The organism is Flavobacterium sp. (genome assembly GCF_031422135.1).
Classification (GTDB): domain Bacteria; phylum Bacteroidota; class Bacteroidia; order Flavobacteriales; family Flavobacteriaceae; genus Flavobacterium.
Map to the genome: position 1 here is coordinate 1 of NZ_JANOQD010000099.1, position 41,819 is coordinate 41,819.

Below are 41,819 nucleotides of genomic sequence, written 5' to 3' on the forward strand. Positions count from 1 at the left end.
TTTACGTTCCGGGTTACCCGAAAGGAAATCACGCAAGTCAACACTAGGAATGTTTTGCATCTCTTAAATAATATGTTAATAACTTACAAATGGATAATACCATCATAAAACAAATGTATAAATATTTTTTTTATTTGAAGCTATTTCCTGCTATCCGTTGCAATCTTTTTTAAATTGACCCACTTCGACAAGCTCAGTGTGACAATTTAAAAAAGGATTTCCACTACACCCAAGCCTGAAAGTGCGAATTGGCGAAGCAATCAGGGCTAGGCTTATCCGTAAATTTTTGTCATTGTTTTAAAATTTGTGATAATTTGTGAAATTCGTGTTTAAAATCCGCAAAATCCGTGTCATCCGCGTTCCAATTTTTTATACTTTTACACTCAAAATTATCAAAAAATGAATTTCGACAGAAAAAATATTTCCAATAAAAAATTACTCGAACTATATTCAAGCATTCTAAAACCTCGCCTCATCGAAGAAAAAATGCTTATTCTCATTCGCCAAGGAAAAGTATCCAAATGGTTTTCAGGCATTGGTCAAGAAGCTATTTCTGTTGGAATCACTTCTGCATTAGACAAAGACGAATACATTTTACCAATGCATCGAAATTTAGGCGTTTTTACCACTAGAGAAATTCCTTTACATCGATTATTTTCTCAATGGCAAGGCAAAGCCAACGGATTTACCAAAGGTCGTGATCGTTCTTTCCATTTCGGAACACAAGAATACAATATAATAGGTATGATTTCGCATCTCGGTCCACAACTAGGTGTTGCTGACGGAATTGCACTCGCCAATAAACTCAAAAAGAACGGAAAAGTAACCGCAGTTTTCACCGGTGAAGGAGCAACATCCGAAGGAGATTTTCACGAAGCCTTAAACATAGCAGCCGTTTGGGATTTACCTGTTCTTTTTGTTATCGAAAATAATGGTTACGGACTTTCTACTCCAACCAACGAGCAATACCGTTGCGAAAACCTAGCCGATAAAGGCATTGGTTACGGAATGGAATCGCACATTGTTGACGGAAATAATTTACTAGAGGTGTATAATCTGATTTCAGAATTAAAAGCCTCAATGATTGATAATCCGCGTCCAGTTTTGTTAGAATTCAAGACATTCAGAATGCGCGGACACGAAGAGGCTAGTGGCACCAAATATGTTCCACAAGAACTAATGGATTTGTGGGCAGAAAAAGATCCAGTGGAAAACTATAGAAATTACCTTAAAGCAACCGCAGTTTTATCTGATGAAAATGACGAAGCTATTAGAGCGGAACTAAAAAAAGAAATAGATACCGATTGGGCATTAGTTCAAAAAGAACCTGAAATTGTAGCAAGTTTAAGCGAAGAATTAAATGATGTTTACAAACCATATATATTCGAAGAAGTTAACGCTTCAAATGAAGTAGAAAATATTCGATTAATTGATGCATTATCCAGCAGTTTGAAGCAATCAATGGAACGTCATCCCAATTTGGTTATTATGGGTCAAGACATCGCCGAATATGGTGGTGCCTTCAAAATAACTGATGGTTTTGTTGAAGCTTTTGGTAAAGAAAGAGTTAGAAATACACCTATTTGCGAAAGCGCAATTGTTGCGGCAGCTATGGGATTATCCATAAACGGACACAAAGCCATTGTGGAAATGCAGTTTGCCGATTTCGTTTCCACAGGATTTAATCCAATAGTTAATTTATTAGCAAAATCACATTACCGTTGGTTAGAAAACGCCGATGTGGTTGTCCGAATGCCTTGTGGCGGCGGAACGCAAGCAGGACCATTTCATTCGCAAACCAACGAATCTTGGTTTACCAAAACACCAGGTTTAAAAGTAGTTTATCCTGCATTTCCAGCCGATGCCAAAGGATTGTTAAACACAGCTATAAACGATCCGAATCCGGTCATGTTTTTTGAGCACAAACAATTGTATCGTTCCGTGTATCAAAATGTTCCTAAAGATTATTACACAATTCCTTTTGGGAAAGCGGCTATGATAAAAGAAGGAAATCAAATTACTATTATATCATTTGGAGCTGGAGTACATTGGGCATTAGATACATTATCTAAAAATCCAGAAATTTCAGCTGATTTGATTGATTTACGAACGTTACAACCATTGGATACTGAAACTATTTTTGCATCAGTAAAGAAAACAGGAAAATGTATTATTCTTCAAGAAGATTCCTTATTTGGCGGTATGTCTAGTGATATTTCGGCATTAATTATGGAAAATTGCTTCGAAAATCTTGATGCTCCAGTAAAACGTGTTGGAAGTCTAGAAAGTGCCATTCCATTTGTAAAAGCCTTAGAGGATCAATATTTGCCAAAAGTTCGTTTTGAAGAAACTTTGTTGGAACTCTTGAAATATTAAGCAATTTTGGTTTTTATGACACCATTGAATGAAAAATTGTTAATAAAAGAAGCCACTATAAATAAATATCTTTATGATAAAGAATGGTTTTTCCATTTGGAGGATATGGCCTATTTCCTTAAAGAAGATTTATCCGAAGTAGAGTTTATTTATCTTCCAATGCTAATTGCCGAAGAACAAGAGTTTGTAAAATGTGCTAGTTTTGAGGATATTATTAGAGGAAGAAAAGAAATAGAATAGATTTTTTTTGCTTTTGCAAAGACAATCTATTCGTATTTTTTCAATGCCTTTTCCAATTTACCCTTAATCCGATTTCTCAAACCTTCTGGACGAATCACTTCCAATCCTTCACCAAACCCCAAAAGCAATCGCTCGATTTCATAATTAATTTTGAGTTTTAAGGTAATAATTATACTACCATCTTCGTTTTCTTTTTCCAGTTTTTGCGAATAATGAAAAGGTTTTGTTAGCACATAAGGTGCATTTTCTTCATCAATCCAAAGCTCGATTGTCTTAGCATCCAAACCTTGATTTACAGTAACACCAACCACATCTCTGTAGAAATTTTCGGCATCAAAATCTTCTTCCAAATAAGGTAGATTGAAATCAAAATCAATTTTAATAATTCGATCCAAAGCCAAGTTTGTTATGGGTTGTGAGGCTTTCTTTTTGCCTACCAAAAACCAACGATTATTAAACTCTTTCAAGATAAACGGATGAAAATTAAAAATTTGTTCCTCTCTCGATTTGAATGATTTATAAGTAATTACCAAAACTATTTTTTTAATAATGGCTTGATAAATTTCATCTAAAAAATGCAAACCTTTCAAGTTCTCATTTTTGTCCAAATAAATCACGGGTCGGGTATGCGATTTCTCAGCATAAATCTTGTCTTCCAGTCGTTGCAAAATATCCGAAACATCGCTAAATAAAGAAAAATCTTTAAATTGCTTCAACATCGAAACCGTTTCTGTCAGTACATTAATATCGGTTTCTGTCAGCGGAATATCCGTAATGGAAAAATCGTCCTCGTCATACTTGTAATATTTCTTATCATACACCACAATGGGCGCATTATAACCTAGTTTTTCGCTACGCATCGTCTGAATATCCATTTGAACCGTACGTTTGCTCACCGAATTTTCTTTGCCTTCATATTCAAATAAAGCCTCCGAACAAGCCTCGATTAAATCGTCTAGAGTCCAAGTGCGATACTGATTTTGCAAACATTTATCTATAGTTTTGTAACGAATAAGGGCATTTTTGTTTAATGACATTTTTTATTAGTTAGAAGTAAGAAGTTTTTTGTTTCGTCACTTCGAGTGGTTTTTAAAGTTTTATAAAAATTTGTTATTTGATATTTTTTCCAACTTTAAAAATTGTATCGAGAAGCTTTTTTTTATATGCTTCTCGATACAATTTTGGCTTGTTAGAATTTTGTCTCAATTCATGATTTATTCTAGCCAAAATCACTCGAAGTGACGAACTTGAATTAAATTCAACGTAACAATTCAATTTCACATTTTATATTTTCTCTTGCTTGGGCTTCGTGTTTATTTCTAAATTCGGCTGTTTGAAAAATAAATTCGTTTTCTAGAAAATGTTCCAAAGCTTTCTTTCGACCAGGATTGTATAAAAAGTTAGGATACATTTTATATTCTTTTCTAATTTGTTCAAAATAGATTTTATAATCGTCCCAATCTTTAGAAAGAATTTTTAAATCAAAATCAATCAACCAATTAGTGTCTTCATTTCCATTGTATTGGTGATGTTTCGTGGCACAAATCATATCAAAAACGAGCTCTTTATCTAATTTAGCATTCGCTGGAAGTAGTGCCACAGCGTATTGGGCACTTTTGAGTTCATTGTCTTTTCGAGTCACTTTGTATATGATGTCGTGATAAAAAATTGCATACAACACTTCGTTAGGATGTTTTAAATTGGATTTATACAAATCATAACAAGCAATCATTTCATTCAAATGGTTCAAATTATGATACTGCCTTGATTTAGTAGAATAAGCTTTTTCCAAATCCAACCAATGCTTTTGAATTGCATTTTCTTCAAAACCAATGTTTACTAGTAATTCGGTATATTTATTTTGAAGATTCATTGGCTTATTTTAATCAAAACTACAATTCTTTTTTTACTACGCAAAATAATTGCGTAGGGATATATGTATCTTTGTTTCTATAGAAAAATAAATGTAATGAGAAAAGTAATATTAATGAAAGGATTGCCAAGAAGTGGAAAATCAACCTATGCCAAAGCATTAATTGATTCTAATCCCGAAACCTACAAAAGAATTAATAGAGATGAATTGCGTGCTATGTTTGACAATGCAAAAACAAGTCAAGAAAATGAAAAATTTATTAAAAAAGTACTAGATTTATTAATTACCCACGCTCTTGAAAAAGGAAAAAGCGTTGTGGTTGATGATACTAATTTGTCTGACAAAAATTACAATAGAATTTCACAATTAGTCAGAGAATATAATCTTAAATTTTTAGAGAATGTTGTGGTCGAAATCAAAGAAATGAATACGCCTATTGAAGTTTGTATCGAAAGAGATGCTTTTAGGGAAAATCCAGTAGGAGCAAAGGTAATCAAGAAAATGAACAATCAATTTTTTAAAGATTCGCCTGAATATGCATTGCAAAATCAAGATTTACCCAAAGCCATTATTTGCGATCTTGATGGAACACTTGCCTTAATGAATGGTCGAAATCCATTTGATGCAAGCAAGTGTGATCAAGATTTACTAAATGAGCCAGTAGCTAATGTTTTGAAGAATTACAAACAATTGGGATACAAAATCCTTTTGGTTTCAGGTCGAGAAGACCAATACAAAGCACCAACATTGCGTTTCTTGGAAAAATACGCCATTGAATTTGACGATTTGATTATGCGAAAATCGAGAGACAATCGTAAGGATTCTATTATAAAAATCGAAATTTATAATAATTTTATCAAAGATAAATACTTTGTAGAGTTTGTTTTAGACGACAGAAACCAAGTGGTTGATACTTGGCGCAACGATTTGAAATTGCCGTGTTTTCAAGTTTACTATGGTGATTTTTAGTTTTTTTCTAAATTAGAAAATACTGATAACAATCGGTTTTGATTTAATCTTACTCAAGTTTATTTATTATTTTTGAGAATCAAAACTTTTACAAATGTCAATACAAACATTAATACAAGAAGACAAACACAAATGGGTGGCAATTTATAATGGAAATTATGGCACCTATACTATCAAAATCAGACTTAACGAAGATAATTCATTAGCGAATCACACCTGTTCTTGTCCAAGCGATTATTACCCTTGTAAACATATTGATATGATTCTTTCAGCCATAGGTAAAAAACAAAGTAATATTTCAAAAAGTAACGGTATTAATGATAATAATGAACTCATTAAGAAATTAATTACGGGTACTGCTAAAGAAAAATTTATCGATTTTTTGATTCATTTTTCAGACTATAATCCAGATTTTGTTAATAAAATAAAATTGGAGTTTTTTACTGAAAAGGAAGTAAAAAAAGAAATGAATATTAGTAATATCATAAAAAACGGACTTCCAGATGGCAGATTAGATGTTGATTATTATGATCCACATTATAATGAAGACTATCTCGAATTAGAAATTCTTGATGAGTGGAAAGAAAAGGCAGAAAAAGAAATTGAAAATAAAAATTTTGATGATGCCCTCGAAATTGGTCAAGCCATATTTGAAGAATTTGCCCATTGGCGTGTTTATTGTGACGGAGAATATTTAGATTATCTCAATGAGGATTATGAGTATTATCCTTTTGAAATTTTCACTTCCATTATAAATAAAGAAAACACTTATTCTGAAAGGATTTTTGAGTTTTTAAAAGAGAAATATATTTTAAGTGATTATCAATATGCTCAACAGTATATCAGTAATTTTATAGGTGATTTTTCTGAGTCAGATGAGAATAAAAAATTCTTTTTAGAAACTCAAAATCAATTGCTTAAAAAAGCGAGTTCCGATTATGATAGAGAGCTTATTTTAACTAATATAATTGATTTTTACAAAAAAAACAACCAACCTAATGAAGAATGGAATATTATTTTTGAAAACTTAGATATTGATAAATTTAGAAAAAAATCAATCGAAAAATACATTCAAGACAATAAATTTGCTGAAGCAAAAAAATTAATAAACGAAAGAATCAAGATATATAATGGCTATCAAGAACCACTAGAATGGTATGGTTATTTATTGCAAATGGCACAAATAGAAAATAAAAATAACGAAGTACGTGACTATTCGTATCTGTTTATAAAATCAGGCTTTGATAAGAAGCATTACACTATTTTTAAAACAACCTTTCAAGAAGAGGAATGGCAGAAAGAATTCATTAAATTAGAAAATTTGTACGATAAAGGTAATTATATCAGTAGTTCTTTGGTTGATCTTTGGATAGAAGAAAATCAAAAAACAAAAGCGCTGGATTATTTTTTGAAGTATAAAAATGTACAAACTTTTGAAAATTATGTGAATCATTTTAAAACAGATTTTCCTAATGAAACATTAATTATTTATAAAGAAAGCCTCAATAAATTTGCTAAAAATAATGTAGGACGAAACCATTACGAATATGTAGCTGATGTCTTGAAAAGAATTGAAAGTATTGAAGGCGGAAAAACAGTCGTAAATGAAATAATACTTTTTTACAGAATAGAGTATAAAAATCGACCAGCTATGATGGAAATACTAAATCAAAATTTTAGAATATGAAACCTTTAGAAAAAGCTAAAATAAAAGAAATAGCAGAACAATTTGACTGTGGTTTTAAATGTTTTTGGAATTTAAAAAACAATGAATTAATATTCATTCCAGATGAAGACAATGGTTTTAGTGATATGGAATTTTGGCAAGATGAAATAGACGAATTAGAAAACAATTTTGATGAATTTGTAGAAATCGAAAAACCAACAAGTACTGATTCTTTTAAGATGATGGAAGAATTTGTTGCTAGTGATATACCGAATAAAGCATTTAAAATAGAACTGTCACTTTCTTTGACATTAAAAAAATCATTCCGTAATTTCAAATATCTGATAGACAATTCCAGCATAAGAGACCTATGGTTCGCTTTTAAAAGCGAACAGTTGCAGAAATGGGTCGAAACAGAAATAGAATTAATTATACAACAAAAAAACTAAAACGCAACTACGCTAAAAACTACAAGAAATAGTAGCCAAAATTCTAATTAGGTTCTCTTTTAAATAACTGTAAATTATTATGCGGTGAATAAATCGTTATTCACCGCATATTTTGCGGAGAATAAAATTTTAATACAAATTTTCACTAAATTTGAAACAATGACAACAAAAATACTCCAAAAATTACAAGAAATAGAACGAGATAAAAATGTCAAAATCCTGTATGCCGTAGAGTCGGGGAGTCGCGCTTGGGGATTTGCCTCGCCCGATAGCGATTATGACATTCGTTTTATATACAAACACGAACCCGAATATTACCTCTCACTTTGGGAAAAACCAGACGTGATTGAGTTTATGACTGCTGATGATTTGGACGGTTCCGGTTGGGATATTGCCAAAGCCTTGAAATTATTAGCCAAGTCGAATGCGCCATTAATAGAATGGTTGTTTTCGCCCGTGGTATATTATCAAGACGAAGCTTTTATACAACAAATGCAAGCATTGGCGACAGATTGTTTTTCGCCTATTGCTACTTTGCACCATTATTTAGGCACGACCAAGAATTTTATGGACGTTTGCGAAGCACCCGAAGTAAAACTAAAAAGTTACTTTTATGCCTTGCGAACTGCACTCGCTGGAAAATGGATTATAGAAAAAAACAGTTTTCCTCCGGTAGATTTTTTAGAATTATTACCCATTGCGCCACAAAACATTCAAGATAAAGTTTTAGAATTAATGAACATAAAAGCCAACCAAGATGAAAAATACTTGCACCCAAAAGAAAATTTAATTACTGATTATTTACGGGAAACCGTAAGTTTTAATCAGGAAAATGCTAGTAGTTTGCAAAGTGGGAAGAAAATGAGTGAGGAATTGGATGGGGTTTTTAGGGGGATAATAAGTAAACAATTATGAAAGGATATGATATTATTGATATTGTAAAAATAGAAGAACATATAACTTTTATAAGAATCAATCCTACTGATATAAAGTTAACTTTAAAAGAAGTATTTCAATCATTATCTGATTTAAGTTGGTTAAGTCAATTTGATGGTAGTTATATAATGGAAAGTTTTAATGAACGAGCAAATAATACGATTCAATATATATCTGATAATATAATTAAATCGACAGATGATAGTGTAACAAGAAGTTCAGGTGAATATATAGTATCTGAATTAGCTCGTAAATCTATTGTCGATAAACTTAAATATTTGGATATTCCATTGGCAGAACTAATAAAAAAACAAAAAATTGGAAATCCAGGATTTGATTTTTATTCTGAAAATAAAACAAACATTCTTCTTTTTGGAGAGGCTAAATATTTAAAAGATAAAAATGCGTATGGAAAAGCTTTTGAACAAATAGTGAAATTTGAAAAGAATAAAAGTGATTTGGAAGATTTGATTGATTTCGATCGATTTTGTAGCGAGGATTCATTAAAAAAGTTTCATAAAAGCGAGAAAGGTTTTATTGCTGCTTTTTCTTCAAAAAATATCACATCAGATAAATTAATAAAAAATATGATTAAGAATTCTAATTTTATTAACATTAAGAAGTTTAATGAAATAATTTGTATAGCAGTTAACATATGAAGAATATGATTAAAAGTATTATCGAAAATGAAAATATAGATAAGATTTTTTCTTATGTATTAGATAGACTTTTTAAAAATGGCCCTGTTGATATTACAGATATGGAAATATTATCTTATTTATCATTATATCATCCAGAAAAATTTGAACTACATAAAAATTCAATTTTGAATTACATGAGTGTTTTCTATAAAGATGTGCCAAGAGAAAATTTGAGAGATGTAGTTTTTGGACAATATAAAAAACATTTGCATGAAAAATATATAAAATATCTTAAAGATGATGAATATTTTACTCCTGTTCAAGCAGATATATTAAAGGGTATAGATAATAATAATTGCTTTAGTTTTTCCGCCCCAACAAGTACAGGTAAATCATTTGTATTCATGAAAAAAATCATTGAATGTAAAAATGATGTTGTTGTAGTTGTACCATCTCGAGCATTGATTAATGAATATTATTTAAAATTATGCGGTAATATTCAAGATAAAACTATTAACATTTTAACTTTCATTGATAAGATAAATACAAAAAAAACAAAAAAAAATGTTTTTGTCGTAACTCCTGAAAGATGTCGAGAATTATTTAAATATAAAGCTAATGAAGAGTTTATTATAGATTTATTTCTTTTTGATGAAGCACAATTAAGTAATGAACAAGATAAAAGAGGTTTGTATTATGATAGTATTGTAAGAAGAGCATATAAAAAATATCCTGATGCTAAATTTGTTTTTGCCCATCCTTTTGTATCAAATCCTGGTTCGCAAATAATAAAAAATAAATTAGATCAAAACAAATCTGATAATAAGCCATATGAACAAAAAAATGTTGGACAAATTTTTATTATAAAAGAAAATAATCAGTTCTATCATTTTGGTATTGATAAAAGCATAATGGGTTCTATAAAAGTTAAATGTGAATATAATCCAATTGTAAAAGTTTTAAAAGAAGGAGGTAGCGTATTATTTTATGTTCCAAAACAAAAAATTTATGACAAAAGAATACTTATTGATTTTAAAGATTATATAGAATTATGTAAAAATATAAATAGCGAACGAGTTGATTATTTTATTGATGAGTTAATAAAGATTACAGGAGGAAATATAAAAGAAGGTGAGAATTATTATTCACAAATGATATCCTTATTAAGGAAGGGAATTGTGGTTCACCATGGTTCTATGCCTTTACAAACAAGAATTTTAATTGAAGAATTTACAAAGGAAGGACTATGCAAAATATGTTTTGCTACCTCTACTCTTGAACAAGGAATTAATATGCCTTTTGATATTGTATTTGTTGATAGATTAGAAGTAAAAGAATCTTTGGCTTTAAAAAATTTAATTGGTAGGGCTGGGAGGTCAACAATTGATAATAAGTTTGATTTTGGGACTGTTATTATTAGAACAAATATGAGCGGTTTTAGGAAAGTTATGGTAACACCAAATATATTAGATAATGTTTCAAGCTTGGATAAAATAGAAGAAAAAGACGATGATTATAATGATTTCAAAGAATCTATTGTTAATGGAACTTTCGATGATGAATATAATTTAACTCCAAATGAGATTGAAAATATTGATAAGCCTAATACTCAAAAAATAATTGTAAATATTTTGGAATCAGTTTTTTTAAATAATGAATTAGTAACATTAGAAAAGATCAATAAAGATGCTGAATTTAAACTAGTATTGTATTCATATTTTAGAGAACTATATGAGACTTTTCTTAATAGGGAATTAAATGAAGCTGAAGCGGATGTTTTAAATACTGCTATAAAAATTATGTTATGGAGAGTATATGGTAAAACATTTAAACAAATTTGTTGGTATAGATATTCTCATGCTATTAATTCTCATTCACAAAATGAAGAAAATATCAAAGCAAATTATATAACTGGTTTTCATGAATTACCTAATATGAATTTAGCGAGATATCCATTATACGGAGCTTATGATTTTATTAAAGATGTGGATTATGATAGAATTGTTTATGATACGTATGATTATATTGATAAATTAATAGGATTTAAACTAACGGATAAATTCTACGCGGCTTTTATAAAATATTTTCAAAATGAAAATGATGAAAGAGCAAAAAAGCTTGCAAATTATATAAAATTTGGAACTGATAATAAAAAAGAAATTTGGATGTTGCGATATGGTTTGACATTTGAAGATATTGAAGTATTAAATCAACATATTGAAAGTATAAATTCAGAAGAAATTATTTTTAAAGATTCAATAGAGAATATTCCAGCAGAATTAAAAAAATCTATAGAAAGATACATAAATTAATTATGACCTTCCAAAATCTAAAATCCTAAAACCTTATCCTCTTCGAAGTCATTTCAAGTTATAATTAAAAGCAATTAAAACACAAATTGATTTGTATTTTTTCATTTAAATAGTATTTATTGATTTGTATTTTTTAAAAATAAGTTACTTTATTGGTTTGTATTTTTTAAAAAATACTTATTTTTGTATAAAATTTTTAGTATGTACATTTCCAGAGATATTGATAATGAGTTGTTAGAATGGAAAAAATATAAATCCAGAAAGCCATTGTTAATCAGAGGTGCAAGACAAATTGGTAAGACTTCGGCAATACGAAATTTAGGAAAACAATTCAAATATTTTGCCGAAGTTAATTTTGAAAATGATGATGCCATTCGTGAACTTTTCGAGAAAAGTTTATCTATCGAAGAACGCTGTCAGCAATTATCAATTTTGATAAATATTCCTATAGTCGAAGGTCAAACCTTGCTTTTTTTAGACGAAATTCAAGCCTCACCAAAATCAATTGGTTATTTGAGATACTTCTATGAAAAAAAGCCAAATTTGCACGTTATTGCTGCGGGTTCACTTCTAGAATTTACGTTGGCAGAAATTCCTTCGTTTGGCGTGGGCAGAATTCGATCTGTTTTTATGTATCCACTCAATTTCGCAGAATTTCTAGTTGCTTTAAACGAAAATCTTTTGCTTGATGCCATAAAAAACGCTTCAACCACAAAACCATTGCCAGATTTAATTCATCAAAAAGCAGTGGAACTTTTAAAAAAATTCCTTGTTATTGGTGGTTTGCCCGAGGCAGTAAAAACCTTTTTAGAAACCAATAGTTATTTATTAGTTCAAAAAGTTTTAGACGACTTAATCGTTTCGTATCAAACCGATTTTTCAAAATACAAACAAAGAGTTCCTAGTCTTCGAATTCAGGAAGTTTTCAGAAGTGCGATTGATCAAGTAGGCAATAAATTTTCTTATTCGCTAAACAAAACGCTCCATAATGGTCAAATAAAAGAAGCATTAGAATTGCTTCAAATGGCTGGTTTACTCTATGATGTAACACATTCTGCAAGTAATGGAATTCCGATTGGAGGTGAAATTAATATGAAAAAAAGAAAATATATTTTGTTTGATACCGGAATTTATCAACGAATTCTAGGATTAGAATTAGGAACTATATTTTTGAATGAAAACACCGAATTGGTCAATAAAGGTAAAATCGCTGAGTTATTTATTGGAATAGAACTAAAGAAAAACAGTCAAGATGTGCTTTCTTCTCTACATTACTGGCAGCGAGAAGCAAAAAGTAGCCAAGCTGAAGTTGATTATGTGATTCAAAATGAAACCAAAATAATTCCTATTGAAGTAAAAGCAGGTACAAAAGGCGCCATGCAAAGTATGCATAAATTTATAGAAGAAAAACATTCTGATTTTGGGATACGAACTTCACTTGAAAATTTCGGTCAAATTGATAAAATTAAAATAATACCGATTTATGCCATAGGAATAGCAATCAAAAACAAACTTATCAATATTCAATGACCATCCAACACCTAAAATCCCAAAACCTAATCCTCTTCGAAGTCATTTCGGGCAGTAAATCCTTTGGGTTAAACACACCTACCTCTGATACAGATATCAAAGGCGTGTATTATTTACCCAAAGACCAGTTTTACGGACTCAATTATATTCCGCAAATAAGCAATGAAACCAATGATGAAGTGTATTATGAACTGGGTCGGTTTGTAGAGTTATTACTTAAAAACAATCCAAATATTTTAGAAATTTTAGCAACTCCAGAAGATTGTATTTTGTACAAACATCCACTTATGGAGCAATTGCAAATAGAAGATTTTTTATCAAAACTTTGCAAAGATAGCTTTGCAGGTTATGCCATAACACAAATCAAAAAGGCGAGGGGCTTGAAAAAGAAAATTATGAACCCGATGGAAAAGGAGAAGAAATCATTATTGGATTTTTGCTTTATTCTGGAAGGTTATGATAGTATTTCACTCAAATCTTGGTTACAAGCCAAAAACTTCAAACAAGAAAATTGTGGCTTGACAAATATGCCACATTCTAAAGGTGTTTATGCTGTTTTTTATAACGAAAACGCCAAATACAAAGGCATTATTCAGAAAGAAAACGCCAATGAAGTTTCGCTTTCTTCGATTGAAAAAGGCGAAAAAGAAATTGCCTATTTATACTGCAATCAAGATAGTTATTCGTCATACTGCAAAGATTATAAAGAATACTGGGACTGGATTGCCAAACGAAATGACGACCGTTACAACACCAATCAACAACACGGCAAAAATTACGACAGTAAAAATATGATGCATACTATTAGGCTTTTACAAACCGCTCAACAAATTCTGTCAACTGGAAAACTCAATATTCGGGTTCGTAATCGAGAAGAATTGCTAGACATTAAAGCAGGAAATCGAGAATATGACGATTTACTTGAAATGGCTGATGATTTAATCGCTTCGATTGAAAGTTTATACGAAAGTTGTACTTTGCCCGAAACTCCTGATGTGGAGAAAGCAACTAAAGTTTTGATTGGAATTCGGGAGGAGTTGTATGATTAGCTAACCATTTTTTATAACAATAAAATATTTATATTTGCAGTAATCAATTTCATGAAACACGAACTACAAAATATCATTTCAGGAAAGAGCCCAGTTGGCAATGGAGATACTGTCCAAACAATCTCCCATTACCTTAGAGAAAGCAAGAGCACAAGCGAAACGGTTGAGTCAAGCAAGCAAATCAAGCTTGAAGAAGCAACGTTCATAAAGGAATTTTGTCAAAAAAATAATTTTTGGATTCCTAATATTGATATTAATACATTTGTTTCCTCTGGTGCCGAACAAAAAGTGTATCTACTTGATACATACAAAGTAATCAAACTGAATGATAGTATTTATTATGAAACTTGGTTAGATTATTTTAATAATTTACTTTTAAACAATTACTTTTTTCCAGATACAGCCTATCAATTAATAGGATTTTACGAATCGGAAAATGTTTTATATGCCGTTGTGGAACAAAGTTTTATAGAATCGGATTGTGAGACTGAATTAGAAGAAGTGAAATCATTTTTAACTTCAAATTGTTTTATAAACAAGAAAAACAACGACTACTTTCATCCCGAATTAGGAATTATTCTCGAAGATTTACACGATGAAAACGTATTGACTTATAAAGACAGTTTGTTTTTTATCGACACGGTTTTTATCTCACAGAACAATTTTATAAAAAATAATACTACATTTGTCCTATGAATTCTCAAAAACACATACTAATAAATAGATCAGATCGCTTTGCGGGAGTATATCCTTGTGGACTTTTTGGGCGTTGTAGGTGTTTTATAAAGTAATAAATTAATTTTATAATAACAATAGATACAAAAGCGTCCTTTAATCGGGACGCTTTTTTTGTTTTAAAGTGAAAGCAATAGTAAAAAATAGCCCTTCGACAAGCTCAGGGTGACAAAGTAGAAAAAAAAGTAAAAAAATAATGAATGCATAACCAAAATAACGAAAAATAAATATTGAAACACAACCAAATGAGAGACAGCCATTTGACAATTTCAAGAATCTGCACTAAGGACGGACAGGGTTTTCTATGTCTAAAATTAAGCTTAACTAATTGATAATCAATAAAATAAATTAAAAATAAATTAGGAAATTCCTTTTTTTTGACATTATATTTGCACCAGAAAATTATCAATAACAATTGCAATAACAAATAGGAGGACGAGATTGCTTTGTTCCTCGCAATGACAAAATGAGAACAATAAATTTACGATATAGCGATTCACTCACAATAGAGAAAACAAAGATGAATAATTTTAATCGACATAACGAACTAGTAAACCCGAGATTCGATTTCGGATACATTGTACAGGTGCACAACCATAGGCATTAGGATAGTAATATCTTATATACAACTATAGAGCACCTTCATAAAAAGGTGCTTTTTTATGCCCAAAAATAAGATTTTGTAGCTCAACGGTAGAGCGGTGGCTTGTTAAGCCAAGGGTTGAAGGTTCAAATCCTTGCAGAATCGCAAAAAGATTTCGTAGCTCAATTGGATAGAGCAACTGCCTACGAATCAGAAGGTTATAGGTTCGACTCCTATCGAGGTCACAAAGTTTTTAGAAAGGAAACTGGCTTATTGGGGTTACTGGCTAACCTTCCCGACTGTCTCTCGGGAGAAACGAGTTCGATCCTCGTATAAGCCGCTTATGGTGTTTTTAGTTTATTTGGTAAAACCTCGGAATGTGAATCCGAAGAACAGGGTTCGATTCCCGAAAACACCCAAATTATATAACTGGGAAGATAACGATTGGTTGTTTACCCGCCTTGGACGCGGGAGGTTGCAGGTTCGAGTCCTGTTTCTCAGACTAAAAGCAGGAATGGCGGAATGGTATACGCGGTTGACTTAGAATCAACATTTTGAGAGTTCGTCCCGATAGCTATCGGGACTCTTCCTGTACCAATTGGAATAGTGGTGTACAAGGTGTGCACACCTGTTTGAAGAGCAGGAGGGAACCGTTCGATTCGGTTCTGTTCCACAAAATAAATTCTACGCAGAATAATTGCGTAGTAAGTTTTGAATATTTGTCAAAGAAATAAATGTTCATTGAATTACAATATCAAACAAGTCCTGTTGCGTGTTTCTGTATAGCACCATTGTGGTAAATAGTACTGGGAAGTATTCTGTTTTACTATGCAACTTGATTTGGAGGTTTTGATGGTTTTCCAAAAAATTGTCACCACTCTATGGGGCGCGGGTTCGAATCCCGCTCACAATATTATGTTGTGATAGTTCAGTGGATAGAACAATAGAAAGTTGAAGGTTCGAGTCCTTCTCACATTTCGATGTGATAACTCAATTGGTAGAGTACTACACTGTTAATGTAGTTACAGACTCATAATCTGTATTCCAGAGTGCATCACTCTTAAAAAGATGTACCAAAAGAAAACTGATTGTCTTTGTCAGTAGCGTTTTTTATAGCAATATAAAAATGGCACACTCACAAAATGACCTGAAAGTTGCTTTTGTTCTTTTGAAAATTGACTTGCTTTTTCATTTGATTATCAACTAAATTTTAGTTTTTAAAAAATAATGACAAACCATTTTGACAGACAAAACAACAAGTTATTTTCCGTCCTTTTTGGAGGATGAGGACAAAACGTTTTCTTATTTAAAAAATTAGTAAAATAAACATTAAGACTTGATCGAAAGCACTTCGACAAGCTCAGTGTGACAAATAAATTAAAATTGAATATTATGTTAAAGAGAATTAAAATTGAAGCATACCAAGTAGGTTTGGTATTTGAAAACAGAAAATTAATCGAAGTGTTAAATGAAGGTAAATATTGGTTATTTGGCAACAAAGAAGCAATGATTTATGAAATGAAACAAACCTTTGTAGCACCTGTCGAATTGAATATATTGTTGCAAAATGAGGTTTTGGCTTCTATGTTGGAAATCGTTGAAGTAGCTGATAACGAAATTGCCTTGTACTTTGTAAATGGTATTTTTAAAGAAGTATTAGCTACTGGTAGATATGCTTTTTGGAAAGGTTATGTTGAAAATAAATTCATCAAAGCCGATTTGTCTAAAGTACAAATCACGGAGCAAATTGCGATGGCCTTGTTGGAAAACCCAAAAGTGAAACTTTTTACTAGAAAGTTTCAAGTAATGAGCAACGAAAAAGCCTTATTATTTATCAATGGTGCTTTTGTCAAAGAATTGGCAGCGGGAACGTACTACTTTTGGAATAATGCCATTCCTGTTGAAGTTAAAACAATCGATGCGAGACAGCAACAACTGGAAATTTCTGGTCAGGAATTGTTGACTAAAGACAAAGCAGGTTTGAGAATCAATTTCTTTGTCAGATACCAAGTGACTGATATTTTGAAAGCATTGGTAGACAATAAAGATTTTGAAAAACAATTGTATGTATTGATGCAATTGGCATTGAGAGCTTTTGTAGGTGGTTTTACTTTGGACGAATTGTTGGGTAAAAAGGATACTATTGCCAAAGATATTTTGGCAGAAGTCACCGTAAAAATACAAGATTTAGGATTGGTTGTTTCTGATGCAGGCATTAGAGATGTTATTTTGCCAGGAGATATGAAAGAAATTATGAACCAAGTTTTGGTTGCTGAGAAAAAAGCACAAGCCAACACTATTATGAGAAGAGAAGAAACGGCTTCTACTAGAAGCTTGTTAAATACCGCCAAATTGATGGAAGAAAACGAAATGTTATGGAAATTGAAAGAAATGGAATATGTAGAAAAAATTGCCGACAAGATTGGTGAGATTACCATTGCTGGTTCTGGAAACATTATCGGTCAATTGAAAGAAATTTTTGTTAAATAAGGAAAACCACGAATAGTTGTATTCGTGGTTTTTAATTTTGTTCTAATCTTACCAGTTACAATTCTTCGTTTTTTATTCTTTATCAAATCAATTTCAAATATATTTTTATTATTTTTACGAATTAATTTTTTAATAATGTTTTATATTTAAAAAAATTAAACCTATATTTCACTAAATATTAAAAAAAAGTACTAAACAAAACCGAATTTTGAAAGAAAAAATCCAATATAGTCATGATGATTTAGTGATTTTAATAAAAAATCGAGATCAAAAGGCATTTGCTTATTTATACGACAATTACACAAAGGCCTTGTTTGGCATTATTTTTTCTATTGTTGCTGATGTTGAAGAATCAGAAGATGTTTTGCAAAAAACATTTATAAAAGTTTGGGATAATTTTGAAACGTACAATACCTCAAAAGGAAGACTATATACTTGGATGCTTAACATAGCAAGAAATATGGCTATTGACTACAAAAGATCTAAACACAATAAAAATAAAATCCAAAACGTAGATCAAAACGTATATACATTAAATAATATTCGTACAGATGAAGATTCAATGGATACCATTGGTTTAAGAAAGATAGTTGATAATCTAAAAAACGAACATTTAATTCTCATTGAACTTGCTTATTATAAGGGATATACGCAGGAAGAAATAGGTATAGAACTCAATATTCCTTTGGGGACGGTGAAAACAAGAATACGAAAAGCACTCTTAATTTTAAGAGGACAATTAAAAGAAAAAACACAAGCACAATAAAAATGAATACTATAGAAAATTATATAAATTCAGGAATATTAGAGTTGTATGTGTTTGGTATGACAACTGATGATGAAAACAGTGAAATTGCTAAATTAGCAGCGAACAATATAGAAATAAAAAACGAAATTGACGCCATTGAAAAAGCGATGCAAATTACTTCTGAAACTTTTGCACCCGAAATTTCACCAGCTGCTAAGGCTATGATAATGGCAACTATTGATTATACGGAACGTTTGAAAAACGGAGAGGAATATTCAATTGCACCTATGTTAAACAAAAATAGTAAGGTCGATGACTTAAAAATTTGGATTGATAGATCCAATATGCAAGTTTCTGAAGATTATGAAACCATAGACGCCAAAATTATTAGCGCTACTCCTGAAGCAACAACAATTATTGTTTGGCTAAAACACGGTGCTCCAATTGAAGTGCATGATAAAGAATACGAACATTTTTTAATTGCACAAGGTACTTGTACAATCACAATTGGTGAAGACAAACACAATTTGGTTGCAGGTGATTATTTAGCTATTCCACTATATATTGGACATAGCGTAGAAGTAACTTCGGATATTGCATGCAAAATTATTTTGCAAAGAGTAGCTGCGTAATTGTAAGTTTGTATAAAAAAAGAGGTCTATCTTAATAGGATTTTAAACTAAATTATTCTTAAATTATTTTGTTTAGAGAATAGGTTTTTAATTAAAAATAAATATCTTTAAACCATAATAAAATTAAATATGAGAAAATTACTTTTTGTTTTTCTAATTTCTTATGGTTTTGTTGCCAATGCTCAAGCTGATTTAGCAAAAACTGCCAATGATGTTTCTCCTTTATTAATAGGCGAAGTAGTTCCTAATATTACTATTCAAAATATTGATCAAAAAGATATTTCGTTAAACGAAATTACTAAAGCAAAGAAAACAATACTTGTTTTTTATCGCGGTGGTTGGTGTCCATATTGCACAGTTCACTTGAGTGCAATTGGCGAAGCAGAACAAAAACTAATCGAAATGGGATATCAGATTGTTGCTGTAAGTCCAGATTCTCCCAAATCATTAAAAAACACTATAGACGATAAAAAACTTAATTATACTTTATTATCAGATAGCAAAGGAGATTTAGCCAGAGCTTTAGGAATAGCATTTATAGCACCTAAAGGTTATGATAAATATTTATCTAAAGGTTCTGATGGTGCTAATACTACTTATGTTCCAGTTCCTTCTGTTTTTATATTAAATGAAAAAAGCGAAATTTTATTTGAATTTATCAATCCTAGTTATAACACAAGAATATCAAACGAAATGCTACTTGCCGTGGCCAAAACATTATCAAAATAAGTTCAAATGAATTTCACTTCGGTAAATAATACACTTAACGAATTAAAAAATGTTCTCAACCAGCTTTCGGATGAGAATTATACCAAACCAATTGCAAATCTTGGGAATTCGTCTATTGGGCAGCACAATCGTCACATAATCGAATTATTTCAAGGTTTATTACTTTCTTACGATTCTGGTATATTAAATTATGACAATAGAGCCCGCAATAATAAGATAGAAACCAATAGAGATTTTGCAAATCAAACCATTAATGCAATTATTTGTGATTTAGAAAAACCGAACAAGAATATTACGTTACATCAGTTATTGCAAGAAGAAATTATATCAATTGAAACCAATTATTTTAGAGAATTACTCTATAATTTAGAGCATTGCATTCACCATCAAGCACTCATAAAAGTTGCTTTGTATGAAATGAATGAAGTAAATATTGATAAAAATTTTGGTGTTGCACCCTCTACAATTGAATATAAAAAACAATGTGCACAGTAAGTTTTGTTAACAATAATGGTAAAATTATACTTACTTCAAATCGAGATGAACAAGTTATAAGACCCAATGCAATTGCTCCCGAATTTTATACAATAAACGATAAAAAAATACTATTTCCTAAAGATGCCAAAGGTGGTGGAACTTGGTTTGCAGTTGCCGAAAACGGAAACACCATTGTATTATTAAATGGCGCCAAAGAAAAACACCAATTCAAAACCAATTTTTACCAAAAGAGTAGGGGATTAATCGTATTAGATTTAATTTGTGCCAACAATATTTTGGAAAATTGGGATGAAATCAATTTAGAAAAAGTAGAACCTTTTACACTTGTAGTGTATGAAAAAAATCAACTTTTTCAATTGCAATGGAATGAAGTAGAAAAGGATAAAATTAATTTAGACACTTCTGAAAAACACATTTGGTCTTCGTCCACTTTATATTCTAAAAAAATTAGAGAACAAAGGAGCAACTGGTTTTATGATTTTTTCAAAATAAAAAATAACATTTCTGAAACCGATTTGTATAATTTTCATTCCAACACCCAAACCGATGATGCTGAAAATGGACTCGTTATAAACCGAAATAATCATTTAAAAACCATTAGTATTTCCCAAATTGTTATTCAAGATAAAAACGTTATTTTTGAATACAATGATTTGATTATCAATAATAAAACTATTAATTCATTCCAAATTATTTAATGCGATTATTTATTCATAAGCTAACCCATTGGGAATATTGGCCATTTCAAGTACTTTATATTCCTATTTATTTTTTATGGGCTTATTATGCTTTGCGAGCCAAAACGATTTTCTTTTTTAACGCTTCAAATCCAACTATGAAAAATGGAGGATTTATAATGGATAGCAAAAAAGAAATTTATAATTTAATTCCTCAAAAATATTACCCAAAAACAGAACTAATTGCAGAAAAAACTTCTTTTGAAGAGGTTTTAATAGCTAAAGAAAAAGGAAATATTCAATTTCCATTTATCACAAAACCTGATATTGGTTTACGAGGATCTGCAGTTAAAAAAATAAATTCGGATGCTGAACTGAAAGAGTACAACAACAATGCAAATTTTGACTATTTACTACAAGATTTAATTCCTTATCCTAATGAAATTGGTATTTTTTATGTTCGATTTCCTAATCAGGAAAAAGGTGAAATTACAGGAATTGTTGCTAAAGAATTTCTAATTGTTACAGGTGATGGAAAGTCAACAATTAAAGAATTAATAAAACAAAATCCTAGATTTGAATTTCAGTTAACTACTTTAGAAAAAGAATATAAGGATAAATTAAATGAAGTTTTAGGTAAAGACAAAAAACTAAATTTAGTACCTTTTGGAAACCATTGTCGTGGTTCAAAATTTATAGATGCCAGTTATTTAATTTCAGATAAATTGACTGATGTCATTAACGAAATGTGTTTGCAAATTGATGGTTTTTACTTTGGGAGAATGGATTTAATGTTCAATACAATTGAAGAGTTAGAACAAGGAAAAAAATTTCAAGTAGTAGAAATTAACGGAGCTGCAAGCGAACCAACACATATATATGATCCAAAACATTCCCTCTTTTTTGCTTGGAAAGAACTTGCAAGACACATCACCTATATGTATCAAATTAGTGTGGAGAATCATAAAAACGGATTTCCATATTTGTCGCATAAAGCGGGAATGCAAGAATATCGATTGCATTTGGCTCAAAATAAAAAACTAAATCATTTTTAAATGAAAGCCTTAAAAAATATTTTAGTTGGATTTATTGCCAGTTTCATCGGTTCAATTCCTTTGGGCTATCTTAATGTTATTGGTTATGAGTTGTATCGCCGTTCCAATATTATACAACTAATATATTATTTGATTGGTGTTGTCATCATTGAGGCAATTGTCGTTTTTTTAACCTTGTATTTTGCTAATTATCTTAATAAAAATCAACTTTTAAAGAAAAAAATAGCACTTTTTTCGGTTTTATTTTTGAGTCTTCTTGCAATTTATTTTTATAAAGCAGCGCATTCTGAAACTCAAAAATATGATTATGCTATTATTAGTTTATATCCAGCTTTTATTACGGGTCTAGTTTTAAGTATGCTAAATTTTGCACAATTTCCCTTTTGGATAAGTTCGAATTTGTATTTAGTAAGTCAAAATTATGTCGATTTTGATAAAAAATACCGATTGTATTATGTTTTTGCAACAACTTTCGGTACTTTTTTTGGGATGTTACTCCTTATAGTTGGGCTTCAAAAAATAACAAAATTAGGTTATTTAAGCGATAATTTTATTTCGTCAAATGTTTGGATTATTTTTTTAGGATTAGCCATACTCCAAACAATTCCGTTTTTTAAAAAGTATAAAAAACTATAAATTATTTGTTTACTTTAATTAAATTTGAATAAAATTAAAACAATGTCTTACTACAAAATCCAAAACCTAGAACAATATTTTAAACATTACAACAAATCAATTCGTGAACCAAGAAAATTCTGGGGGAAAATTGCGCAAGAAAACTTCGTTTGGTACCAAGAATGGGACAAAGTGGTCGATTTTGATATGGCCGAAGCTAAAATAGAATGGTTCAAAGGCGCAAAAGTCAATATTGTCAAAAATTGTATCGACAGACATTTGGCTCGAAAAGGCAATAAAACTGCCATCATTTTCGAACCAAACGACATAAACGAAGAAGTACAACACATTTCATACAACGAGTTGCACGAGCGCGTTTGCAAAATGGCAAATGTCTTGCGAGAACAAGGAATAACCAAGGGGGACCGAGTTTGTATTTATTTGCCAATGATTCCAGAATTGGCAGTTTCTGTTTTGGCTTGTGCTAGAATTGGAGCCATACATTCCGTAGTTTTTGCAGGATTTTCGGCAACAGCCGTAGCATCAAGAATTAACGATTCTGAATCCAAAATGGTCATCACTTCAGATGGCGGTTATCGTGGTGAAAAAACAATCGATTTAAAATCAATAATCGACGAAGCGCTACTAAATTGTCCTACAATAGAAAAAGTTTTGGTAGCCAAACGTATCAATTCTGAAATAGAAATGACCCCAAATCGTGATTTTTGGTTGCAAGAATTACTCGACAAGGCTTCTGATAATAATGTAGCCGAAATTATGGATGCAGAAGATCCACTTTTCATTTTGTACACGTCAGGTTCTACTGGAAAACCAAAAGGAATGGTACACACAACTGCAGGATATATGGTTTATTCTGCCTATACTTTCAAAAATGTTTTCAATTATGAAGACAACGATATTTTTTGGTGCACCGCCGATATTGGCTGGATTACAGGACATTGCTACATACTTTACGGACCACTTTTGAATGGCGCAACAACCCTAATGTTCGAAGGAATTCCGTCTTATCCAGATTTTTCACGCTTTTGGGAAGTCATCGAAAAACACCAAGTAACTCAATTTTACACCGCACCAACTGCAATTAGATCTTTAGCAAAAGAAAGTTTAGATTTTGTACAAAAATATCCATTAAAATCATTAAAAGTCATTGGTTCTGTTGGAGAACCAATCAACGAAGAGGCTTGGCATTGGTACAACAACCATGTTGGCGACAGGCGTTGTCCAGTGGTTGACACTTGGTGGCAAACCGAAACTGGGGGCATATTAATTTCTCCAATTGCATTTGTAACACCAACAAAACCAACCTATGCAACGCTTCCATTACCTGGAATTCAACCCGTTTTAATGGATGAAAAACGCAACGAAATCGAAGGCAATCAAAAAGAGGGAAGCCTGTGTATAAAATTTCCTTGGCCTGGAATTGCTCGTACAATTTGGAACGATCACAAACGATACAAAGAAACTTATTTCTCGACTTTTCCAGGCAAATATTTCACTGGCGATGGTGCTTTGCGTGACGAAGTTGGCTATTACAGAATCACTGGTCGAGTTGACGATATTGTAATCGTTTCTGGTCACAACCTAGGAACTGCGCCGATTGAAGACGCCATAAATGAACATCCAGCTGTTGCCGAATCTGCCATTGTTGGATTTCCGCACGCCATCAAAGGCAACGCACTTTATGGCTATGTAATGTTAAAAGAAACTGGTGAAACTCGTGATAGAGAAAATCTTAAAAAAGAAATAAATCAACACATTTCGGATCATATTGGACCAATTGCAAAATTAGATAAAATCCAATTTGTATCTGGATTGCCAAAAACACGTTCAGGCAAAATTATGCGACGCATTTTACGTAAAATTGCTGAGGGCGATTTAAGCAACTTTGGAGACACTACTACTTTGCTAAATCCAGAAATTGTAGAGGAGATAATAGAGGGAAAATTGTAATCAACGAATTGATTTTTACACAACACATTTATAAAAATTAATTCCATTTAAGAAATTTAATCTGTATTTGTAACAATGCAACTACTGAACCTACCAACTAAAATATAATTTCGAAAATTAAACTAAATGAAACTTAAAATCCTTACCCTAGCAGCTTTTACCGCTTTGTTTTTCACAACAAGTTGCAAAAAAGAAGTGGCCATTGATATCGATGCCCCGGATGCATTATACACGAATCGGGATACTTTAGTAAATCCTTCTGAAGATTTTTTTAATTATGCCAATGGAGGCTGGTTCAAAAAAAATCCTATTCCTGATACAGAACGTAGCAATGGTATTTTTAGAACTATTGGTGATACTATAAACAATCAAATTAAACAAATATGTGAAAAGTCTGCTTTCTCAAATGATTCCAAAGGAAGTAACAAACAGAAGATAGGTGATTTCTATTCTTCTGGTATGGATACTATTGCGATTAATAAAATGGGAATAGTACCTCTAAAATCAGAATTGTCAAAAATAGATGCCATTACAGATGCATCTACATTATTGTCTTCAATGGCGCATTTGCGAACTATTGGCGCGAGTCCTGCTTTTTCGTTTTATGTGGGTCAAGACGATAAAAACAGTACTAAATATGCTGTATTTCTTTCGCAAGGAGGACTTGGATTAGGCAACAGAGATTATTATTTCAATACAGATGCTGAAACGGTTACCATTCGTAATGAATATGTAAATCATTTACAAGTTATGTCAAAATTTTTAGGAGAAAACGAAATAGTTTCCAAGCAAAATGCTATAACGATTATGAAAATGGAAACAGAATTAGCTAAAGCTTCCAGAAAATTAGAAGCAATGCGTGATCCTGTTAAAAACTACAACAAAATGTCTGTTGCGCAATTAAATAAATTAACACCAAATATAGATTGGGATAAAACATTACCCCTAATGGGTGTTAGCAAAGTAGATTCGGTTATTGTTGGGCAACCCGAATTTTATTCGGAGTTAAACTCGATGTTAAAAACGCATTCTATTGCAGATTGGAAAACCTATTTAAAATGGGATTTAATCAATTCGTATGCTTCTTATTTAGGAAGTGATATCGAAAAGCAAAATTTTAAATTTTATTCTACCGTTTTGAGTGGTGTTACCAAACAAAAACCAAGATGGAAAAGGGTAGTGGAGCAAACGGATAATTCGCTTGGAGAATTAATAGGTCAGGTTTATGTAGCAGAATATTTGCCTAAAGGAACTAAAGAAAAACTACTTGAAATAGGAAATAATATAAGAGAGGTGTATGCTTTGCACATTCAAAAATTAGATTGGATGAGTGAACCTACTAAGAAAAAAGCATTGAGTAAATTAGCTAAAATTGTAATGAAAGTAGGATATCCTGACAAATGGAAAGATTTGAGTTCTATTTCGATTGATAAAAATGCTTATTGCTCCAATGTTATAGCCGTAAATCAATGGAGTTATACGGATATGATTTCAAAATTTGGTAAACCAGTGGATAGAACAGAATGGGGAATGTATCCTCAAACCTACAATGCCTATTATAACCCAAGTAACAATGAAATTTGTGTACCAGCGTGTAATATTTTGGTGCCAGGTTTTGAAGGACGTATGCCTGACGATGCAGTTTTATATGGTATTATTGGTGGTTCTACTTTTGGTCACGAAATTACACACGGTTTTGACGATCAAGGAAGTCAGTATGACGAAAAAGGAAATTTAAACAATTGGTGGACGGCTGAAGATTTAAAGAAATTCAAACAAAAAACTAAAGCTATCGTTGCTCAATATAGTAAATATGAAGCTTTGCCAGGCAAGTTTGTTAATGGTGATGCTACACAAGGAGAGAATATTGCCGATTTAGGTGGAGTGGTTATGGGTTATGAAGCTTTCAAAAAAACACCACAGTTTAAAACCAATCAAAAAATTGCCAAACTCACTCCAGATCAACGCTTTTTCTTGTCCTACGGTTATGCTTGGATGGTCAATATTAAGAAAGAAGCTTTGGAAAATCAACTGTTGACGGATGTTCACGCACCTGCAAAATATAGAATAAATGGTCCTTTGGGTAATATTCCTGAGTTTTATAAAACGTTTACTATCAAAGAAGGAAGTAAAATGTTCATTCCTGAAAAAGATAGAGTAATTATTTGGTAATTGATCCCTATTAAATTAGCAATCCCTTTCCCATTTTAAAATGGGAAAGGGATTTTTTTGAACTAACAATTCCTATATTTGTATAAATAAAATTTTTGTGAACAATACCAATAAATTAAAAATATTTAACGATCCTATATATGGTTTTATTACCATTCCTAATGCGTTAATTTACGATTTAATACAACATCCTTATTTTCAGCGTTTGCGGCGCATTTCACAAATGGGATTGTCCTCATTAGTTTATCCAGGTGCAAATCATACCCGATTTCATCATGCATTAGGTTGCTTGCACATTATGCAAAAAGCAATTCACGTGCTTCGATTTAAAAATACTAAAATTTCCTCAGAGGAAGAAAACGCATTGTATATTGCTATTTTATTGCACGATATAGGGCATGGTCCTTTTTCTCATGCTATGGAACACAGTATTGTAGAAGATGTACATCATGAACAAATTTCCTTGTTGTTTATGAATAAATTGAATGTTGAATTTGATGGAAAATTAGATTTAGCCATTCAGATTTTTAAAGAAGAATACCCACGTAAATTCATGTTGCAATTAATTTCTAGCCAGTTAGATATGGATAGAATGGACTATTTGAAACGAGATAGTTTTTATTCTGGTGTCGAAGAAGGGAAAATAAATTCCGACCGATTAATCCAAATGATGAATGTCGTTAATGACACTTTAGTTATTGAAGAAAAAGGTATTTATTCTGTCGAAAAATTCTTGATGGCTCGTCGATTAATGTATTGGCAAGTGTATTTACATAAAACCAGTTTGGTTGCCGAGTTAACACTGACCAATACACTCAAAAGAGCTAAAGAATTGCATCAAAAAGGAATTGAAGTAGCTTGCAGTGAAAGTTTGGAATTTTTTATTCAAAATAAAATTAATTTAAACGATTTTACAAATGATATTCTCCATAAATTCGCCCAACTTGACGATACAGATATTATAGGAGCTTTGAAAAATTGGCAAAATCATTCCGATTTTACATTAAGTTCCTTGAGTAAAATGATTATTAATAGAGATTTATTAAAAATAAAATTAAACGAGGAAAAATTTTCAACAGTTGAAGTTCAAAATCTAGCAGAAGAATTTGCTACTGCAAACAATCTAAATTTACAAGAAGCAAAATATTTTGTTTTTAAAGGAAAAATAAGAAATCAAGCCTATTCAAAAATTGCAGAACCTATAAGGATTCTAAAGAAAGATGGTACAATTGAAGACGTAGCTTTAATATCCGATCAATTAAATCTTAGAGCGTTATCAAAGCAAGTTACCAAATATTATATCTGTTTTCCAAAAGTACTTATCAAAAATTAAGGATTAGAACCAAAATTTTATATTTTTGTAACAATGAAATTTACAGCTGAACAAATAGCGGGTATTTTAGAAGGAGAAATTATAGGCAATCCAAACGCCGAAGTTTCTAAACTATCTAAAATTGAAGAGGGTACAAAAGGCTCTCTGACTTTTTTGAGTAATCCAAAATACAATAACTTCATTTATACTACACAAGCATCAGTAACTATTGTCAATAAAAGTTTTGAAGTTGAATCTGAAATCACAACAACACTCATAAAGGTAGAAGATGCTTATGGCGCATTTTCAAAAATTCTTGAATTTTATGATCAAGTAAAAAACAATAAAACAGGTATTGAAGTTCCTTGTGTTTTATCAGAAAGTGCAAAACATGGTACTGATTTTTATCTTGGAAGTTTTAGTTACATAGGTGAAAACGTAATGATTGGAAATAATGTGAAGATTTATCCTAATTGTTTTGTGGGTGATAATGTTGTTATTGGAGATAATACTGTTATTTTTGCCGGGGCAAAAATCCATTCTGAAACAGAAATAGGTAAAAATTGTAATATTTATTCAGGAACAATTATTGGAGCAGATGGTTTTGGCTTTGCACCAAATACTGATGGAACATATACAAAAATCCCACAAATTGGAAATGTTATAATAGAAGATAATGTGGATATTGGAGCTGCAACAACTATCGACAGAGCCACAATGGGTTCAACAATAATTAGAAAAGGCGTAAAGCTTGACAATCAGATTCAGATTGCTCACAATGTTGAAATTGGTGAAAATACAGTTATTGCAGCCCAAACAGGTGTAGCAGGAACAACAAAAATTGGCAAGAATTGTATGATTGGTGGGCAGGTAGGAATTGCAGGTCACTTAATAATTGGAAATAATGTTCGCATACAAGCACAATCAGGAGTAGGGAAAAATATTAAGGATAACGAAATAATTCAAGGATCACCTTCTTTTGGGTACAGTGATTTTAGTAAATCGTATGTTCATTTTAAGAATTTGCCCAAAATTGTGTCTGAAATTGAAGAATTAAAAAAAAAAATAAATAATTATGGTTAAACAAAAAACCATCAAATCCGAAATTACCCTAACAGGAGTAGGTTTACATACAGGTGTTGAAGTTATAATGACCTTTAAACCAGCGCCTGAAAACAATGGGTTTACCTTTGTACGTGTTGATTTAGAAGGATTTCCTATCATTGAGGCTGATGCAAATTATGTTGTAAATACGCAACGAGGAACAAATTTAGAAAAGTTAGGAGTCAAAATTCAAACGCCTGAACACGTTTTAGCTGCGCTTGTAGGTTGTGATCTTGATAATGTGATTATAGAGTTAAATGCTTCAGAATTACCTATAATGGATGGCTCTTCTAAATACTTTGTTGAGGCTATCGAAAAAGTTGGTGTTGAAGAACAAAATTTTGAAAGAAAAATTTATGTAGTTAAAGAAGTCATTTCTTATATTGATGAAGCTAGTGGTAGCGAAATTATGGTAATGCCATCTGATGAATATCAAATAACTGCTATGGTTGATTTTGGAACAAAAGTTTTAGGCACTCAAAATGCGAGTTTGAAAAACATTTCAGACTTTAAAAATGAAATTGCAAATTGTAGAACCTTTAGTTTTCTTCATGAATTAGAATCATTACTTGAAAATGGACTCATAAAAGGAGGCGATTTAAATAATGCCATTGTCTATGTTGATAAAGAAATATCGACAGAAACAATGAATCGATTAAAAGTTGCTTTTAACAAAGACAAAATTTCAGTCACTTCAAATGGTGTTTTAGACAATCTGACATTACACTATCCTAATGAAGCAGCACGACATAAATTACTAGATGTTGTTGGGGATTTAGCGCTTATCGGAACCCGAATCAAAGGAAAAATAATTGCTAATAAACCTGGCCATTTTGTAAATACTCAATTTGCTAAAAAGTTATCTAAAATCATCAAAAACGAACAACGAAATCATATTCCCGTTTTTGACTTGAATTTAGAACCATTAATGGATATTCATAAAATTATGAGTATTCTGCCACACAGACCTCCATTTTTATTTATTGATAGAATTATAGAGCTTTCTGAGACCCACGTTGTTGGAATGAAAAATGTTACAATGAACGAGAATTTCTTTGTTGGACATTTTCCAGGAGCCCCAGTAATGCCTGGAGTTATTATAGTGGAAGCGATGGCACAAACTGGAGGAATCCTAGTTCTGAGTACAGTTCCAGATCCTGAAAATTATCTTACTTTCTTTATGAAAATTGATAATGTAAAATTCAAACAGAAAGTTTTACCAGGCGACACCTTAATTTTTAAATGTGAATTAATTACTCCTATCAGAAGGGGAATTTGTCATATGCAAGCCCACGCATATTCTAATGGAAAATTAGTCGCTGAAGCAGAATTAATGGCACAAATTGCAAAAAAACAATAAAGTATGAATCAACCACTCGCATACGTTCATCCAGGTGCAAAAATTGCTAAAAATGTTGTAATTGAACCTTTTACAACCATTCATAATAATGTAGTCATTGGTGATGGAACTTGGATAGGATCTAATGTAACCATAATGGAAGGCGCCAGAATAGGAAAAAATTGTAATATTTTTCCAGGAGCTGTAATTTCAGCAGTACCACAAGATTTAAAATTTGGCGGTGAGGATTCTCTAACTGTTATTGGTGACAATGTAACCATTAGAGAATGTGTAACAGTAAACAGGGGTACAGTTGCATCAGGTCAGACTACAATTGGCGATAATTGTTTGATTATGGCTACTGCACACATTGCACACGACTGTCATTTAGGTAAAAACGCAATAGTGGTCAATGGTGTTGCACTTGCAGGCCATGTTACCGTTGGAGATTTTGCAATAATAGGAGGATTAGCTGCCATACATCAGTTTATTTCAATAGGAGATCACGCAATGGTTTCGGGAGGATCACTAGTTCGAAAAGATGTTCCACCCTATACTAAAGCCGCAAAAGAACCCTTATCGTATGTGGGAATAAACTCTGTAGGCTTACGACGAAGAGGTTTTACAACCGAAAAAATAAGTGAAATTCAAAGTATTTATAGAATTTTATACCAAAAAAATTACAATACATCACAAGCAATGGCAATAATTGAAGCTGAAATGGAAGCAACTCCAGAACGTGACGAAATATTGCAATTTATTAGAAACTCCTCAAGAGGAATTATGAAGGGCTATACCGGAGTATAGTTTTTTGTTTAATCAGTAATCGTCAATTCGGTTAACCTATTAAACAAATCAACAGTTAAACAAATAACCAAATTAACAAACATAACAATGGCATCTACATCAGATATTAGAAACGGATTGTGTATTAAATTTAATCACGACATATATAAAATCATTGAATTCCTTCACGTAAAACCAGGAAAAGGACCTGCTTTTGTACGTACCAAATTAAGAAGTTTAACCAACGGAAAAGTTTTAGACAATACCTTCTCAGCGGGACACAAAATAGATGAAGTTCGTGTAGAAACACACACTTATCAGTATTTATATTCCGAAGGAGATCAATTTCATTTTATGAATACCGAATCTTTTGAACAAATTACTTTGGACAAAAAAATTCTAGATGCTCCAGATTTATTAAAAGAAGGAACAAATGTAATGGTGCAAGTAAACACAGAGACCGAATTGCCATTATCTGTCGATATGCCAGCTTCTATAATACTTGAAGTTACCTATGCAGAACCTGGAGTGAAAGGAAACACGGCTACCAATGCAACAAAATCGGCAACGGTAGAAACAGGAGCTTCCATAAATGTACCTTTATTTATAAACGAAGGAGATAAAATTAAGATTGATACTGCTTCTGGTTCTTATATGGAACGTGTAAAATAATAGTTATGAAGTTTCCACAAATACAAACTCTTGAAAAAATTGCTTCCATTATAGGCTGTGACTATATTGGCGATGCTACTTTTTCTGTTCACGGAATGAATGAAATTCATGTTGTAGAACCTGGAGATATTGTATTTGTTGATCATCCTAAATATTATGATAAAGCCTTGCAATCAGCTGCAACTATTATTTTGATTAATAAAAATGTGGAATGTCCAAAAGGCAAAGCTTTGTTAATTTCTGATGATCCTTTTAGAGATTTTAACACATTAACCAATCATTTTCGACCATTTCAAGCTTCTAATTCTGCAATCTCAGAATCTGCAAAAATTGGAAATGGAACTATAATTCAACCCAATTGTTTTATTGGAAATAATGTTGTCATTGGTAAGAATTGTTTAATACATTCCAATGTTTCAATCTATGATAATACTATAATTGGAGACAATGTAATGATTCACGCAGGCACTATTCTTGGAGCCGATGCATTTTATTACAAAAAACGCCCTGATGGTTTCGATCAATTAATTTCTGGAGGAAGAGTCGTTATTGAAAATAATGTTGGAATTGGAGCACTTTGTACTATTGATAAAGGAGTTACAGGTGATACAACCATTGGAGAAGGAACAAAAATTGACAATCAAGTCCATGTAGGTCACGATACTATAATTGGAAAAAAATGTTTAATAGCATCTCAAACGGGTATTGCTGGCTGTGTCATAATTGAAGACGAAGTTACCCTTTGGGGTCAAGTAGGCACAACTAGTGGCATAACAATAGGTGCAAAAGCAGTTGTTATGGGGCAAACTGGGGTTACAAAATCCATTGAAGGAGGAAAATCTTATTTTGGAACACCCGTTGAAGAATCTCGTGAAAAACTAAAACAATTAGCAAATATAAAACGAATCCCCGAAATTTTAAATAAACTCAAATAAGATGTCAGCAAAAGAAATAGTAAAAGAATTTTATAAATCTAACGCTTTGAGGGATAGTGATTTAATGGATGAATATTTACATCCAGATGTCACGCTTGAATGGAATAGTAGCAAAGGATTTCTCCAAATGAACAAGGAAGAATTGATTAATTTATCAAATGAATTAAAGAAATCTTACCATTCTTCAAGAATTCACATAACGCATTTATTAGAAGAAGAAAATGTAGTTACTGTTCGTTACGTTCATCATGTGAAAACTATAGAAAACCCAAGAGAGGAAATGATTTTGGCACATTTTATTATAATTTGGGAATTAAAAGAAGGTAAATTGTATCGAGGTTTTCAAATGAGTCAATTGAGTTAGGATAAATTATAAAAATTTGATAAAATGTTTAAAATAATGTTTCGTTTTGACAAAAAAACTGAACACTTTTTAATACTTTTGCATCACTATAAAAAAATAACAAAAAAAATATACCATGAGTGTTTTAGTTAATAAAGATTCAAAAATAATAGTTCAAGGATTTACAGGAAGTGAAGGAACCTTTCACGCTTCTCAAATGATTGAATACGGAACAAATGTTGTAGGTGGAGTAACACCAGGAAAAGGCGGAAGCACACATTTAGACCGTCCCGTTTTCAATACTGTAAAAGATGCAGTTGAGAAAGCAGGAGCAGATACCACCATTATTTTTGTACCACCTGCTTTCGCAGCTGATGCTATTATGGAAGCTGCAGATGCTGGAATCAAAGTTATTATCGCTATTACAGAAGGAATTCCTGTAGCAGATATGATTAAGGCAAATGATTACATTAAAGGTAAAAACTGTCGTTTGATAGGACCAAACTGTCCAGGAATTATAACTCCAGGTGAAGCAAAAGTTGGAATTATGCCAGGTTTTGTTTTCAAAAAAGGAAATGTAGGAATTGTTTCAAAATCAGGAACATTAACATACGAAGCTGCAGATCAAGTAGTAAAACAAGGTTTAGGAATTACTACAGCTATCGGTATTGGTGGAGATCCAATTATTGGGACTACTACAAAAGAAGCTGTTGAATTATTAATGAACGATCCAGAAACACATTGTATCGTAATGATTGGTGAAATTGGCGGTCAACTAGAAGCTGATGCTGCAAAATGGATTCGTGCAGACGGAAACCGTAAGCCAGTTGTTGGTTTTATTGCAGGTGTAACTGCTCCAAAAGGAAGAACAATGGGTCACGCTGGTGCAATTGTTGGTGGAGAAGATGACACGGCTGAAGCTAAAAAACGAATTCTTCGTGAAAACGGAATCCATGTAGTAGATTCGCCAGCTGAAATTGGTAAAAAAGTAAAAGAAGTATTGGGATAAATCTCAGATAATATATTTTTAAAAAACCGTCTTGTTCTATAACTAGACGGTTTTTTTATACTACTTTTGCAAACCTTTGGTTTTTAGCTTTCAATTAACCGAAATTTCATTCCACATTAATTCGTTAATGTTGTTAATATTAAAAAAGGTATTTGTTTTTTTTCAAATAAACGAATATCCATTTACACAAATAAACATAAAATGTATAAAGAATTAAAAAAATTTAAAGTAAACAATAGTTTTACTTTCACAATAGAAAATAGTTTAGAAGAAGTTTGTAATGCATCAGAAACAGCAAGCGGTGTTTTTCTTGTTTATGAAGTAAACGGAGAAGAAAAAGAACTCATTATGGTTGGTTCTACTGGAACTATTCAAAATGATGGAACCTTAAAAAGTAAATCAGGGGGATTGTATGACAAAATTGTAAACGGACATCAATTTGCTAAAACAGGACGTAAATATTCTTGGCCAGCACAAATGAAAAAAGAAAATATCGACAGACTAGAAGTATATTGGTATGATACTTATAACGATAAAACTAAAGGAATTCCTACTTCGGTTGAAGGACAAGTTTTGCAAAACTTCCTTGATGAAAATAACCGTCTTCCTAGATGGAATATTGCATTCTAGTAGTTAATTTACTGTTTATAAAAAACTCCGTTTCTTGTTTAAGAAACGGAGTTTTTAGTTTAACCTTTATTCTTTTTAAAATGGAGTAGACCATTTTGTATCTACATACACATTTGTTCCAGATAATGTTCTCAAAAAAGCAATCAAAGCATCAACTTCAGTAGCGTTTAAATTTAGCTTTTGCCCAATACCATTAGGTCGTAATCGTGGATCAAGATTGGTGTTTCCAGGTGCAATATTTATGGTACCATAATGTCCAATAGCAGCTTGTAAACTTGATATAACTCCAGTATGCATCATTGATCCATTGGTTGTTCCATTGGTTTTTACCAAATCTCTTAACGATGGAGCTCTAGTATTTGTAATGTCAATTCCTACGCCTGCAATTGTGCCAATTATTCCGTTATTTCTAGAATTAGGGTCAATATCAAACTCTGGAGCGGCATGACAACCAGCACAACCAACTCCGCCACCAGTTCTATTGCTATTAGCATCAAAAACTGGGGGTTGGTTAAATAAGTTCTTCCCTTGATTTTCTTGTGCCGTATAATTTGCAAACGGAGCATTATTATTTGGAGCTAAAACTCTCCCGAAATCGTATTTAGAATCGAATGATTGAATACTTCTAATAAATTGAGCCAAGGCAAGTTGTATTTTATTTTCTGTAACTTCTTCGCTACCATAAACAAATTCAAATAATTCTTTATAATAGCCAATATTGCCAAGTTTTGTTGTTAAACCTGAAAAATCTTGATCTCCATTTGTTCCGCTAAACCCCATTTCACCGTGGTCTTTAATTGGCATTGTGGTTTGAATTTCTAAAGAAGCTGCTCGTTCGTCCCAGAAAAATTTACTTTCTACAGCAAAACGAGTGTTTATTAATCGCATAGAATGTCTTCCGGTTGTGCCGTTAATACCAGTACTTGCCACATTTGTATCGCCAAACGCATTGGCTTGATTGTGACAAGAGGAACAAGAAATAGTATTGTTTGATGATAAATTTTTATCATAAAAAAGCACACGCCCCAAGGTTGCTCCCTTGTCTGAAATTCTGTTTAAAATAGAATTATCTTTAGTAATGTATGCAGGAATAGCTTGATTAGCATAATTGTTTAAAGCGTTCAAATTTAATTTATCACCAAAAGCAGCTTCCACATTGGGATATGAAACAGCAATTGGCACATATAAATTGGGGTCATCATTATCGTCACTACAAGAAGTAAATGCAATAAAAAGACTGAAAAATAAAATGGGGAAAAAAATTGGTTGCTTCATATTTATTTGGGCTTTATAGGTTATATAATTGTTCGACTATAATAAATTAAAAAGGTTTAATTGAAATTGAAATTTTTTTTAAAAAAAGAATTATCCTATATTTGACGAGCATAAAATAGCCCTGATAACAGTGAAAATCTTTTTTTTGTAGCCAAAAAGAAGAAGATTGCAACGAATAGCAGGAAATAGCTTCAAATAAAAAATAAAATAATTTTAGAATATGAAATTACTAGAAGGAAAAACAGCCATAATAACTGGAGCAAGTCGCGGAATTGGTAGTGGAATTGCTAAGGTTTTTGCACAACACGGAGCAAATGTAGCTTTTACATACAGTTCGTCTGTAGAATCTGCCTTGGTTTTAGAAAACGAATTAATCGCATTAGGCGTAAAAGCCAAAGGATACCAATCGAACGCAGCCAACTTCAATGAAGCTCAAAAACTTTCAGAAGATGTAATGGCAGAATTTGGAACCATTGATATTCTAATTAATAACGCAGGTATTACCAAAGACAATTTATTAATGAGAATGTCTGAAGAAGATTTTGATAAAGTAATCGAAATTAACCTGAAATCGGTATTCAATATGACTAAAGCGGTTCAAAAAATTATGTTGAAAAACCGAAAAGGTTCTATTGTAAATATGAGTTCAGTTGTGGGAGTAAAAGGAAACGCTGGTCAGGCCAATTATGCTGCATCAAAAGCAGGAATGATAGGTTTTACAAAATCTATAGCTTTAGAATTAGGCTCTCGCAATATTCGTTGTAATGCTATTGCACCTGGGTTTATCGAAACTGAAATGACAGCTAAACTGAACGAAGATGTGGTACAAGGTTGGAGAGAATCTATTCCTTTACGTCGTGGCGGAACTCCCGAAGACGTTGCCAATGCCTGTGTTTTCCTTGCTTCAGATTTGAGTGCTTATGTCACAGGACAAGTTTTGAATGTGGATGGCGGAATGTTGACTTAATTTTTTTATGAAAAATAAATATATAATTATCATTTTCATAATTGGATTTATAATTGTAATTTTTGGCTCTTTATTAAAAATTATGCACTTTGAGTTTGGAATAATTACTGGTAATGTATTATTAGCGATTGGTAAATTTTTACAAGTAATTATGAGTGTTGTTTTTATTGCAAAATTAGTTCTAAATAAAAATAATACTTTCTTAAACAAATAATTTACAATATAAATAACTTTTGATTTTTAGGTTATTTATTTTATAAAATAATAAACAATGAGCTCCATAGGAGCTTTCTGTTTGTAGAATAGTGTTCAAAATATGTAAATTAAGCTCCATAGGAGCGACCTGTTTGTAATGCCAAATACCTATTCACAAATATATGTTCAAATTGTTTTTGCTGTAAAAGGCAGACAAAATCTAATTTCTAAAGAAAATAGAGAAGAATTGCATAAATTTATTACAGGAATTGTTAAAAATAGAGATCAAAAACTAATATCTATATTTGCAATGCCAGATCATATTCATCTTTTAATTGGTTTAAAACCAAATATGTCGATTTCAGATTTGGTTAGAGATATTAAATCAGGTTCATCAAAATTTATCAATGATAGTAAATGGATTAATGGAAAATTTAATTGGCAAGAAGGATTTGGCGCATTTTCATATTCTAAAAGTCAATTAAGCAATGTGATAACTTATATAGAAAATCAAGAAGAACATCATAAAAAGAAAACATTTAAAGAAGAATACTTTGATTTTTTAATTAAATTTGAAATCGAATACGATGCAAAATATTTATTTGAATGGATTGAATAATTAACAGGTCGCACCTCTGGAGCTTTTTTTAAAATATTATTTTTCTACAAACAGTTAACCTCTACGAGGTTTTAAATTTTATACTCTAAATGAGCACAAACACAATTCTATTATTGTTACTTTCTTTGGTAATTGCTGCTGGTTTGTCGTTTTATCAATATTTATACAAAGTCAAAAACAAATCGAGAACGGTTTTGTTTTTGACTTTCTTGCGTTTTTTAAGTCTTTTTACCATATTAATATTGCTTATAAACCCTATAATATCAAGAAAAACCTACGAAACCACCAAAACTCCTTTGCCAATAGTAGTCGATAATTCGCAATCTATTGCCGAATTAAAACAAGACAATATTGCCAAAGAATTATCCCAAAAATTATCAGATAACACTAAGCTTAAAGACAAGTATGATGTTCAATTGTATAATTTTGATGACAATTTTTATTCTGGAAAGCCATTAGATTTTAAAGGCAAACAATCTAATATTCATAAAGTTGCCCAAAATTTAAAACAGTTATTTAGAAATCAGAATTTTCCAATTGTTTTATTATCCGATGGAAATCAGACTATTGGAAACGATTATGTATATTCTTTTCCGCAGAACAATCAAGTTTATCCTTTGATTTTAGGTGATACCACTTCGTTTTTAGATTTAAAAATCAATCAGCTGAATGTAAACAAATATGCATTTTTGAAAAATAAATTTCCTGTAGAAGTTTTTTTGCAATACAATGGAAGCAAAGCTATAAATGCTAATTTTAGCATTCAACAAGGAAATTCAGTTTTATATAAACAAACTATTTCGTTTTCTTCCAATAAAAAATCACAGCAAATCTCCGTTTTATTAAACGCAAATAGAGTAGGAGTACAGACTTTTAAAGCCGTAATTTCTTCGTCAGAAAACGAAAAAAATAAATACAATAATAGTAAAAATTTTGCAGTAGAAATTATTGATGAACGATCAGAAATAGCATTAATTTCAGCTATAAATCATCCCGATTTAGGCGCCATAAAACGCGCAATAGAATCTAATGTTCAACGAAAAGTAACGCTAGTTAATCCCAAACAAATCAAATTATTACAAGATTATAATGTTTTAATATTGTATCAACCAACTGGGGATTTTAAATCGATATTTGAACAGAATAAAAAACTGCAAATTAATACTTTTATTATTACTGGTTTAAACACCGATTTTAACTTATTAAACCAAAATCAAGATCAAATTCAGTTTGAAATGTCGGGACAATCGGAAGATTTCACGGCACAATTTAATTCGCAATTTAATTCGTTTGCATTAGATAATATTGGTTTCGAGCAATTTCCACCTTTAGAAAATCCGTTTGGACGTTTTGTCATCAAAGGAAACGTGACCACATTGCTAGAATCTCAAATTAGAAATATTAAAACAGAAAATCCATTGTTGGCTTTCGCCGAAAACGGAAGGAAACGAAATGCTTTTCTTTTTGGAGAAAACATCTGGAAATGGCGAGTAGAAAGCCACGTAAAAACTAAATCTTTTGAACAATTTGATGTTTTTATAGACAAAACAATTCAATTTTTGGCTTCCAATTCAGCTAAAAAATCATTAATAGTTACCCACGAAAGTTTTTATAACTCTGGAGAAAGCATAGAAATTTCGGCGCAATATTTCAATAAAAATTATGAGTTTGAAGAAAATGCACTTTTAACTATTCAATTAAAGAACAAAAAAACCAATGTTTCTAAAATATACGATTTCTTAAAAGGAAGTGGCGAATACAAAGTCAATTTAGAAGGTTTCGAAGCTGGAAATTATAGTTTTACTGTTAAAGAGAACAATTCGAAAGCTTCCTATTCTAGTAATTTTGAAATTTTAGATTTTGAAATAGAAAAACAAGCAATAAATCCTGATGTGGCTCGTTTAAACCAACTAGCAACGAATACTAACGGAAGAGTTTTTTACCCAACGCAAGTAGATAAATTAATTGATGAATTGCTCAAAAAGGAAAGTTTTCCAGCCATTCAGAAAGAAATTATCAAGAAATCTCCTTTAATTGATTGGATTTGGTTGCTGATTATTCTTGCCATTTCGCTAGCTACTGAATGGTTTACAAGAAAATACAACGGAATGCTTTAAATGAATTACAAATTTTAAATTGCGAATTATGAGAATTGTATTGGTTTCAATCTTTACTGCTTTAATTTACTCATTTTTGTTTTTTAGTTTTGATAATAAAAAATCAATTTCTACCGAAGGAAAAACGATAAAAGAAAGATATTTAACTCCTTCTGGCTACGAAAGAACAATTGAAGCTAAAAATTCATTTGCAGAATACTTACGAAATTTACCCCTGAAACCATCAGAATCATTAGTAAAATATTATAACGGAAGTACAAAATCCAACAATAATGTTTATGATGCAGTAGTCGACTTGCCCATTGGAAATAAAGATTTGCACCAATGCGCTGATGCAGTGATGAGATTGCGAGCCGATTATTTCTTTCAACAAAAGCAGTACGATAAAATTCATTTTAATTTCACCAACGGTTTTAGAGTTGATTATAGCAAGTGGCGTCAAGGTTACCGAATTGCTATAAAAGGAAACAAAACGTCTTGGATGAAAATAGCAAAACCAACGGATAGTCAACAAGAATATTGGAAATATCTGGAAATTATTTTTAATTATGCAGGAACTGCCTCACTTGCCAAAGAGATGAATCCAACTGCTGTTTCAGACATACAAATTGGTGATGTTTTCATAAAAGGTGGATTTCCAGGACACGCAGTTATTGTCGTTGATATGGCTACAAATGGAAATAAAAAAATATTTTTATTGGCACAAAGTTATATGCCTGCTCAAGAATTACAGATTTTATTAAATCCGAGCATCAGTAGCAATAGAAAGGTTTGTTGGTATTCGGCAAATAACCTACCAACTTTAGAAACACCAGAATGGACTTTTAAATCCTCCGAATTGAAACGTTTTTAAGATGAAAAATGCAATTCTTTTCTTTATTTTTTTTCAATATGGTTTTTCTCAAAGCATTCCTGATAATGTAAAAAAATTGATGAAACATTATCCACAAATAGTTGATTTTAAAGATGATAAACTCATTTTCAAAGACGGTTCAACTTTAATTTATGATGATAATAAAAAGAAAAATTTTCAACAATTAATAGACAACCCAGATATTGAAGATCAATTTTTTTACAATTATAAATTAGGCGAAATCAATGATGCTGGGCGAATTCGAAACGAATCTTTTTTCAAAAAAATATATGGTAATTCTAAATCAGAAGTCGAGCAAAATTTAGTTGAAATTAATTGGTGCCCAAAACTCGTCAGTCAAAAAATAAAAGTTACAAATGTAAACGGAATTGATAAAATAATTAAAAAACTTTCGAAAGAACTAGACAATCATCCTGAATACAAAAACTATTTAACCAACATAGCGGGTACTTTCAACTGGCGAAAAATTGCTGGAACCAACCGTTTGAGTATGCATAGCTTCGGAATGACAATCGACATTAATACTAAATATTCTAATTATTGGCAATGGGATTGCAAATGCAAAAACGAAGAGGCAAAACTGATTTACAAAAATAAAATTCCACAAAAAATAGTAGCCATTTTTGAAAAATATGGTTTTATTTGGGGAGGAAATTGGACTCATTATGACACAATGCATTTTGAATATAGACCAGA

Annotated in this window: 38 protein-coding genes and 6 tRNA genes; 41 read left to right on the forward strand and 3 right to left on the reverse strand. The window is 31.4% G+C overall.

Going from position 1 to position 41,819, the window contains the following annotated elements; all coding sequences use genetic code 11:
• Window positions 1-399: 399 nt before the first annotated feature.
• Both RMO70_RS12885 and RMO70_RS12890 read left to right on the forward strand, forming a co-directional pair.
• Entirely contained in the window at window positions 400-2,376 is a 1,977-nt protein-coding gene (locus RMO70_RS12885) for a dehydrogenase E1 component subunit alpha/beta (RefSeq protein WP_310556849.1), read from the forward strand.
• Between the two features lie 15 nt (window positions 2,377-2,391).
• The gene (locus RMO70_RS12890) at window positions 2,392-2,616 is read left to right on the forward strand and encodes a hypothetical protein (protein WP_310556850.1); all 225 of its coding nucleotides are present in this window, start codon (window positions 2,392-2,394) and stop codon (window positions 2,614-2,616) included.
• A gap of 26 nt (window positions 2,617-2,642) precedes the next feature.
• Here the strand turns inward: RMO70_RS12890 and RMO70_RS12895 are convergent, their stop codons facing one another.
• Together RMO70_RS12895 and RMO70_RS12900 are read right to left on the reverse strand one after the other, a co-directional pair.
• Complete coding sequence (locus RMO70_RS12895; protein ID WP_310556851.1) at window positions 2,643-3,653, reverse strand: WYL domain-containing protein; 1,011 nt, start codon at window positions 3,651-3,653, stop codon at window positions 2,643-2,645.
• A gap of 221 nt (window positions 3,654-3,874) precedes the next feature.
• On the reverse strand, window positions 3,875-4,489 hold the full coding sequence (locus RMO70_RS12900) for a hypothetical protein (protein ID WP_310556852.1): 615 nt from the start codon (window positions 4,487-4,489) through the stop codon (window positions 3,875-3,877).
• 96 nt (window positions 4,490-4,585) lie between these two features.
• Between RMO70_RS12900 and RMO70_RS12905 the strand changes: the two genes are divergently transcribed.
• From RMO70_RS12905 to RMO70_RS13070, 34 genes are all read left to right on the forward strand, one after another.
• The gene (locus RMO70_RS12905; protein WP_310556853.1) at window positions 4,586-5,458 is read left to right on the forward strand and encodes an AAA family ATPase; all 873 of its coding nucleotides are present in this window, start codon (window positions 4,586-4,588) and stop codon (window positions 5,456-5,458) included.
• Window positions 5,459-5,552: 94 nt separating this feature from the next.
• The gene (locus RMO70_RS12910) at window positions 5,553-7,145 is read left to right on the forward strand and encodes an SWIM zinc finger family protein (protein ID WP_310556854.1); all 1,593 of its coding nucleotides are present in this window, start codon (window positions 5,553-5,555) and stop codon (window positions 7,143-7,145) included.
• Complete coding sequence (locus tag RMO70_RS12915) at window positions 7,142-7,573, forward strand: UPF0158 family protein (RefSeq protein ID WP_310556855.1); 432 nt, start codon at window positions 7,142-7,144, stop codon at window positions 7,571-7,573. Before RMO70_RS12910 ends, RMO70_RS12915 begins: the two co-directional genes overlap by 4 nt.
• Before the next feature lie 159 nt (window positions 7,574-7,732).
• Window positions 7,733-8,488 (forward strand): nucleotidyltransferase domain-containing protein, encoded by a 756-nt coding sequence (locus tag RMO70_RS12920; protein ID WP_310556856.1) that lies wholly within the window; start codon window positions 7,733-7,735, stop codon window positions 8,486-8,488.
• The gene (locus RMO70_RS12925) at window positions 8,485-9,168 is read left to right on the forward strand and encodes a hypothetical protein (RefSeq protein WP_310556857.1); all 684 of its coding nucleotides are present in this window, start codon (window positions 8,485-8,487) and stop codon (window positions 9,166-9,168) included. Before RMO70_RS12920 ends, RMO70_RS12925 begins: the two co-directional genes overlap by 4 nt.
• A 5-nt stretch (window positions 9,169-9,173) precedes the next feature.
• Entirely contained in the window at window positions 9,174-11,462 is a 2,289-nt protein-coding gene (locus RMO70_RS12930) for a DEAD/DEAH box helicase (RefSeq protein ID WP_310556858.1), read from the forward strand.
• Window positions 11,463-11,663: 201 nt separating this feature from the next.
• Entirely contained in the window at window positions 11,664-12,992 is a 1,329-nt protein-coding gene (locus tag RMO70_RS12935; protein WP_310556859.1) for a DUF4143 domain-containing protein, read from the forward strand.
• On the forward strand, window positions 12,989-14,041 hold the full coding sequence (locus RMO70_RS12940; protein WP_310556860.1) for a DNA polymerase beta superfamily protein: 1,053 nt from the start codon (window positions 12,989-12,991) through the stop codon (window positions 14,039-14,041). Before RMO70_RS12935 ends, RMO70_RS12940 begins: the two co-directional genes overlap by 4 nt.
• A 51-nt stretch (window positions 14,042-14,092) precedes the next feature.
• The gene (locus tag RMO70_RS12945) at window positions 14,093-14,737 is read left to right on the forward strand and encodes a hypothetical protein (protein ID WP_310556861.1); all 645 of its coding nucleotides are present in this window, start codon (window positions 14,093-14,095) and stop codon (window positions 14,735-14,737) included.
• Between the two features lie 715 nt (window positions 14,738-15,452).
• Window positions 15,453-15,524 (forward strand) — tRNA-Asn (locus RMO70_RS12950).
• A gap of 6 nt (window positions 15,525-15,530) precedes the next feature.
• A tRNA-Arg gene (locus RMO70_RS12955) sits at window positions 15,531-15,604 on the forward strand.
• Window positions 15,605-15,705: 101 nt separating this feature from the next.
• Window positions 15,706-15,776 (forward strand) — tRNA-His (locus tag RMO70_RS12960).
• A gap of 12 nt (window positions 15,777-15,788) precedes the next feature.
• Window positions 15,789-15,861, forward strand: a tRNA-Pro gene (locus RMO70_RS12965).
• 6 nt (window positions 15,862-15,867) lie between these two features.
• Window positions 15,868-15,956: transfer RNA gene (locus RMO70_RS12970), tRNA-Leu, on the forward strand.
• A 3-nt stretch (window positions 15,957-15,959) separates the two neighbouring features.
• Window positions 15,960-16,032 (forward strand) — tRNA-Phe (locus RMO70_RS12975).
• 719 nt (window positions 16,033-16,751) lie between these two features.
• Window positions 16,752-17,849, forward strand: a complete 1,098-nt coding sequence (locus RMO70_RS12980; RefSeq protein WP_310556862.1) for a slipin family protein — start codon at window positions 16,752-16,754, stop codon at window positions 17,847-17,849.
• A 208-nt stretch (window positions 17,850-18,057) separates the two neighbouring features.
• A complete protein-coding gene (locus tag RMO70_RS12985) occupies window positions 18,058-18,615 on the forward strand; it encodes a sigma-70 family RNA polymerase sigma factor (RefSeq protein ID WP_310556863.1) in 558 nt (185 codons plus the stop codon).
• Window positions 18,616-18,617: 2 nt separating this feature from the next.
• Window positions 18,618-19,229 carry a cupin domain-containing protein gene (locus RMO70_RS12990; protein ID WP_310556864.1) on the forward strand — a complete coding sequence of 204 codons (612 nt, stop codon included), beginning with the start codon at window positions 18,618-18,620 and terminating at the stop codon, window positions 19,227-19,229.
• A gap of 129 nt (window positions 19,230-19,358) precedes the next feature.
• Window positions 19,359-19,958: a peroxiredoxin family protein gene (locus RMO70_RS12995; RefSeq protein ID WP_310556865.1), complete on the forward strand. Its 600-nt coding sequence runs from the start codon at window positions 19,359-19,361 to the stop codon at window positions 19,956-19,958.
• 6 nt (window positions 19,959-19,964) lie between these two features.
• Complete coding sequence (locus tag RMO70_RS13000; RefSeq protein ID WP_310556866.1) at window positions 19,965-20,453, forward strand: DinB family protein; 489 nt, start codon at window positions 19,965-19,967, stop codon at window positions 20,451-20,453.
• The gene (locus RMO70_RS13005) at window positions 20,441-21,154 is read left to right on the forward strand and encodes an NRDE family protein (RefSeq protein WP_310556867.1); all 714 of its coding nucleotides are present in this window, start codon (window positions 20,441-20,443) and stop codon (window positions 21,152-21,154) included. The genes RMO70_RS13000 and RMO70_RS13005 overlap by 13 nt, the downstream gene beginning before the upstream one ends.
• On the forward strand, window positions 21,154-22,188 hold the full coding sequence (locus tag RMO70_RS13010; RefSeq protein ID WP_310556868.1) for a D-alanine--D-alanine ligase: 1,035 nt from the start codon (window positions 21,154-21,156) through the stop codon (window positions 22,186-22,188). Before RMO70_RS13005 ends, RMO70_RS13010 begins: the two co-directional genes overlap by 1 nt.
• Window positions 22,189-22,824, forward strand: a complete 636-nt coding sequence (locus RMO70_RS13015; RefSeq protein ID WP_310556869.1) for a hypothetical protein — start codon at window positions 22,189-22,191, stop codon at window positions 22,822-22,824. It abuts the gene before it with no gap.
• 42 nt (window positions 22,825-22,866) lie between these two features.
• Entirely contained in the window at window positions 22,867-24,774 is a 1,908-nt protein-coding gene (acs, locus tag RMO70_RS13020; RefSeq protein ID WP_310556870.1) for an acetate--CoA ligase, read from the forward strand.
• Between the two features lie 126 nt (window positions 24,775-24,900).
• On the forward strand, window positions 24,901-26,946 hold the full coding sequence (locus tag RMO70_RS13025; protein WP_310556871.1) for a M13 family metallopeptidase: 2,046 nt from the start codon (window positions 24,901-24,903) through the stop codon (window positions 26,944-26,946).
• A gap of 97 nt (window positions 26,947-27,043) precedes the next feature.
• Entirely contained in the window at window positions 27,044-28,279 is a 1,236-nt protein-coding gene (locus RMO70_RS13030; protein ID WP_310556872.1) for an HD domain-containing protein, read from the forward strand.
• Between the two features lie 33 nt (window positions 28,280-28,312).
• Complete coding sequence (gene lpxD / locus RMO70_RS13035) at window positions 28,313-29,341, forward strand: UDP-3-O-(3-hydroxymyristoyl)glucosamine N-acyltransferase (protein ID WP_310556873.1); 1,029 nt, start codon at window positions 28,313-28,315, stop codon at window positions 29,339-29,341.
• Window positions 29,334-30,722 (forward strand): bifunctional UDP-3-O-[3-hydroxymyristoyl] N-acetylglucosamine deacetylase/3-hydroxyacyl-ACP dehydratase, encoded by a 1,389-nt coding sequence (locus RMO70_RS13040; protein WP_310556874.1) that lies wholly within the window; start codon window positions 29,334-29,336, stop codon window positions 30,720-30,722. Before lpxD ends, RMO70_RS13040 begins: the two co-directional genes overlap by 8 nt.
• Window positions 30,723-30,725: 3 nt before the next feature.
• Window positions 30,726-31,508 carry an acyl-ACP--UDP-N-acetylglucosamine O-acyltransferase gene (gene lpxA, locus RMO70_RS13045; protein ID WP_310556875.1) on the forward strand — a complete coding sequence of 261 codons (783 nt, stop codon included), beginning with the start codon at window positions 30,726-30,728 and terminating at the stop codon, window positions 31,506-31,508.
• A gap of 87 nt (window positions 31,509-31,595) precedes the next feature.
• A complete protein-coding gene (gene efp / locus RMO70_RS13050; protein ID WP_310556876.1) occupies window positions 31,596-32,159 on the forward strand; it encodes an elongation factor P in 564 nt (187 codons plus the stop codon).
• Window positions 32,160-32,164: 5 nt separating this feature from the next.
• Complete coding sequence (locus tag RMO70_RS13055; RefSeq protein WP_310556877.1) at window positions 32,165-33,094, forward strand: UDP-3-O-(3-hydroxymyristoyl)glucosamine N-acyltransferase; 930 nt, start codon at window positions 32,165-32,167, stop codon at window positions 33,092-33,094.
• Between the two features lies 1 nt (window position 33,095).
• Window positions 33,096-33,458 (forward strand): nuclear transport factor 2 family protein, encoded by a 363-nt coding sequence (locus RMO70_RS13060; RefSeq protein WP_310556878.1) that lies wholly within the window; start codon window positions 33,096-33,098, stop codon window positions 33,456-33,458.
• A gap of 115 nt (window positions 33,459-33,573) precedes the next feature.
• A complete protein-coding gene (gene sucD, locus RMO70_RS13065; protein ID WP_310556879.1) occupies window positions 33,574-34,446 on the forward strand; it encodes a succinate--CoA ligase subunit alpha in 873 nt (290 codons plus the stop codon).
• Window positions 34,447-34,647: 201 nt separating this feature from the next.
• The gene (locus RMO70_RS13070) at window positions 34,648-35,076 is read left to right on the forward strand and encodes a hypothetical protein (RefSeq protein ID WP_310556880.1); all 429 of its coding nucleotides are present in this window, start codon (window positions 34,648-34,650) and stop codon (window positions 35,074-35,076) included.
• 75 nt (window positions 35,077-35,151) lie between these two features.
• On the opposite strand, the gene RMO70_RS13075 is transcribed toward RMO70_RS13070, so the two are convergent.
• Window positions 35,152-36,351, reverse strand: coding sequence for a cytochrome c peroxidase (locus RMO70_RS13075; RefSeq protein WP_310556881.1), 1,200 nt, complete (start codon window positions 36,349-36,351; stop codon window positions 35,152-35,154).
• 220 nt (window positions 36,352-36,571) lie between these two features.
• Here RMO70_RS13075 and fabG point away from each other — a divergent pair, with 220 nt between their 5' ends.
• The 5 genes from fabG to RMO70_RS13100 all read left to right on the forward strand — a co-directional run.
• Window positions 36,572-37,318 carry a 3-oxoacyl-[acyl-carrier-protein] reductase gene (gene fabG / locus RMO70_RS13080; protein WP_310556882.1) on the forward strand — a complete coding sequence of 249 codons (747 nt, stop codon included), beginning with the start codon at window positions 36,572-36,574 and terminating at the stop codon, window positions 37,316-37,318.
• Between the two features lie 352 nt (window positions 37,319-37,670).
• Complete coding sequence (gene tnpA, locus RMO70_RS13085; RefSeq protein WP_310556883.1) at window positions 37,671-38,132, forward strand: IS200/IS605 family transposase; 462 nt, start codon at window positions 37,671-37,673, stop codon at window positions 38,130-38,132.
• 89 nt (window positions 38,133-38,221) lie between these two features.
• Window positions 38,222-40,249, forward strand: coding sequence for a hypothetical protein (locus RMO70_RS13090; RefSeq protein ID WP_310556884.1), 2,028 nt, complete (start codon window positions 38,222-38,224; stop codon window positions 40,247-40,249).
• Between the two features lie 28 nt (window positions 40,250-40,277).
• Window positions 40,278-41,102, forward strand: coding sequence for a DUF4846 domain-containing protein (locus RMO70_RS13095; RefSeq protein WP_310556885.1), 825 nt, complete (start codon window positions 40,278-40,280; stop codon window positions 41,100-41,102).
• Between the two features lies 1 nt (window position 41,103).
• Window positions 41,104-41,819 (forward strand): M15 family metallopeptidase (locus tag RMO70_RS13100; RefSeq protein WP_310556886.1); only part of this gene is annotated, 716 nt, incomplete at its 3' end.

What these genes read in the sequence shown, in the direction of transcription:
- RMO70_RS12885 (WP_310556849.1), top strand. Translation starts at nt 400, where the DNA reads ATGAATTTCGACAGAAAAAATATTTCCAATAAAAAATTACTCGAACTA.
- RMO70_RS12890 (WP_310556850.1), top strand. Translation starts at nt 2,392, where the DNA reads ATGACACCATTGAATGAAAAATTGTTAATAAAAGAAGCCACTATAAAT.
- RMO70_RS12895 (WP_310556851.1), bottom strand. Translation starts at nt 3,653, where the DNA reads ATGTCATTAAACAAAAATGCCCTTATTCGTTACAAAACTATAGATAAA.
- RMO70_RS12900 (WP_310556852.1), bottom strand. Translation starts at nt 4,489, where the DNA reads ATGAATCTTCAAAATAAATATACCGAATTACTAGTAAACATTGGTTTT.
- RMO70_RS12905 (WP_310556853.1), top strand. Translation starts at nt 4,586, where the DNA reads ATGAGAAAAGTAATATTAATGAAAGGATTGCCAAGAAGTGGAAAATCA.
- RMO70_RS12910 (WP_310556854.1), top strand. Translation starts at nt 5,553, where the DNA reads ATGTCAATACAAACATTAATACAAGAAGACAAACACAAATGGGTGGCA.
- RMO70_RS12915 (WP_310556855.1), top strand. Translation starts at nt 7,142, where the DNA reads ATGAAACCTTTAGAAAAAGCTAAAATAAAAGAAATAGCAGAACAATTT.
- RMO70_RS12920 (WP_310556856.1), top strand. Translation starts at nt 7,733, where the DNA reads ATGACAACAAAAATACTCCAAAAATTACAAGAAATAGAACGAGATAAA.
- RMO70_RS12925 (WP_310556857.1), top strand. Translation starts at nt 8,485, where the DNA reads ATGAAAGGATATGATATTATTGATATTGTAAAAATAGAAGAACATATA.
- RMO70_RS12930 (WP_310556858.1), top strand. Translation starts at nt 9,174, where the DNA reads ATGATTAAAAGTATTATCGAAAATGAAAATATAGATAAGATTTTTTCT.
- RMO70_RS12935 (WP_310556859.1), top strand. Translation starts at nt 11,664, where the DNA reads ATGTACATTTCCAGAGATATTGATAATGAGTTGTTAGAATGGAAAAAA.
- RMO70_RS12940 (WP_310556860.1), top strand. Translation starts at nt 12,989, where the DNA reads ATGACCATCCAACACCTAAAATCCCAAAACCTAATCCTCTTCGAAGTC.
- RMO70_RS12945 (WP_310556861.1), top strand. Translation starts at nt 14,093, where the DNA reads ATGAAACACGAACTACAAAATATCATTTCAGGAAAGAGCCCAGTTGGC.
- RMO70_RS12980 (WP_310556862.1), top strand. Translation starts at nt 16,752, where the DNA reads ATGTTAAAGAGAATTAAAATTGAAGCATACCAAGTAGGTTTGGTATTT.
- RMO70_RS12990 (WP_310556864.1), top strand. Translation starts at nt 18,618, where the DNA reads ATGAATACTATAGAAAATTATATAAATTCAGGAATATTAGAGTTGTAT.
- RMO70_RS12995 (WP_310556865.1), top strand. Translation starts at nt 19,359, where the DNA reads ATGAGAAAATTACTTTTTGTTTTTCTAATTTCTTATGGTTTTGTTGCC.
- RMO70_RS13000 (WP_310556866.1), top strand. Translation starts at nt 19,965, where the DNA reads ATGAATTTCACTTCGGTAAATAATACACTTAACGAATTAAAAAATGTT.
- RMO70_RS13005 (WP_310556867.1), top strand. Translation starts at nt 20,441, where the DNA reads ATGTGCACAGTAAGTTTTGTTAACAATAATGGTAAAATTATACTTACT.
- RMO70_RS13010 (WP_310556868.1), top strand. Translation starts at nt 21,154, where the DNA reads ATGCGATTATTTATTCATAAGCTAACCCATTGGGAATATTGGCCATTT.
- RMO70_RS13015 (WP_310556869.1), top strand. Translation starts at nt 22,189, where the DNA reads ATGAAAGCCTTAAAAAATATTTTAGTTGGATTTATTGCCAGTTTCATC.
- acs (WP_310556870.1), top strand. Translation starts at nt 22,867, where the DNA reads ATGTCTTACTACAAAATCCAAAACCTAGAACAATATTTTAAACATTAC.
- RMO70_RS13025 (WP_310556871.1), top strand. Translation starts at nt 24,901, where the DNA reads ATGAAACTTAAAATCCTTACCCTAGCAGCTTTTACCGCTTTGTTTTTC.
- lpxD (WP_310556873.1), top strand. Translation starts at nt 28,313, where the DNA reads ATGAAATTTACAGCTGAACAAATAGCGGGTATTTTAGAAGGAGAAATT.
- RMO70_RS13040 (WP_310556874.1), top strand. Translation starts at nt 29,334, where the DNA reads ATGGTTAAACAAAAAACCATCAAATCCGAAATTACCCTAACAGGAGTA.
- lpxA (WP_310556875.1), top strand. Translation starts at nt 30,726, where the DNA reads ATGAATCAACCACTCGCATACGTTCATCCAGGTGCAAAAATTGCTAAA.
- efp (WP_310556876.1), top strand. Translation starts at nt 31,596, where the DNA reads ATGGCATCTACATCAGATATTAGAAACGGATTGTGTATTAAATTTAAT.
- RMO70_RS13055 (WP_310556877.1), top strand. Translation starts at nt 32,165, where the DNA reads ATGAAGTTTCCACAAATACAAACTCTTGAAAAAATTGCTTCCATTATA.
- RMO70_RS13060 (WP_310556878.1), top strand. Translation starts at nt 33,096, where the DNA reads ATGTCAGCAAAAGAAATAGTAAAAGAATTTTATAAATCTAACGCTTTG.
- sucD (WP_310556879.1), top strand. Translation starts at nt 33,574, where the DNA reads ATGAGTGTTTTAGTTAATAAAGATTCAAAAATAATAGTTCAAGGATTT.
- RMO70_RS13070 (WP_310556880.1), top strand. Translation starts at nt 34,648, where the DNA reads ATGTATAAAGAATTAAAAAAATTTAAAGTAAACAATAGTTTTACTTTC.
- RMO70_RS13075 (WP_310556881.1), bottom strand. Translation starts at nt 36,351, where the DNA reads ATGAAGCAACCAATTTTTTTCCCCATTTTATTTTTCAGTCTTTTTATT.
- fabG (WP_310556882.1), top strand. Translation starts at nt 36,572, where the DNA reads ATGAAATTACTAGAAGGAAAAACAGCCATAATAACTGGAGCAAGTCGC.
- tnpA (WP_310556883.1), top strand. Translation starts at nt 37,671, where the DNA reads ATGCCAAATACCTATTCACAAATATATGTTCAAATTGTTTTTGCTGTA.
- RMO70_RS13090 (WP_310556884.1), top strand. Translation starts at nt 38,222, where the DNA reads ATGAGCACAAACACAATTCTATTATTGTTACTTTCTTTGGTAATTGCT.
- RMO70_RS13095 (WP_310556885.1), top strand. Translation starts at nt 40,278, where the DNA reads ATGAGAATTGTATTGGTTTCAATCTTTACTGCTTTAATTTACTCATTT.